Origin of the sequence: Furfurilactobacillus entadae (assembly GCF_045862745.1) — a bacterium.
In the GTDB taxonomy this organism is placed as follows: Bacteria; Bacillota; Bacilli; order Lactobacillales; family Lactobacillaceae; genus Furfurilactobacillus; species Furfurilactobacillus entadae.
Genome location: NZ_BQXN01000003.1, coordinates 57,672 through 112,528 on the forward strand (window position 1 = coordinate 57,672; position 54,857 = coordinate 112,528).

A 54,857-nucleotide genomic window follows, 5' to 3' on the forward strand; every position below is an offset into this window, starting at 1 on the left:
GTGCGAACAAACTCATCCGTTGATACCTGGTTTACCGATAGCGGAAGGGCGTTGACACCGGCTAGATCCTTGTACAGCAAGGATTTACCTTCGATAACCGGTAAGGCCCCCGCCGGCCCAATGTTGCCCAGGCCAAGAACGGCTGATCCGTCTGAAACGACCGCCACTAGCTTACCACTTAACGTGTAGCGTTCCCGTAAGGCTGGATCCTTTGCCAACATCTTTGAGATGGTGGCAACCCCTGGTGTATAGGCCTTCCCCAGGTCAGCCCGGTTATGAATGGGCATTTCGGATTCAATGCCCAGAACCCCGTTATGCAGCGCGTGTAGTTTTAAAACGTCATCATATTGATCAGCCATTTAGTGGCCTCCTTCATTCAATCTCTTTCTCTAATATACTGTTATTTTTAAAAAATGCAAATTTCAGCATGTTTTTTAGCAAACATTAACTAACTGGCGGTCTCAGTTGCGCTTCGGTCAGAAACTTATTATACTATCCTTAAGTAAGTAAATGGAGGATGAAGCACATGGATAAATCAGCACGCCCACGTACAACGTACCACACGACCCTTGTTAACGAAGATGGTGTTACTGGTCACACGTTTGCTACCGGAACTGCCAGTAATACGGACTTTGCCATTGATGTAACCAGCAAAGATATCGACGCAACCAATCCTGAGCAACTCCTTGGAATGGCGCTCGCAACCTGTCTTAACGCCACCCTTGAGGCCATTGAAAAACGGGATGGTTATGATCATCAAACCAAAGTTAGAGTCGACGTTGATCAGGCTCATGACACCCACGGACTCCAATTTTTCGTTGATGTTTACGTCTACATTCCAGAAGACGAGGTCGATCGTGAAACTGCCACCGCTTGGTTTGAACTGGCCGAAAGCCGCTGCCCTGTTTCAAAGCTGATGCGTGACAGCAACAACGTCACCTTTACCTTACTTGATGCATGGGAGTAACGGCGCCACAATTTAACTAATTGTCATTACCAAGAAGCCACCGTCTCAGTAGTTTATCTCACAAAACAAAAAACAGAACTAGGTTTAACGGTCAGCCGCTAAACCTAGTTCTGTTTTTTATTTTGTGATTGTTTACTGACTGAATCATGCCGCGATCCCCGCTGATTAATGAACCAGTAAAAAAGCGGTGTTGTTAGAAAAATCAACCAGGCGTACTGCCAATAACCCATATACCCTACGATAAAAAAGATGATGACGCAAAAGACGCCGTAAGGAAATGCTTGCCACTTCATTCGGCTCACCCCCTTCTTTACGTCCATTATAACGACTCAGTGCGCATGCGTCGAACACCGCGCCTTAGTCATGCTTCACGTCACCGATCATCAATAAAACATTCCGGTGCACGTTTTGCCCGCGTGTTCCGGTTAATAAGAAAATTGCCAAGCCACTGAAGATTACGATAAGAATAATCGTTTGGCCCCAGTCAAAGGGCGTTAATGAATCCATCACCTGCGTACCACTGCTCATGAATCCTAGCGCGTCGACACTAGCATGAAACAACATTGGCCACCAAAATGCACGGGTGTACAGGTAAATACTGGCCCACAGCAGCCCAATTGCAACGGACGTCACTGCCTGCGAAGCCGTTGCGGAGACCGATTGCACGGCTAAGTTTGGTACGTGAAAGAGTCCAAATAACAAAGCACTCGTAAGAACGGCCCAGAACACGCCATGCGAAACCTTTTGAAAGGCACGAAGCAGTAAGGTCAAGACAACAAAGCGAAAGAGCCATTCTTCCGCAATTCCCGGCTCAAGACCATTTAGAAACATATCAATAGTTGGTACACTCAGGTGAAAGTCAAACGTTGTTAACGCAGTGCCCCATGTTGTCCCCGTGCTGAATGTATTGTAGAACACATAGCCAAGCGTACTAACGATTAGGACACTAACGACCCGCCAGTCGACCGTTTTTGACCATCCAAATGAGGGCAAGCGGTACCCCCATTGGCTCATCACAAGCCCCATGGTGAATGCAAAGCCTAATGCACCAACAATGCCACTGTTGGCCACCGTTACGAGCCAGTGTGCCGTCGTGAGGTGAGGAATTTCAGTCAACCGTGCACCCGTAAAAACGATGTTAAACATTACCAAGATGACTAATAAAATCCGGCCGACAAGAGCGCGAACCCGGCCCAAGGCAAACAGACTAATGGGAACGTACATCACCATCGAGAGCACCAAGCCGCCAACCATAAGCACCGTACCATTGACACCAGCCGTTAACAGCATTTGAATCAACCACTGCAACATCATGGTCACCGTTGGAATCAAGAAGATCACCTGGCCATAATGATTGATTATCAAAAGGCGCTGACGTATCCCGCTTTGGTGTGACGCATCGTTTTCACCCTTAGCCAATAAACATGCGCTAAGGAGAACAAGCAGAATAAAGCCCCCGACTGCCAATTCATAATGAGCAACGTTTGGAACCTTCCGAACACCACCAGTGATTCCCCAACTCACTAAGATGGCAAGTTCGAGCCCCCATTGAACCCAAAACCAGCGACGAAACCCAGGTCGCCGTGTTAACGCTTTCTCTTGCATGTAGACCCCCCTTGATATTGATTCAATTTACCATATCACAATTTATACAGTGAAACAGATAAAATCTGTGATCAAATAATTGAAAGTATTTTTGCCACTTTACATTTCAGTAGTTTAATTAATTTCAAAAAGTTGTATCCTTAAGCTATAAGTCATCTCGCTATCTTTATTAACCAAATAATAATCAATTCGTTCTTGTCCAAACACTGATGACAGTAAAAGCTGATAACAAAAAAGAAGGACAATTAAATGCACGCAACAAAACTCGCATTTTCTTTAGCATGTGGTGTCACCCTTAGCTTAATGACGACATCAATTAATGGTCATGCAGATGGTCATGCAGATGTTCAGTCAACTGGTTCAATCACCACGCCCGTTTCTTCGCAGTCGTCCACAAATCTAACAACACCGGATTCAAACTGTGTCCCATTAAAAACCACACCAGCGACATCAACACCGCGGCCAGCTACTGCGGCCTCCTCAGTTACCGGAACCAGTAATGAAACCGACCAAGGAACACAAGCACAGTCAAAACAAAACACCCCTGCTGCAACGCCAACGGCTAGTGTCGCTCAACCAACTAGCGAACAGTCTTCAACCATCGGGGCACCCATCCAGAATGCGGATGGTAGTTATACTTATCCGGTTACAACGACTAATGGCTCGGAAACTTATCTTGGTTCGTTGGGCCTTCCTGGAAAGTTCTTACAAATTCCAGCGGCCATTCCAGCAAACGCCATTTTCCGCGACCCAGGTGCCAACGTTGGCTCATACAAACTTTACTTTAGTGACGCTTTTTTTGAAGCCTTAACCATTGCTAACCATGGCAACATTGATTTCCCAACAAGCAACCTCTGGACCGGTGCCTACTTCACCATTACGCCTCGCCCAGTCACCATCACGCCACTTTCCTCTTCGAAATACGTTGGTGATCCTGATCCAGTGCTAACTGCCAGCATTAATCAGAAAGCAACCAGCGCACCAAACACCGGGTTGGTTGCCGGTGACACGTTGGCGTACACGCTTGTCCGAACCCCTGGAGAAACGCCGGGCACTTACACCATTTCCGTTGATAGTGGTCGCAATCCTAACTATGCAGTAACGACAAAGACAGGTCTCTTCACAATTTTGGCCAATCAGCAGTCCATCTCGGGCCACGACTTCACCATGTACGTGGGTGACCCGACGCCAACAACGGCGAGTTTTGATGGGACAGCCATCGGAAAAGACGGGGCAAATCAAACGGTTCAGGTTGATTTATCAACGGCCAATCTAACCATTCCTGGTACCTATAAAGTCCGTTTAACCGCCGCGGATGGCCAAACGACACTGGTCAACCTGATTGTGAAGGATCGGCCCGTTAAGCCAACGACCCCAACAACTTCAGGCACCACTCCCCAAAACGGACCCACAGGTACAGGCGACCAGACTCACGTCGATTTAACGCCCGAAACTCCCGAAACATCGCCACTGACCACTTCCGCAACACCAGCTTTCGTCGCGGGTCATCCACAAACTAATCAACAGCATCACGAGCCATTAAAGCACGCAGCCACTCTACCAGAGACGGCTGCAACGCCGGTTACTAACATTATCCTTTTAGGATTGCTTGGATTAATCAGTAGTATCAGCATCCTCACCAGGAAACGTCACTAATTGCTTTCGATCCGTTTACCGAGTAAATATAAATTCAAAAAGGCGCTAACCTTCCATTTTTGGAAAGTTAGTGCCTTTTTGTAAATAAATGAAGTTAGTCTTAACGTTGTTTCCGCTTCAAGCCACCAATCAAACCTAGTGCACTGAACAAGCCCAAGATCATCGCAATGATGCCCATTGATGCTGGTTGTTCAGTTGCGTCAGTCTCTGGCAGCGTTGCCTGCTTTGGTGATGCTGTTAAGGTTACCTTTGGTGCTGGTTTAGCCGCTGTCATCACCGGCGTTCCTGGTGTTACCGTATTCTTTACCCCAGGTGTCTTTGGTGTGGCAGGGCCAACCAGTGTACTTGGCGTTTGTGGTGCCGCCGGTGTACTTGGTGTTACTGGGTTGGTTGGCGTCGTTGGCGTTGATGGCGTCCCTGGTGTGTCGGGATTGCTTGGCGTCGTGTCATCCTTTGCGTACACCACCGTGTACACCCCATCGGCACTCGTGCTGGTTACCGTTTGCCCACTGACCTGCGTTAAGTCAGAGCTAGGAGCGTCATTACTAATCACATGATCACCAGTCACGGTTGGGTTCTGCACTGCGGCAAACGTGGCGGAGTCGCCCTTTGTCCAATCACTCCCGGTTGGAATCCCGGTGGCGGGGTCAATCGTACCACTCGTCGCGGTCGCTGAATAGTACACCGTGTCCGTGTTGTCACCACTATTGTGGACCGTCATAAACGTAATTGGTTGGGCTACCTGTTGCGGTGCAACCACGTTCTTGTCAGTATCAAGGTAGTTGATTGTTTCATGGATGGTCTTGGTGTTCGTGATTGAATAATTTGATTCGTAGACATAAACAACGTCATTGCTCCCTTTGACAACCGGGTTTGCAAGAACAATCTTGTGTGGCCATCCGTAAACATCATTTGTCTCATAGGCATCCGGCATCGATTCATTATAGGCTAACGTAAACGACTTTGTTGTCGTTCCCGTGTGGTCATATAAATGTTGATCGGTAATTGTTGCAATAACGGTTCCGGCATCATCAATTTGCTGATACGCGACGTTCACGCCTTCAATAACGTCTACTGCCCCGTGCCAGCCCTTTACAAATTGTGACAAACTCCCATTTTGGTTTTGAGGCAGTTTGGTTTGGTCCAACGTATAGCCAGGAATGGTAATGGGCACCGTTGTATACTGCTGATAGGACATTCCGATCTGCTGATCTGGAGCAGCAATGGGTTGCCCACTTTCGTCAACATATGAAATTGTTTGTGTTAATTTTTGTGGAATCCAGTAATACCGGTCTTGTTGAGCAGTCCTTGCATCATCCATTAAATAAACTTGGAAGTGATGATTATTATCAAAGGCCACTTCTTGGTCCCCGCTACGATAAATGAAACCGAAGTGAGCAGATGTCACACTTTGCCCTGTGGGAATTTTGTATCCGCCCAAATAATCACCACTTTTAGCAAATTCGTAGACATAAACCGTTCCATCCCCAGTCCGATTGGTACTAGAAATCAAATAACTCCCATCGCTAACTGCTGTTACTGTGATGGCATAGTGTGCTGGATTAGGATCCGTATACATTTTAGAAAAGAATGCTGGATCTGACAAGGTATCACCTGCGGGTAATGCACGCTGAGTCCCCGCAGCACTTGAATCGGCCGTGGTTGCGTCCGTCCGTGTAATCATCTGTGGTTGCCCAGTTGTTGCATAGGTGTTCGCCGCATCTGTTTGCGTCTTCTCAGCGACCGCGTCACTAACAACCCCTAAGTTGTTTACCGTTGGCGCCGTCGCAGCAGTGCTTACTGACACTTTTGGCGTCGTTGCACCGTTAACTGTTGATGATGTTGCTGATGTCGTCGCAGACGTGGCTGATCCACTTGGGCTATTCGAAGCTGCTGATGACTCAGCTTGACTAGCGGCGCTCAACGTTACGGTTCCTGATGAGGCAGGTGTCGCCACCGTCTTATTTGTTGTGTCCCCCGCGGTAACGGGTGTCGTCGTAACATCTGCTTTAACCGCCTGAGTCCCCAGTGCTAGCGTTGACCCCAGAATTGTGGCGGCAACCACCCAATTTTTCCCCTGTTTATACATTTTAAATTTCTTTGACGCCATTGTGCTCTCCCCTTTGCATACTTTTAACCGACAGGTCACTTGGAAGTAATCGTCTAAAAATTGCTTTACAACAATTGTATTGTACTCATTATTCGTCAAAAATTTCAATAGTATAAATTATTAAGCATTAAAAAGATTATTTTCAACAATATTTTTAAAATATTTTGCACATTTTTTTATGAAATGACGAAAAAAAGCAACAGAAGTCATAAAAAGGCCACATATTAAATGTGACCTTCGATCAAAGCTAAACTAGTCGTAAGTAAGATGCAGCAGGTTGGATTCGCATGGCTTCCAAAATCTTTTGATATCAGTGGAAGTTAGAGCTTTTATATATTATCCTGAAATCCAGCCAATAATTGTTGAGTATATTTTTACATAGACAAAGTGGATAGATATTATGATGAAACAACTAAATATATGTTCTTCATGGACGGGAGTGTTTTTTATGACTATTTTTGAAAAAAAGAGTCATGGTAAATTACCAATTATTGACGGAAAATTATCTTTATCACGAGCAATCTATCTGATAATGTTGCCCATACTAATCACTGGATTAATGTTGTTCTTCGAATATGGTGTTGATTTCAAAGAACCAGTGTTACATTTTATCACCGTGACGTTGCTACCCTTGTCACTATTTATCCTCACCATAAAATGGTTACTAGGTAGCAACCTCAAAGACTTATTCCAGGGGGATTTTGGGGCTAACTGGAAACCATGGTTATTATACTTTTTTGGTGCTGTGTTCTATGCCATTTTTATGGGGCAAGTTGTATTCAGCTTGCTGCATCTTAACGTTACCGCGGACGCAAGCAGTTCTCAGGACACGTCCTTTTTACCATATTTAATACAAACTATTAATGATCTATTTTCATTATTTAATGAGGAACTATTTGCTATTCCCGTATTTATTGGATTTGCCGTAATCTTCTACCAGCACTTGAATATGAAGAGAAATACCAGTATTTACTTAGCACTGTTTTTATCAATGATTATCTTTGGTTTAGCACACTTTGAGGCCTACAGTTGGAATTTACCACAGATGTTACTCATCATGGGGGCACTTAGATTCTTCGTCACAGGATCGTTTATTAGAACTAGAAATATATTAATTCCATATACGATTCACTTTGCATTTGATACCTTGTTCTTTACAATTGCATTTCTTACCAATTAGCTATTTGTACTACACACAAGACTCTAACCTCCCATGGATTTAGGAAGTTAGAGCCTTTTTGCTAATAATATAAAATTTTATCCGGGATAAATAACGTCATCAATTGACTGCCCATTAAAGCCGCCAAACTGTACATATTGTCACCGCATTGGTTGGCAATGCGCCACCAGTTATCACCAATTCTACTACGCACAAACATTGTGATACCGCTCGTGTTAAGATTTCTTGTCACCGCCGTCAACACCCAGTTACCTAATAATTGTGACCACTGTAACTCATATAATGGGCCCACCTAACCCACTGCAATAAACACATGATCATCCTGCTGAAATTCAACAAAAATCACAAAAAAAGGCCACGTCTTAAACGTGACCTTCAATCAAAGCTTAACCACTCGTAATTAAGATGCAGCAGGTGGGATTCGAACCCACGACCCTCGGTTTAGAAGACCGATGCTCTATCCAACTGAGCTACTGCTGCGAAACGGTGTTCAGCAAGTGACACCAACTATTTAAGTATAAAAAACTGCTTTGCCGGTGTCAATTAACGTTTTCACTTCTTCTCAGTTTTCGTAAAACTAAAGCGCTTACGGAAATGTCAAATATCCTTATTCTGTTAGTTGACGAAGCGCTTTCATTTCTTATATAATGGGGTTTGTAAACGATTATCAATGAGCTGTCTACTAATCGTTTCACTGGGGGTTTTAAGAATGGGAAAACATTTAGACCCACGGGTCGTTAAGACGCGGTCTAGCTTGAAAGTTGCACTGATCAGCTTGATGCAGCAGTATAAAATCGAAAATATCAGTGTTCAGAAAATCACTGAAACTGCGCACATTACCCGTGGTACCTTTTATTTACACTACAAAGATAAACGTGACTTTATTTCGCGCGCCATGACGGAAATCTTGGATGACTTTTTTGAGGTGGTTATTACAGAGGTGCCCCTGCCATCATCAATGGGAACCAGGCCGTCGGAACAGTCACGCACGCGGTTTTCATTAAACGCCGCTTTCAGCTACATCGAAAGTGAAGCACAGATGTTCAACGTCCTTTTAAACACGCAAGAAAACGGACTATTTGAACGGCAGCTCTTCTCGCGGTTAACGACTGATTTGGAACGCTTTCACGATGCCTTTCAGGCAGAGTTTGTTGACCTTGACGTGCCGATCAGCATTCAGATTTCGTTCACCGTCTCTGCCTATATCGGGCTCATCAAAAACTGGCTGGCTAACGGCATGATTTATACACCGCACTATATGACCAGTTCAGTTCATAAAATGATGACACTGATTAATAGCGAACACCCTGAAAAGGTCACGTTTACCGACTTTTTCTATACAGAACCACAACTAGCAACTGCCCCCACACAATCGGAATGGCATGCAAGCGTTTAATCATAATCCACAAAAAAAGCTTCGACCACCACTGGTCGAAGCTTTTTAATATCCGGTTGCTTGCCGCGCCAAATTTTTCTCACGTTTGGCCTGGTACGCAGCTTGAATTTCATCTTGTGAAAACCCGAATCCACGAAGGCCCATGGTTAAAAACAGGTGCCAGGCATGACCAAAATCACCCTGCCGGTGTTCCGTTAGACTGGCTAACACCATCCGATTAATGGCTAAGTAAGTCTTATTAAGGTCCATGGTCGGGCCCGTTGTCAGTTTAGTCAATTCCTCGGGCGTCAACACCGTTAAGTGTGTCCACTGTTGTTTATGGAAGATCAGTAAAAAGAAGTCCAACGCGTCAACATACTCTTCTAATAACGTCTCACGCGGTGTTTGCCCCGGGTTATGTTTCCCCCGCTGGGTCTTCCACACCTTAAACCATTCACTAGTATTGGCAATTTCAGCCAGTTCGACGGTTAGCGCCACGTACGCATTCTGCAAACTTTGCTCACGTGTCCACCGAATTTGCTTTTCGCTGCTAACTTGCTGATCGAACTCGATACATTCCCTTAGCAGCATGGCAATATCTAACATCGCTTCTCCCTCATTACGCAAAGATCAATGGATCAGACTGAATTTCTAGGTCAGCCCGGTTATCCAGGTACCACTGGCAAATAAACTTATAATGCAGCAACACGTTCATTAGCGACACGTTGTTATCTGGATCGGTTGTAGTCATGACCCACCGCGGTTCCGTTACAGAACCAGCATTAACAATGCCAAACACCAAACCATCTTCAAGTTCAATGACGGCCCCGTTACCTTCCGGCGCATTTTGCAACATGTAGTGACTATCAGCAGAAGCCACGAATAACCGGTCAACCGTTCCAGCTGGCAAGATTGCGTGCTTCGTTTTGTATTGCGTCCCGTTCGTTGCTTCAAGCAAGTTGTAATCAACGGAGAAGTTGTAATCGTGTTCGAGGTCCTTTGCAAACGTAATCAGAGCATTGATCCCGGCCATACGGTCTGCTGCGACCTGATCATTCAAGGTCACCGCAAAGAGGTCGACGAATGCCTTACTGTTAAACCGCAACTGCTGGCGTTCCAGGTTAAGGTAGAACAAATGCAACCCAGAAGCGCGATCTGTAAAGAAGGCCCCACCATTGTGACCGCCAACCAACACAAACTTGAACGCTGGTTTATCTCCCAACGCCGCTAAGCTCATGCTGAGTTCCTCATGATCCGCTGCACTGGTCAAACTTAATCCCGTTTGATCGTGTAATTCTAACAGCCGTCCCATAAATAAGAGGTAGTAATCAGCCGCACTGTACTGGTGTGGAAAGGTCACAAAGTCCGTATCCATGGTAAATGAAAACAGCGCTGTGGCAGCTACCAGAAGCTCATCGGTCGACGTCGTTTCCGTTAATTGATCCAGGTGCTGAGTGAACTTAATTCCGTTACGAATCCCGTCTTTAATGTTGTTATTGTAAATTCGGAACCGTTGGCTCGGTGATAATGGTGTTGGCTCTGGGCGCTTTTGGGCTGGCTCAGCCGGCGCCGCAGACTGACTGGTCGTTGGCCGATAAACCGTGGTTGCCATCGGATCAATTTCACTCGTTGTAGCATCCGCCGTGCTCGTTGCTGCTGAGCTATTCATTGCGCTAGCACTTGCCTGCCCCTCTAATTCATCCTTGTCCATCAAAAGTTCACCCCGCCATCATTTGTTAGCTGTGTTTCATCCTTGCTTTCGATTCCCTTACCAATCAAATGGCTAATGTAATCCACGTACAGACGCTCGTTCCGATCTTTAAAGGTACTAAAGTCACCAAACACCTTACGAATGGCCTGCTTTTCGTAGCTTAAAATGGTGTCTTCTTTGGACAAGACGAGGGATTCGTCCTCATTGGCCTTCATACCCTTGTAAGCATTATTCGCGCGGTCATCCTCATTCGCAAGTTCTGTCAATTGATCCAAGATTTCCTGCCGTTCTTGCTTAGATTGATTTCCGTTAAACAGTGTCCGTGCTTCACCCAGCTCTTTTAATTCGGACCGCAACCGTTCTTTCACAAGATCACGTTGTTCCTGGCCGTCCACCAGATCCTGTAAGGCCTGGTTTTCTTCCGCAATCCCTTTAATTCGATCCGAGTTGTAGTTCTTGTTTTCTGCTTCCAGTTCAAACGATTTCGTCAGCTTGTCGTATTCCACACTATCGAACACGAACCGGGCGTTTAAAACATCTAATTCCCCAAACTGACGTCTGTCCCACCAATTTCCAAAGAACACATCAAAGTGTCCAGGTGTGGGTTCTTCAACGTAGAAAAATGGGTAAGTTTGCTTCAGGTAGGCAATCAGTTCAACACTTAAGTAGTGACTCAAGTCCTGGTGCAAATCTGTTACCAAGTCTGCTAAATGATTTGTTTCTGCCTGCTGGTTGCCACGAACCAGCGTATTATACCGTTTTGGATCAACCAATTCGTACACCTGGCGATCGTCAAAATTATCAATGGCGTTCGTCAGTTCGTCCAGGTAACGTAATTTTTGGCCGAGCTTACCGGATAATTCCGGGCGTACTTTCCGTGGTGCGGTTTCATTTGCTTGTGGATTTTCCATGCCGTCTTACCCCTTACCTAATTTCAGTTAACTTATGTCTATCGTACACTAATCCCCCCGGTGCGACAATTCTCGCAGCACCGGAAACACCTAATTCTTAAGGAATCATTTAGCTTTATTTTGCAATTGTTTCAATTCGTCATTGCCACCACCAGTTGACCATTTTACCGCGAGTAATAATTATCCCCATCTTATTAATTTTAAAAGTAAAATCACCGCACCGCCGCGATAAATTTCCATAAAAAAAGCGCCTAACTCGTGAATTTTTCTCACCAAGTTAAGCGCAGACGCTCTGACGAAGCCGTTATTCTGCCTTCGTAAAGTGCCACTTTTTATTCAAATAATAATAGAACGGAATCCCCAGTAAGGTCACCACGATCCCGATGGCCGTTGTCGTGAACTGAGTAAACACGGTGTTCACCAAAATGAACACTCCACCGATTAAGGCCACCAGCGGAATCCACGGGTACAACGGAACTTTGTAGGGCCGAAGTAACTCTGGTTGGCGCCGGCGTAGAATCATGACCGCCGCAAACGACATGCAGTAAAAAATCCACACGACGAACACCAACATGTTCGTGATGGCGTCAAACGCACCAGATAACATCATTAAGAAAGCAATCGCGTACTGAGCAAGACCAGCAAACCACGGCACGCCGGCCCGATTCAGTGAGGCAAATGCGTTTCCAAACGGTAGTTTATGTTCAACACCCATGACGTACGGAATCCGCATCCCCGTCATGATGTAGCCGTTTAAGCCACCATAAACTGAAACCAAGATCCCAATGGTAATAAACTTACCACCCACGCCGCCAAAAATGATTTTCGCAACGTCAGCCGCAACGTTTAGGTTCCCGGCCACCCGGCTAACGGGTTCAACAAATAAAAATACTGCGTTGACCAGCAGGTAAACAACCATGACCAACCCGATTCCTAGTGCAATCGCCCGTGGCAAATCCTTTTTGGGGTTCTTCATTTCACCGGCAATGTTTCCAACGTGCATCCACCCGTCGTACGCAAACATCGTGGCCAGTAAACCGTTTCCTAGTGCTGTCCAGAAGCCAAGATGGGCCCCGGCAACCACCGGAAACAGTGAGAAATCGACGCCACCGGAATGAAAGAACCCAAGCAGGACGATCAAAGCCAGCGGAATCAGTTTAACCACGAGTGCAACGGAGGTCACCCAGCCACCAGCCCGCGCACTGATCCAATTGATCAACAGCAGTGACAATGCCATCAACATTGCAATTGGCACGATCAGGTGTGCGTTCAGCCCAAATAAATTCGTAAACTGAGTCCCAAATGCAATCGCAATGGCCGCAATGTTAGCAGGAAACGCAATCACTGCCTGCGCCCAGCCGGCTAAAAAGCCCCAGAAGTGACCATATGTCCGTTCAATGTACCGTGTCATCCCACCGGCTTCAGGAAAGGCGGCGGCAAGTTCAGCGGCCGTTAACCCGGCACAAATCGTGATGATCCCACCAAGAAACCAGGCAAACATGGCCATACTTGATGTTCCCGTAGATGTCGTTACCGCGGCGGCCTTGAAGAAGACCCCCGCACCAATCACGGTTCCCATCACAGTTGATAAGGCCGGGAAAAAGCCCAGTGTTTTTTTCAGTCCATACTGCTCTGCGTGTTCTTCCATTCGTTACCTCTTTTTCTCCCGTTATGCCAAACAAAAAGATGGCGCACAGGCATGGCGCCATCCCACGATCAACCCATCGGTCAGTTGATCCACTTCATTATGCCCTTTTGGGGTTATGTTCAGAATGATTCACTCAACAGAACATTATGCCAAAAACAACTGCGCAATGCTAGCCCTGTGAAGTAAATTAGTTACAAATACAACTTTCCGATAGGCAAGCCCGTTCACTCCTCTTATTTCCCCCCACAAAAAGGTAATCATCGTTTGATCAACCTGGGTATTGTTATGCAGCAACGTGTGCTTAGCGCGTTTACCAGTAAATTTCTTTTCGGTATACGATTTCGCCCGTCCCGCAATCAAATAGCGGAGGGACTTCGAGGACACGTTTGGCACCGTCCCATCCGTTGCCCCGCCAGTATCTCCATAAATATTCAACACGTCCACCTGATGCTTCGGGAAGGTGTGCCGCAGCTTCGTCATTTCCGTATACGTTGTGTTCATCTTATTTGGTTTACCGTTTTGATCAAGGGTCATCCCCGCCGGCTGACGGATTCCGTCCGGAATTCCGCTAAAGTTTAGCCCTGCAAAATGACCCGCGATGTCCACTTGTTTAACCAGCTTGGGTAAGCGCTTGTCCTGGCCGTATTCCAACATGTAATAGAGCAGGGAAATATTTCCTAACGAATGCCCCACCATTTTCACTTCATGAAAATGATATTGCTTTTGCAATGCAACGACCACGTTTTTCGCCCACTCACCGTGTTTTTCGTAGTCTAGTTGCCGGTTATCTTCGTAGTTCACCTCAATGATTGGGTTCACTGCGTTCTTAGGAATCGTTCCCTGTAGGCGCACCTTCCCCGTCTTACTGACAAACGCCACGATTACCGTTTTGGTCACCCCAGCCGCCTTGGCCGCATTCACCATGTGCTCTTCCGCATGGTAGTTACTTCCGCCACCATGAAAAAACAGTGTTGGTGCGGATGACTGAACGTACTTGATTTTGGTGCTTGCTGACGTTCCACCAATCAGCAAAGCAACCGCCAGCGCAATGATGCTTAACAACCCCAGTTTGGTTCTCTTTTTCATAACATCCTCCCCATTAATGGCGCACGCTTTTAATGCTTATACCGTTAACCTTATGCGTCATAATCGTTACTTTAATTATAGACCTCCTAACGTTTAACACCTAAAAGGAACAAAAAAGATGTGCCGTTTAACCAGCACATCCCCAGTTCAAGTCGTTACCTACTGGGCAAAACCTGATATAATAAATCAATGGAAGGGTAGTAAGTGGTTAGATCACTTACTACCCGCTGGGATAGGTGTTTTGTGTGAGCTAACCGCTAATGGCGGTTAGCTTTTTTGATGATGTCGTAAGCCCGGGCAAGTCACACGATTGCCCGGGCCACGATATAAATGAACACAGCAAGCTACGCCATCATCCACACAAACTCCTGTCATCGATCCTCACCCCTTTACTGAGATTGGTGAAGATGAGGATTGGTAACACCCGTACCAGCTAAAACGTCTGCAAGTAGCTAACTTACAAACCGTCTGTATGTTTATTTTAGCCGATGTTGCCATCAATATTTGTATCAAAAAGATGTCAAATTCAAAAGGGTCAGTCCAAAATCCGTTGCGATTTTAGACTGATCCTTTTTTGATGTAAACGCGTTCCTGATTTTTATTGGAATAACAACGACCACCGACAATTACCCCTTGGTAATCGTCAGCCCACTGTTCACCACTTTATTGATGTCCATCGGTTCGATCCCGTTCCGTAAAATGGTGTGCCATTCTTCACCACGGGTGTGCACAACATCATCCAAATAAAGTTCCATGTGCCAACTCTCAGCGGCCAATGACCGGTAACCGGCATCCTTAATAAACTGCTGTAGTTTCGTGTTTGTCGGTCCCATTCGGTTAATCAGACCCACGCTACCGATCTGCGCTTCTAAGCCTTCTGAAAAGTGCAGTAACCGGATGTCCCATAAGTAAGACTGGTCCACGTCAGTAATGTTAAACTCCACTGTTTGTAGGAGTTCTTTTGTAATGAACGTCGGCTGCTGAATCATCAATTGATACCGCCATTCAGCGTCCCGGCCCGGTGTTACCCGCTCCCACATTGCCTGTAGTGGATACCGTTGGAATGGTTCGTACCCCTCAATCTCCAAATTATGTTCTGGTGCCGCCGCTAAGTAATCTGCGACCCGGTACAGCGCGTCTGCCCGGGCAATAAAATCACGATTATTCGGATTGGCGTTACCCGTCCCCGATAGCACAATGTACGGCCGTGTTGGTAAGTCGACGATCGACCCATTATTAACATCATGTGAGTACTCTGCTTGTTGAGCAACTTGCCAGTTTAGTTCACGATTAATCATTGTTATCACCCCTCAATAAAAGCGTAGCATAAACTAACCGTAATTGTAAGCGTTTTCATAAAACGTTTTGATAAATCTTGGGTAACTACATTAGGGAAGAAATTCACGTCATTAAAACGCGAAAGAATCCGCAGGCCCTTCCTCAGGTAACAACAAACAGCACTCATGGACCAAAATCGTCCATAAGTGCTGTTTGTTGTTACCTGAGCGAGCCTAACCGCGGTTTCTTTCGCTCTCTTTTTTTAATTTGCCAGTTCCCGAAAACTTGCCATCGCCGCTGGGGTCATCACCACGAAATCCTCTGGCCGTAGCAGTGACAAGCGGTGATTCGCCACCGTTCCCACCTCGAGGCCTAACGTCGTCGCCAGAACACAACCAGCCGCAAAATCCCATGGATTCAGGGTTGAAACGTACCCCACGTGCCGCCCGTTTAGCAGTTGTACAAACTCCAACCCAGCGCTTCCTAAAATCCGGACGCCTGAGGCATGGTAACCCACCGTCCCAAGGTTAAAGCGGTTGGTGTACAGTTGCCGCCAAGAAACACCAATTAGCCCATCTGCCAACGGCGTATTCTTGAGTTGCGGTAGTTTTTGATCGTTTTTATAAACCCCAATGGCTGGGCCACCCCAGTATAAATCATTGTTCATAACATCCAGAATGCCCCCAAATAGCGGCTTTCCATCCTCATAAACGCCGATCATCGTCGCAAAACAATCATGCTTTCTCACAAAGTTTAGTGTCCCATCAATGGGATCGACAAAGAAAACTAAGCCGTGCAGATTTTGTGGCCGCGCGTGCTTATTTTCCTCCCCCATGATCTGAGCTTCTGGATAGGCTGCGCTAATCTTGGCCTCTAAAAACGTTTCAATCGCTTCATCTTCATTTGTCACAAGGTCGTTCCGTGAACTTTTTTCAGCGACCCGCTCAATGCCATTAACACCGGGTCGTAATTGTTCAACGGCTTCAATCAGCCAACTCGTCACGGCCTGTGCCAATGTCAATTGTGCTGCTCTTTCCATGCTCGTTGACCCCTTTACATAATTAAACTAAATCTAAGGCGTGCACCACGTTCATCATGCCAATATCCTGAACTGCTGAGCTCAAAATAATTCGGTCAGCACCGGCACTTCGTAAAAATTCCACGCTGCCATCAATTTGCGCCTGATCCGTCGCTAACTCGACCTTGGTAATGATGCCAATGGCTGGTTTATTAAACATTGTGGCAAACCCAGGTGCAAAAATCTGCCGACGATCCAGAACACTTTGTAACATCAAGATTACGTCAGATTCCGCAGCCGTTACCGACAGCGCGCTGTAGAACCGGTGATGTTCCACAAATTCACCTGGTGTATCAACGGCGTCATCGAAAAACTCCACCGCCTGCGTTTTGTTATAGCGTAATGCCTCACCAGCCAAGCGCTGGTGGAGTGTCGTCTTACCGCAACCAACGGCACCAACCAATAGTGGACGTTTCATGACGCCACCCCTTTCAACCTGTTAGAACGGCCAGTTTGGGTCACTGGCGTCGAATAATTCTTCCTGAACACCCATTTCAACGTAAACATACCGGGCAATGACGAAGAAGTAGTTGCCAAGTGTTTCTAAAAAATCGACAGCTAATCCTTCCGAAGCACCAGCAACCAGTTTCACCGATCGGTATGCCTTCAGTGCTAGTGTCCGCGCAATTTGTAGTTCGCTTGCCTGAATACTACCACCTGGCACCACAAATTTATGGAGTTCTGGTAGTGTGACCGAATACTGGGTCGTTAACCCCTTGAGCCATTCACCTGCGCCCCCTGGAAACATTGCTGTATCAGGTGTCTCGCCTGGCTTAGTCAAATCAGCGCCAATGCAAAACAGAAGCCGCTGGATCGTTTTAAACTCCGCGTCAAACGGTCGTAACCCATTATTCATTGCCCGGACGCGACACAATCCCAGCCAGGCCGTTAACTCGTCTAAAGCACCATAAGCTTCCACTTGTTGCGCGTTATAGTCGTGAAACACCCGGTCTTGGCGCTCCTCGTTTGATTCGTTCATGCGTTTGTTCCCCGCTTTACTTTTGTATCTGCTTCATTGCATTCACGTTTTAAAGTACCATGTCCGCTAAAGACACACAAGTGAAGGGTATCTCAAAGGTTGAACCAACTACGATTGCGTCAGCGGCGTAACTCGAAAATCAAGAATCTGCTGCAACGTTGTTTGCGATGCAAGGAGGGCCGCCTTGACAGCATCCACTTGCCCAGCAACCAGGACAGAGCCACTAAACCGGTCAATGAAAATCACGTTCACATCGCTTGCCTTAGTGGCTACATCGGACGCGATTGCGGCCGCCTCACCCGGTGTGATCGTTAACAAACCAAGCGCCGTTGATGTATCCGCGATCCCCAGCTTATTAAAAATTTCCTCATCTGGGTGAACAATCACGTGGGCCATGGTGACTTGTTTACCAGGCACAGATTCTTGAATCACCCGTTCAAGTGTTTCTTCCTGTTCGTCCATCTTAGCCCTCCAGCCCCAATAACCGGGTCACATCACGGGCAATGACGACCTCTTCATCCGTTGGCACAACGAGGACCGTCACGGCACTTTCTGGTGTTGAGATTTGCTGTTCATTGGCCTCGTTTTTCTCAAGGTCGATCTGAACACCAAGGTACTTCAACTTGTTGGTGACAAGTCGCCGAATCAATGCGGAATGTTCACCAACACCTGCTGTAAACGTAATGGCGTCCACACCGTCCAAATCAGCGGCGTAAGCCCCGATGTAGAAGACGATCTGGTGAACATACATCGTTAGGGCTAACCGCGCCCGTTCGTTTCCGGCTGCCGCGGCTTCTTCGATTTCCCGTAGATCATTTGAAATTCCGGAAACGCCAAGAAGCCCCGAGCATTCGTTTAACATCTTTTTAATGGCCGCTGAATCCATGCCTTCATGTTCTTCTAAGAACGGAATGATCTGCGGATCAATATCCCCGGACCGTGTTCCCATCATCAAACCAGCTAATGGTGTAAAGCCCATAGAATTATTGATCGTTTTACCATCCAGTATGGCCGAAATACTGGCACCGTTCCCCAAATGACAGCTAATCACCTTCCGCGCCGTTGGAACCAAACGGTGCGTTTCTTCCGCAATGTACTGGTGACTCGGTCCATGGAACCCGAAGCGCTTAATTCCATACTTTTCATAATATTCATACGGTAGTGGATATAGTGCACTACTCATTGGAATGGTTGCGTTAAACGATGTGTCGAACACCGCCACCTGTTTTGCCTGTGGTAATTTCTCGCCAAACGCTTTAATTCCCTGTAAATTCACCGGATTATGTAGCGGTGACAGCGTACTCAATTCCTGAATCCGCTGCTCCACCGTTTCGTCCACGATGACTGAGTGAAGGTAATACTGACCCCCGTTTGAAACCCGGTGACCAACCCCCTCAATCTCATCCAGTGAGGCAATGATGTGTTCTTCCAGTAACGTTTGCATCGTCAAGGCCACCGCGTCATTGTGCGATAAAATGGCCTTTGTTTGTTGCACCCGTGTGGATTTTGTTTGCCCCGCCGGTGTGTACGTCAGCGTTAGCATCGCATCAGGCTTCCCAATCCGTTCAATCTGGCCAGCTGCTAAAAATTGTTCCGTTGGCATTTCATACAATTTGAATTTCAGCGAAGAACTCCCTGAATTAATTGCTAACACTTTATGTTTCATAATTTATGTCCCTCTTTTTATCAATTACTGAACTGAAAATAGTGCGGCTGCTAACAACCCACCAACCAGTGGGCCGACCATTGGAATCCACGCATAGTGCCAGTTGGCACCACCCTTATTTGGAATTGGTAAAATGGTGTAAGCCAACCGTGGACCCCAGTCACGCGCTGGGTTAATCGCATACCCAGTGGTCGTCCCAAGGCTCATCCCGATTGCCAGAATCAAGAAACCAACAACCAATGGTTTAAGCCCCGTGGTGAAGTTCCCAAGGTTTAGCAAAATATACATAAAGACAAACGTGCCAATAATTTCGCTTAATAAATTAAACAATGGGTTATCAATGGCAGGTACCGTTGCAAAGTTACCAACTGTGTTCCCGTCCTTCGTGGTTGTGGCCTTGAAGTGTGGGTAGTAATGAATCACAACCAGTGCGGCACCTAAGAATGCACCAATGAACTGACCAAGTAAGTATGGGAGCACTTGTGACCATGGGAAGAGACCAAACGTCGCCATCCCAATGGTTACTGCTGAGTTCAAATGTGCGTCAGAACCGACAGCGCCACCCACGTAAACACCCATGGTAACGGCCATTCCCCACCCGAAGGCGATCAACAACCAGTTACCGTTGTTTTTTCCGTACGTTTTGTTCAGGTTCAGGCCCGCATTAACCCCGGCCCCAAGTACGATCAAAATAAACGTTCCTAATAACTCACCTAAAAAGCCACTCATTTGTCTTCACCCCAATTATTCAATCACTTGCTGGTAGACTTCTGCCAGCTGTTCATCTGTTGGTACAATTGGATTCCCCGGGAACGTGCCATCTGTTTTCGCAGCGGCAACAATCGTTGCACATGCGGCTCTCGCATCCGCTGGTTTAACCCCAAAGGCCGCCAACGTTTGTGGACACTTCATTTGCCGCATCATGGTCTGCAACTTCCGGATCAATTCACGGACAGCCATCCGGTCTGTGCTATCAGCACTGGCCAAGCCGGCTTTACGAGCGGCCGCAGCATACTTCGCTTGAACCGTCTTATCCTGCGCATTAAATGCCACCACATGGGGAAGCATCATTGCACACGCCAAGCCATGAGGCACGTGGAATTGGGCCCCCAATTGGTGCGCAATTGAGTGCGTGATCCCAAGGCCAGCGGTGTTAAAAGCCAACCCAGCCGCTGTTGACGCCTCATGAACCGTCCGCCGTAACGCTAGGTTTTCAGGGTCACGGTACACAGCAACCAGGTCGTGACCAATAACATCAATGGCCTTTTCAGCAAGCGCATCCGTAAACAGGTTTGCATCCTTTGCCACCAATGATTCTAGTGAGTGGGTCATCACATCTAAGCCGGAAAAAGCGGTTACAGAACTAGGTGCACTAACAACCAGTTCAGGGTATAACAGCGCCACATCAGGAATTAAATGATCATTGATCAGTGGGAACTTGGCGTGGTTTGCTTCATCAGAAACCACGGCCGTGTTTGTTACTTCAGAGCCCGTTCCACTTGTTGTCGGAATCGCCACAAAGCAACTCAACGTCTCACCACTCACCTTTTCACCAAAGCTCCGAATGGCTTTGGCGGTATCAATGGCAGAACCACCACCCAACACAACGATGACCGTTGGTTTAAAGGCCAAGTATTCCTTAACCCCTGCTGTAATGCTTGTCAGCGGTGGGTTCGGTTTAACATCAGCGAACGTTTGGATGGTTGCACTACTTGGCAAGTGTCCCTGGATCATCTTCAGTGTATCACTGCCATCTAAGAATGGGTCACACACAAAGAAGACCCGTTGGTTAGTAAAAGTTTGAAGCATGTTTAAACTATCTGAACCGGCAATGATTTTTGTCGGAATGGTAAATCGAGCCATTTTGCGTCACCTCGTTTATTAGTTCCAACTACGCATGGAGAACCCTTGTGGTGAGTTCAACCGACGACGCCGTGTAAATGACTTCGCCGTGGTTGTTCCTTCACCAGTTGGCGTTGCAATTGTTAATGCAGACGCACCAGTAAAGCCAACCCCTGTGCCGGCGTAAGTCGGGCCATTAACAACGAAGATTGACGTGTTCATCCGGTGTGACGCTTTGTTAATGTGGATCAAGTCACGTGAGTGGATCGACGCGGTGTGATGGAAGCCTTGTTCCACTTCAACGGCCGTCTTCAACACACTGGTGAAGTCTGGGCAGCTAACGATTGGCAAGATTGGCATCAAGTTTTCAGTTACAACTAACGGATGGTCTTTGGCAGCTTCCAGAATAATTTCCACTGGTTGACCTGTGTAGCTGATTCCAGCTTGGTCCAAGATGAAGGTTGCATCCTTTCCGACAAACTTCCGGTCAGGTGTTCCCTTACTGGTAATGGTCATCGTGGCTAATTTTTCAATGTCATGTGGGTCAGTTACCAAGAAGGCGCCTTCTGCTTGCATGTTGCGAATCAGTTCATCCTTAACGGACGCTTCAACAACGACTTCCTTTTCAGCAGTACATAAGATGTCGTTATCAAATGACGCTGAATCGATAATGTTGTGGGCAGCAAGCTTAATATCGGCCGTTGCATCAACCATTGCAGGTGGATTACCGGCACCGGCACCAATGGCCTTCTTCCCACTTGTCATTGCTTGATGCACAACTGCTGGGCCCCCAGTAACAGCCAGTAAGGCAATGTCTGGGTGCTTCATCATTTGTTGAACCGCTTCGATACTTGGTTCTTCAACCCCAACGACCAAGTTTTCCCAGCCCGTTGCGTCGGCAACAAACTCGTTCAACTTTTCAATCGTCCAACGGGTAATGTTTTTTGCACCAGGGTGAGCACCAAAGAAGACCGTGTTCCCACCGGCAATCATCATGATTGCGTTGGCGATAACCGTTTCGGATGGGTTGGTACTTGGACCAACCGCCCCGATAACACCGTATGGTGCGTATTCATACATGATCAAACCACCGTCACCGGTTTCGGCTTCTGGTTGTAAGATTTCTGGTCCTGGCGTGTTGTAGAGCGCGTTGTTTAACTTCGCAATCTTTGCACTAACCGTTCCCATCCCAGTTTCATCATGAATGGCTGTGGCCATTTGTTCGATGTAAGGACGGAACCCTTCTTTAATGGCGTCAATCACCTTTGTCCGGGTTTCGATACTTGCATCCACAAACCGGTCTTCAGCAGCCTTTGCAGCTGCTACGGCACTGTCCACCGTTGGGAAAATCCCATGGTGGCCACCAGCCGTTGTCCCTGCTGATACTGTTGTTGTCGTTTCACCGGCAGCTTGCTGTTGAAGTTCTGCCTGAATGATTTGTCTAATTTGCGCTTCTAAATCTGCCATCGCTACTTAATCCCTTCTAAGAACTGGTGAACACCGGCTTCACAAATTGCCTGGTCTTCTTCGACTGCACCGCCACTGATACCAAGGGCACCAATGATTTGTTGATTAACGATCAATGGAATCCCACCGGCAAACGAAACAAGTTTGCCATCAAGCATGGTTTCCATTTCGTATAATGGTGCTCCTGGTTGAATCTGAGCACTAACTTCTTTAGTTGGTTGTTTCATTGCCAATGCAGACCACGCTTTTTTGGGTGCCAATTGGATACTAACCAAGTTGGCATTCGTCATGTGGTATTGCATCAGTGGATTTCCGGCAGCATCCATTAAGCACATGGATACGCCAACACCCAGTTCGTTAGCCTTTGCTTCTGAAGCATCAAAAACTTTGTTAAAGTTGGCCCGGTCAAAGACTGCGGTCCCATCTTGGTTCTTAAATGCTGCTTGAACACTCGATAAAATGTTTTCAATTGCCATTATTATTAACTTCCTTACTTAGTGTGTTTGGTGATCCTGAACTGCTTCTTGGTACCGCCGGACAATTTCATCACACATTTGTTCTTGATGATCAGCTTCATCCTCATCACGAGCAACGATGTACAAAAAGTCGGACAACCGGTTTGCATACCGCAGGACGACCGGACGAAACGGTCTGTCTTCATTTAACCGAATTAACAGTCGTTCAGCCCGCCGACACACCGTTCTACATAAATGCAGATGGGCGCCGGCAACGCTTGTGCCCGGTAAAATAAACGCGTGGAGCACCGGTAATTTTGCCGTATAATCGTCAATCACCCGTTCCAAGCGAGCTACGTCGGCGTCCTCAATGCGGTCGCTCTTTCCGTAAAAGCGGTCAGCGTCTGCCGAAGCAATCTCACCATCTAAGATGAACATGCGTTCCTGGACCCACTTTAACAACGCCCGGTTTTCCTCACGCTGACAAAACTTTTCTGCCACACTGATTTGTGCGTTGCATTCATCAAATGTGCCATATGTTTCAACACGGTCAGAATACTTTTTGACCCGTTCAACGGTGAAGAGGGCCGTGGTCCCCTTATCACCCGTTTTGGTATAAATTCCCATGGTTGAATCCTCACTTATCAAACCGGTCGATAATTCCAACAATAGCGGAATCCACAACGTCCCGGGGCCGTGTCCCTTCATTTTGTGTCTTCCGGGCACCTGCACCACGAACGAGTAACACCAGTTCACCGATGCCGGCCCCCACTGTATCAGCAGCGACCTCCTCGGAACGGACAGCGGCCATGTTGCTATCGATTGGTTGCACGATCATCAGCTTACGCCCGACTAACGACTCATCTTTCTGCGTCGCGACCACGCTCCCAATCACTCTTGCCATATACATGCTTGATCCGTCCTTTCACGTACCTCAATGTGTTGTGCTAATAGTTCGTCGTGTGCTGCCATGGTCAGCCGCTGACGGTGCTGTTTGACCAGCACAGCGTGTAACGGCAGGCCCAACACATCACTTCTGGTTATCACCGCTGCTTCCTGGGCCGTTAAGACTTCACCCGTCGGCAATGCAATGGTGACCGGCCACGTGGTCAATAACGGCCACGGGACAAGGTTCACATCTGCCACCGTTAACTGTAACGTCACGGCGGCATGATCACGCCATGCGGCCTGAACAAACGTTGTTAGTGGTGTCGTCGTCAACCGGTATAAATCAGCAATCGCCGTTGGGGGCACTTCGGTCACCACAACGGTTGCCGCTGTGAGAAACAGGGTCTCTTCAGCCGTGGCAACGTCAGCAAACGAAAGTGTTGTCACCGTTTGTTCGCGTTGTTGCAACCGCTCAATAACCGCCGCAATCACATCACTTACTGAATCACTCATCGCGACGCCTCCGCAGCAACTCCTAAATCGCTTAACGCGATCCCAAGCGGCGTGACGAAGTCTGGATACGCAAGTGCTAAGACCGGAACGCCTAACGTTTTGGCCATGGTGGGCGCAAACTCACGAAAGTTTGTTGCACCGCCAACCGCAATCACGGGTTCAACCAGCTGGTTACCTGCCACGTTTGCAACGATGGCAGCCATTTTTTCCACCACCGGGCGAACGACTGCAAACACGTCGTCTTCCCGTTTCCGATCACGTTTCAGCACTTCTGCTGCCGCGTGATCCAAATGCTGACTCCCAGCGACAACCAGCGTCATGTGGTAGCCACCAGTCGGCTCATCGCCAACCCGTTTTAACGTGTCGTTCTTAAAGACACTGATTCCCGTTGTTCCACCACCAACATCGACGATCGTACCATCCGTCACGCCCAGCATTGTGGCCGCAGCGGTTGGTTCATCAACAATGTTGGTGCACGTCAGGCCACTGTCCTCGATGACGTTTGCCACGGCCTTACTATTTGACTCACTCACACCTGGTGGAATTGCCCCAGCTGCGGTGGTCAACGTTACGCCCAGAGCGGCTTCCGCCCGGGCCTTAATGGCACGAACAATGGTGACAGCCTCACCATAGTGAACAACAACCCCATCACGAACTGCCTGATCTGGGACCGCTTCACCATAAATTGGTTCACCGTCATCATTGATTACCGCAAACACAATCGTGGCAGTCCCCAAATCGACACCAACCCGCAAATGGTCAGTCACCGTCGCTTGAGGATCAACATGTGGTGCTTGCGTCACAAGGCTGTTAAAGGCGGCTAAGCGCGCTGCTTGTTTTTCAAACATGCCAGTCCCCTCCTAACGGTTTATTTGTTCGGAATAATCTTTGCAATGGTATTTTTGTTGATTCCTGCGGCGTTTGCTTCATCCGTGTCAATGTGCATTTCTAACACGAAGTCTTCACGTGGGCGGGCAATCACGTCATTAAACGTCAACCGCCGATTCCCTGTTGTCACTTCAACACTGATTTCATCACCGTAAGAAACGCCGTACTGCTTAGCGTCTTCCAGGCTCATGTGCACGTGCCGCTTCGCAGCAATGGCACCATAAACTGGGATCCGGGCGTCCTTCGTTTCTAAAATCACTTTAGCAGCGCCGTCTAAATCACCAGACAAGTGAACGGGTAAGTCCACTCCGACTTGAATCCCGTCTGTCAATGACAATTCAACTTGAGAGTATTCACGACAAGGGCCTAAGACCCGAACGTGTTCCACCCGACCACGAGGGCCGACAACCGTAACCGTTTGCTTAGCCGCAAAGTCAGCTGGTTGCTTTAAGTCACGGAACTTTGTCATTTCTTGACCTGGAAACAGGCGGGCAAAGTCTTCCTTACTCAAGTGAACGTGATGATTAGAGACCCCAATGGGCATGCCCGGTTGGGTCTCTTCTTCAATGATTTGTTTAACTAACGCGCGTAACTTATTCTCATCCATTGTTCCACCCCGTTAGTTTTACTTGTTACTTGGCAAAATTGCTTCAACATCTGTATGCGGACGAGGGATAACGTATGAAGCGTACACATCGCCAACAGATTCTGCGGAAGCTGTTCCTGCATCAACGGCAGCTTTAACGGCACCAACATCACCACGAACCATAACGGTTACTAACCCTGAACCGATTTTTTCATAGCCAGTTAATTCAACATTAGCGGCCTTAACCATTGAGTCAGCGGCTTCGATTGCGGCAACTAAGCCCTTTGTTTCGATCATTCCAAGTGCGTTATTCATGTTTGTTTCCTCCAATTTGTTTGTTAACAATTACTGTTCTGGTTTAGTACTCTTTGTGTTTCGGCGGTTCGATGCTGGGCGCCGTTTTGTCGTGCTGGCACTCGCTGGTTTTGCCGCTTGGCTTGCTGGTGTTTCAGCAACTGGTTCTGGTTCTGTCGTTAATTCTTCAGCCACTTTTTCAGCTGGCTTTTTAACGAGTTCATCTAACCCATTTGCTGGGCGGGCGATGACCTGTTTTGCAACAAAATGGTCAACTTCCTCAGCAGCCTGGCTTCCGGCAGCGATGGCAGCGTTAACCGCCCCAACATCGCCGCTGATAAACACTGTCATTTGGCCGGCACCACGGGCACGTTCAACCTTGTCAACGTGGACGTTTGCCGTTTTGACCATCACATCAGCAACCTTAACGGCTGTTGAGTAACCACCAACTTCTAATAATCCTAATGCATCGTTCATAGAATCAATCCTCCCTTCTCAAAGTCTTTAAATGGGACCCGCTTAACCAACCGAGCGGCGTTTGCGCCTAAGCGACGTAAATCCGCTGGATCAGATAATGGGACCCGCGCAAGGGGTTTATCCGCCGGCAAGCTGTTGTGATGTAAATAAGCTGCCTCATCGTCAAACCCGATCCCGACGTTTAGTTGCGCCATTTGTGCCGCTTCAAACGCCCGTCCAATTGCCGTTTGTGCCGTTGTTTCAGTGGTCCATCGAAACGGAATTTCTTCCTCTTCGATGCCGTAAAGCAACGGTAAAATGGCAGCTTGCTCTTGACCCGCAATTAAGATGGTTGGTTCAGTTGCCATAATTAATGGGTCCCTTCTTGTAATTCATTGGCATAGGTGAGGATCAATCCCGTTGCCACCGCGTTTCTTGGCCCCTCAACGGCCCGAACGTTCCCACGGCCCGCAACCAGGTTGTAGTGGGATAACGCGTCGGTCACTAGCTGAGGAATTTCAAAGTCTAAGGCAGAACCACCAACAATGACGACAAACGGAATGTCGCGGATGTTTCCAGTAGGACTCACTTTTGCCAGCGCCCGCAGTGCATTGGTGACAAAGACTCGCTGCTTAGCAGACTGCCGAACAGTTCGAATCTTTTCAATTGAAACGTCACCTGGAACCGGGACAAACCCGGTTGGCTTAACCACCACGGTCCGGGCAAAGAGATCACCGGAGAGGGCTTCATCAAAGAACTGCACGCTCCCGTCTTCATGACGAATGTAAAATAAACTTTCGACCTTCGCTAACGGGTATCGTTTAATGTCTTCGGCCAAGTACAAGTCATCCAGCCCTAATTCAGAGTTGATGATCATGGTCGTCATGTCACCGGCCCCGGCCAAATGAATGGCCACGATGTCGCCTGCCTTATCAATGATCGACGCATCGGAGGAACCAGCACCAAGGTCTAAGATGGCCAGTGGCGCCTGTGTTCCGGGAGTCGTCAACGCACCACGAATGGCCGCTTCGGCTTCCACACCACCAACTTCAACGGTAACGCCAAAGTCATGGTGAATTTCGTCCGCGATGGCCTGCATTTGCAGATGGTCCGTGCGAACCATTGACGCGATCCCGACTGCTTGTTCCATTGAGAACTCACCAGCCAGACCACCCTTAACATCATTTGGCACGGAGGTATCAACGGCCAACAGATCCTGAATGTAAATGTCTTGCATCCGTTTGTCCGTTAGTTCCGCCATCGTCTGCCGAACCCGTTCCAGCATGCCACCAATGTTTGTGCCAGCTTCCCCGGTCACATTGTCGATCTGCTTAAACGAGGACACAGTCTTCATGATCTTGTCGGCACCGGCAGAGATCCCAACCTGTTCTTCATGGTCATCACCGTTAATGTGAACCGTTCCGGCCGGAATGACCCGAGCCTTCACGTCCCCGGCGGGTGTTTTGATGACCACCGCTGACCGGTTACCAATTAAGGCCCGGGCAACGGGAACCACGTTTTTCGTTTGTTCCGGTGTCAATTCAAACACCGTTGCGATCCCGTATGGATTGGATAATTGCTTAATGACTTGCCCTTTATCAGCCACTTCAACGGCGGCCAGCATGTGCTGCGGGACCTTTTCCAGTAACGACACTTCATCCACAATGGGAATCTTGAAGTCCAACCGGTTATCAATGAGGACCCCGTCGTCACCCTGAAGGATGGCACCGGTAACCTTGAATCCGGTTTGATGGTACAGGTTCAGCAGTTTAGCGGCATCGCCAAAGTCAACTTCTTTGGGAATTAACACAATGTACGTTTTATCCGTTGTGCCCTCGTTGACAAGGTCGGTAATCAGGATGGTTTCCCCAATACCAACGCCCAGTCCCCCGGGTGTTCGCGGATTGTGACCAATCATGGTTGATTCTGTGATGACGGTTTCAGTAATCGTCTCCATCGCCACATCACCAATCACGGGGGTTGCTTCGTTGATCCGAATGAGATCCACGTCGTTAATGGTGAGTTGACTCTTTGTCAACACCCCGTTAATGGCCGTTCGAATCCCCACGAGATTTCGTTTAGTCCCCTTGATCCCGGTTGTTGCGGTGATGTCAGAGTTGATAAACTCAACCTGACCCGTTGGCGTCACGTTAGCTAACGCTACTTCTGTCGACGAATTACCAATGTCGACACCAATCACTGTTTGCGTCATAACGACCTCCGTTAGTTATCACCCTTCAACTTTTTCCGGATTTCGTAGTTCTTAGCGGCTTCACGAACAAAGTTTGCTGAAATTGTGGCGTGGTACTGTTGTTCCAGTTCATTTGCCATGTCCAGTAATTCTTGTTTGCTCGACCGGTATGGCCGTAATGCACCGTACATTTCCAGTAACCGGTCATCAGGAATTGCCGTTAATTCTGCGGCGCGATCAAAGTTACTTTGAATGGCAGCCCGACCAGCGTTCTTGGCAATTTGGCCCTGTGCTTTTAACGTTGCTGGCGTGATCCGCAAGTCTTCGGGAGTAATCTTGTCGTTGACCACGTTTTCCAACGTAATGTCATTAACGCGCTTCCCCGTTGGTGACTTGATCAAGTCAGGATGTTTGCTAAATAACGGATAGTCGCTTCGGCCCAGTTCCTTTCCATCGGGCTGTGCCTGACTTCCAGTTTGGGCGGTTGCTGTGGTTGTGGCTTGTGGGGCACTCTTTGTATCAGAGTCCTTCAAATCGGCCATTACTTTCGCAACGAGATCTTCCATTTCACTCATGTTGACGTTCCTTTCTCAGCATTCCAAATTAGAAATGCACTTCGATTTCATCGGGTGCTTTCCCCGTTACAACGTATTTTGTTTCTTTGATGTGCATTAAAGCTGATTTTGCTTGGTAAGCAACCCGCGCCATTTGGTCACTAACCGTTGGCACTGGGTTTGGTGATTCACCCTTCGCATACTTTGCAGCGTTGACCCCAATGGCCCGGTAAGTATCCAACGTCAGCACGGGTGCTTGTGGGAATAATTCCAGGTTACTTAATGGTTCTTCATCACGCTGGTGAATAATGGCGGTTCCTTTTGATTGAATGGAAACGGCAATTCCTGACCCTGACAGATGGTCAGCTTCAGCGCCAGAGAATGAAACGTCGGCTGTCCGGTAAACCTTAATGACACGGGCCCGTAACCCTTCTTCTTCAATTCCGGCGGTCACTTGTCGCAAAATGTCGCGGTGGGATAACCCCGTCATGTTTTCCGTTAAATGTTCTGCAAAACCTGGTAAAACGGAAACAACAACTTCGTCCACAGCGGTTCCTTTTTTAGCAACCCCAACGTGTTTAAACCAGTCCAACTTCTTTGGTGCGTCCGTTGCTTCTGGTTGGCCCTCATGTTCGGCCGTTGCAACAGCGGCTGGTTTTGTTTCTGCTGAGCCACTGCCAAACGACACTTCCTTGTTGGTGGCGGCCGTTTCAGCGATCACTTGTTTAACAATTTTTCTTAATAAATCAACATCGATATCTGCCATGTGTGGCATCCTCCCTTCTTCACGCGGATTTAGAAGTCCGATGGATCAATGGCCATCGGAATGTCCTTGATTTTCTCCCAGGTTTCGCCTGATACACGGTACCCGGTTCCAGGACCCTTGTAGTCATTATTGTCGTTAACGGCAGAAATGACGTTCCAATCCTTGTCAAAAATGGCGGATGTTTGCAGGAAGTCTCCGGCGATCCGTTGTTGTAACAGACTCAAAACGGCCTGGGCAACATCACGGAAACCACCGTTGTAAAGTGCCTTAACGATGTCGATCCCGGTAATCCCACGGTCCATCATTTCTTGGGCAGCCTTCATATCTTCAACAAGGTTCCGATCTGGCATGTCCTTTGAGCTGTTTGCGTAGGTTGCGGCTTCCACTTCTTCATCCGTGATCTTTGGTAGCCCAATGGCTTCAAAGACCGTTTGAAGGGCTTTAGCAGCTTTATTTCTAACTTTGATGACGTCTTCTTCCTTTACAGGAACGATCCCACCGTTGACCTTTAAGTCACGTTGCATCACGTAGTAGTCATCGTAGTCCATGGCGTCGGTGTTTGAACCGGCAAACATGTTGTCTTCGTTTGGTACTGATGAGTAACCGGAAGAAACGTAGTCAGTCCCGGCCAAGAATTGACCCAGTAACCGTTCTGTCCGCCGCATGTCTGAGTGTGAAAAGGCTTGGTCATTACCAGAAGCACATTCCAAATCAATCATCATACATAACAAGTTTTCACCCATAACGGAGCGAATTCCTGATGGAACGGCACCGGGGATCCCGATACAACTAACACCACCGTTTTGCAGTCCCTGAACCCCACTGGCCTTTGTAATGTAGATACAACGGGCTTCCAAGTAGAGCATGGATTTTCCTTCGGCGTAACCCATCATAACTTCTGAACCAGAACCCGAAGTGAACCGCATCTTCAAGCCACGAGAAGCGTAACAAGAAGCAAGGAATCCCTTAGACCAAGGTGTGTCATCCCCATCCGTAAACACTTGTTCAGTCCCATAAACGGAGATGGTTTCGGCATAGGCGGTAAACCCACGCATCCCTAAACTCAGTTCCAGGGCTTCTTCAACGGAACATTGAGTCAGCACACCAGGACGACCTGTTTGGGCCCCAATCATGATGGAAATGGCGTTCAGTGGTGCATAACGGGCAACCGCCGTCGTCGTTTCTTGTTCTGGGAATCCACGCAAAGCGGCATCAGCTGCGTCGGCAGCGATTTGAACCGGGTTATCACGCAAGTTAGTCACGTGACATTGCGTTGCTGGTGTCCGCCGTGGCCGCATCTTTTGGGTGGCCATCATCATTTCAACGAAGTTCAACTTGCTGATTACTTCAACCGCTTTGGCTGGTGTCATCGCAGTGGTCAGTGGAATGATTTCTTCACGAGGGACGTTTGGATCACACAACATGTTTGCTAACTTAAAGGAATCCATTTCCATAACACGTTCAGCATTACGTTGGTCGATTCCGTGGTCAGCGATGTACAGGTCGATCAAATCGAAGTCGTCACGTTTCTTACTGTCTAATTCCGTAACCACACCGTTTTCAACCTTGATACTTGGCTTTGGATCGTTGGGTCCTTCTAGGGCAACGAACCCTTCTTCTGGCCATTCTTTAACAAATCCATCTTGATGGATCGGCATTTTTTCTAATGCTTCAAACCGTTTTTGACGCTTCATTATGTCCTCTCCTTTTTACTAGATGTAGGAAGGAAAATCATTTGTTGGTTTTCCACCAAGCGTGCCTAGTAAATCAAGCCCAACTTCACGTGCTGCAATAACTGCTTGACGAACTGCACCAGAATCACCCGAAATGTGTAAGATACCTTCGTTTGAATAACTGGTTCCGTACGCTGGCGAAGCAAATGATAAGACATCAACATTTGCAGCCTTCAACGCAGCATCTGCCATCACAACACCGATTCCGGCTGGTGCACCAGCAATTAAGCCGTACGCTTTCCCCAGTGGTGCGTTAAACGCAAACTGAGCAGCCTCACTGGCCCGAGCAGTGTATTGTAATTCAATGTGGCCGGCTGGTGTGTTGTACACATCACCGAACTTTTGTGGAACGGCAGCTAACGCCACTTCAATGGCCCGCCGAACGTCAGAAACATCGTTCCCACCAACAATGATCAAAGAACCGTGACCAGCACCGCCCTTAGTATCACGTGGCATTTGGATGCTAACAACTTCCGTGTTCGTTGCCTTAACGGCTTCGTCCATGGCCATGATTTGGGGACCCCCACCAGAACGGGCGGATAAAATCCCTAATGACCGAAATTGCTTTTCTAAATGTAAGTGTTCGGCTAAATCGCTATCAACGTTTGCAACGACCATCCCAATGGTGTCACCAATGGGAGCGGTTCCAACAAACTCCGTAAGACTTGACTTACTAACACTAGCTGGTGTGGCCGTTGAAGTCTTCCCAGAATCTAACAACTTGCCCATTACACGGTTTACTAATTCATCTGTATCTGCCATGACTTATGCGCTCTCCTACTTGCCTGACTGAGGTAACAACGTTTCAATGTCCTGGTGTGGCCGTGGGATGACGTAGTTTGAAACGACTTCCCCGTTTTCTTCTGCCGCACTTACACCGGCATCAACAGCGGCCTTAACGGCACCAACATCACCGCGAACCATCACGGTGATCAAACCCTTACCGACTTTCTCTTGGCCTACAAGCTTAACGTTTGCAGCCTTGACCATCGCATCAGCAGCTTCAATTGACGCGATTAACCCGCGTGTTTCGATTAAACCCAGTGCTTCTCTATCCATAGAACATATCCTCCTCCGGGAGATCCCGTATAAAGTAAGCTTTTACTACAGCCCTACAGTACCGAAAAAGCGTTATCATTTATTGCTATGTCTATATATTCACATATAGGCAAACTATTAAATTGTTGATATACTGTCTTATAAAGAAGTGATGTTGCTGTCATTTGGTAGCGATACCATTATCATTCTTATGGCATTTATTGAGCATATTATCGGAAAATGATCATAAAGTGGCACTTTCTTTACTTTTAGTTTTTTCTTGGAGGATAAAGCCGATGAACGAAGACCTTGCGCAGCTCCTAACAACCCAACAACTCTGTCAACTGAACCACCTGTTGACGAATTTTTCACAGGCCACCGGAAGCGTAACTGTCATCACAAGCCCTGGTGGGCAAACCATTTCAAACGTTTGTGGTTTTTCAATTTTTAATACGTTTAGTGATGATGCTGTTGGCGAAGTCGCCGTCCCACAAAACAAAACCGTTGATATTAGTGAACACTACACCATTAGTCGGTTGCCGTTGATCCTTGACGAACAGTTAATGGGCTTTGTTTGTTGCGGTTACCTAGACGTTAACCAAAGCGCCTATTCACCGTTTGGCCCCACCGGAAACTCAGCTGGTGAGCGTGCTCAAGCGTCAATCACCTTGTTGCACTCCGTCATTCAACGAGAATTAGAGGGCTACCAGTTCCAAGCAGGTGGTGCCCCAGTCCAAGTCCAAATGCCGGTCATCCACCAAGCACCCGCTCTTCACACGGTGCCTGATAAGAACAACTTCCACGCCTCACTGGCTAAGATCGACAGCATTTCAACGACAAACAAGGAAATTAGTGACGCATTAACCTTCATTGAACAGCACCTTAATCAAAACATTTCGTTAGAAGAAGTCGCCCAACGCGTTTATCTATCAAGCTTTTACTTCTCGAAACTCTTTAAAAAGTCCACAAACATGAATTTCTCCGACTACTTAGCGGCAAAGAAGATCAAGCGAGCAATGGTGCTTCTCCAAGACACCAATACCCCGGTTAACCTCATCGCCCACCAGCTGGGCTTTTCGCAGACGAGTTACTTTAGCAAAACGTTTAAACGCTACGTTAATGAAACCCCCTCAACGTTCAGAAAGTCCTTCCAATAATCCGAAAATGAAACATGACAAAAAAAGACAACTGTGACTCAGTTGTCTTTTTTTAATCGCAAAAGCACACCAGAAGAAGACCAACATTGTAATTGCATAAGAGCATAAACTTAGTTTTACATATTGAAAGGGGTTTATTACCTATGAAGAAGTTTGTTCGTTTCGCCATCGTTCTTGCCGTTGTTATCTTTGGGTTTGTTGCTGCAGGACACGTTCAGTCCGCCAGTGCTGCCACTAACAAGGCAACCATTACCTTAACGCAGGACAAAAAGCAGTTTGCTAAGAAAACAGTCACTGTTAAGAAGGGTAACAACTTACTCAGTGTCATGAAGAAGAACTTTACCGTTAAGGAAAAGGACGGCTTCATCACAAGCATCAACGGTCACAAACAGGATGACGCCCAAAAGAAATACTGGATGTTCACCGTTAACGGCAAGGAAGCCACTAAGGGTGCAAAGGACATTCAGGTGAAGAAAAACGATAAGGTGACCTTCGACCTATCCGTCACAAAATAATGCAACGCCATTTCGGTGCTAACATTGCCACCCCGCGTTACATTACGTTTATCGCCATGATGACCGCGATCTGTGTTGTGGGGCGCTATATTTTTCAATTTCTCCCCAACATCCAACCAGTAACGGACATCCTCATTTTTCTAACGATTTATTATAGCTTTGCGGTCGGTGTCTTTGTTAGCATTCTGTCGATCCTCATTTCAAACATTCTGTTAGGATTTGGTCCCTGGACCATCCCACAGATCATGGCCTACCTTGTGGTTGTTCTGGTCGTGACAGCAGCTAGTCACCTGCGGCTTGTCAACCGGTCAATTATCGTTCAGAGCGGGTTAGCCCTTCTCATGGGGTACCTGTACGGATTTACCGTTAGTCTAGGGCAGCTTCCCGTTTTGGGTGGCTGGCACCAGGTGATCGTCTATTGGCTTGGCGGGCTATCCTTTGATACCCTTCACGCTGGCGGTAACCTCGTGATTTATCTAATCTGTATGCCAGCTTTGAAGCAGACGTTTATCCGGCTTCACAATCACATTCCGGTACCCATGCGTTACCAAGATTAAGGCATCATCAGACAAAAAACGCGCCAAGTCGACTAGACTTGGCGCGTTTTTTGTCACCGTGGTTATTTCGTAAAATCAAACCCAACGTCGGCGGCCGTGTTCATGTTTGTCAAAACGGCTTGCAGGAGATCCAGCCACGGTAATAACATCACCGCGCCGGTCCCCTCGCCCACACACAACGCCAAGTTAAAGTACGGCTTCAGCTGTAAGGCTTCAAGGACGAGCTGTGAGCCACGTTCATGCGATTCATGTGACGGAATGACGTAATTGATCACCCCCGGCTTTAGTCGTTCAGCAATCAATAACGCGGCATATGAAATGAAGCCGTCGAGAACGATTGGCACCCCGAAACGGGCCGCATACAGGAGCGCGCCAGTCATCGCGCCAATTTCAAAACCACCAACGTTGGCCAATACATCAAGGGCGTCTTCATGATCAAACGACCGCTGTAAACTTGCCGTCACAACCTGCTGTTTGTGGCGCAAGCGCTGGTCTGAAATGTTCGATCCGCGGCCGACCACTGCTGCTGGATCAGCATGAAGCAGTGCCGCAATGATGGCCGCAGCCGCAGTTGTATTACCAATCCCCAGCTCACCGATGGCCAAGATATCGGCATGATGGGTCACCACCGCCGTTTGCGCTGTTTCATAACCAATGGTAATTGCCTGGATTGCTTCCGGCTTCGTCATGGCTGGACCGGTCAGTAAATCGCTGGTTCCAAAGCGAATTTTTTGGTTCAGAACCTGCGGCTCATTAATGGGCGTCATGATCCCAACGTCCACCACCGTCACGGCGCAATGCGCCGCTTGGCACATGGTGGCCACCGTCGTTTGGCCGTTGACCGTGTTGACGGCCTGTAATGCGGTCACCGCCTGTGGCGTGGCTGACACGTGTTCAGCGGCGACCCCGTGATCGGCCGCAAACACCAACAGTTCCCGGTGCGCCGTTGTCACAGTGACTTGGCGCTTAATTCCAGCCAGTTGAACCGCCAAGTCCTCCAGCCGCCCGAGGCCCCGGATCGGTTTTGCCAGTTCATCCAGTTTTTGTTGCATTTGCCGACGTGCGCTCACTGAAATTGGGGCGCAGGTCCACATTGTCTGCCAATCATCCTTTAGCATTGGCCGCTGCCTTCTTCCCGTTAAGATTACTCTGAAATTACCACCAGAACGCCCATGATACAACGCTTCAGCCCGGACTGAACTCGAAAAGATCGCAACTGAACTGTTTTTTATTATCCATAACCACCAGATTGTATCATTGCGAGCTCACATGACCGCCAATCAAACAAACCGGTTGATGTTCGTTACATCAGCCGGTTTGTTTACGTTCATTTAATTTTGTGTCACCCGACTCACCGTAAAGTGCATCTTATCCGCCATCCCTGCATTGGCATGGGTAAACGCTTCTGTAAGAGCCGTCAACTCGCCATGTAAAATGGCGGTGCCACTAAACCGGTCCATAAAGCCAATGGCCACTCCGCCAGCCTTTAGCGCCATGTCAGCCGCAATGATGACCGATTCTGCTGGTGTGATCGTCATAATTCCGATGCTATCGTGCGTGTTTTCAATGCCAAGCTTGGTGTACACATCCTCGGTTGGATTCGCGATGATGTGCGTTAACGTAATTTGCTTTCCTGGCACGTATTCTTGAATGATTCGTTTAATTTGTTTTGCATCTGCCATTAATCGTTCCCCCGCTCCATAAGCTGAAACAACCGTTGCATCCCCTGGTCGATCAGACCCACAGTTGTTTGATCCATGAGGTTCCCTTGAGAATCAAATTTTGTCCCTGCCTGTCCCACTAAAATTTCTGGGGTATCAACCAGGTGTGGGGCTAACGCTGCCGATTGTAAAATGGTGCGAACCATCAATTGCGCCCGAACCGTTCCTAACGTACCCGTGGCTGCGCCCATTAACAACAGTGGTTTTTCGTGCAGCGGATATGGCGCATATGAACACCAATCCAATGCATTTTTCAGCGCAGCGGTTGGCCCGTTGTTATATTCCGGCGTGGCGATAACCACCGCATCCGCTTGGTTCACCTGCTCAACAAGCGTCGTCACAGCCGCCGGGGTGCCGGTCGTTTGACTGGCCACAATGAACGGAAGCGCCGTCAAAACTGGCTCAATCCACGTCACCGTGGTGGCATACCGGTTCGCAATATAGCGGGTCAACGCCTTGTTATACGACTGCGTTGCGGTTCCGCCATTAAGACACACAATTGTTTTCATTGATTCGTCCTCCACACCCTTAATGTAGCAAACTCTAATGCCAAGATGTTGCCATCCTTAATCCGTTGGTTGCAGCAGCGCCCGCACCGCTTGCCGGAGCACCGCTGTGCGAACGGGTGGCACCCAGACATGGTGCCCATCCTCTTGGATCACCGCTGCCGTTTGCTGGCCCAGGGCATAAAAATCACAATCAGCAAACTGCGCGGGCCGGCGCCGCATGAGTGTTTGAAGCCGTTGATAGGCCGACGCGCTTGGCACCAGCACCTGTTGATACCGTGTTGTTCCGATGGCCGTCAGTGCCTCAGCTTCGTCTGATGCCGTCCAGCGATTTTGGTACACCGTAACCACCCGTTCGTTTGCTTGTAGCTGGTGCGCCACATGCGTCAGCGTCCCAACAAGCCAAACCACTGTTAACGCTTGGGGTAACGCCGCAACCTGCTGCGCCAAACCCTGCTGGTTTTCCGTGGGCGCCACACAAACCGTCCCCGTGTACTGCGTTTGCATCTGCTCGGCCTGCTGTTGACTGAGCACCACGATGGTTCTGGCCGCCACTTTCGGCAACCAAGCCATTAAAACGGTAAGCGCAAAGTTGCTACTAATGACCAGGACATCCGCAGTTTGCATGATCTGTTGATCACCCGGTGATAACGGCTTTTCTGTTAACGTGCGTAACGGTAAATAGACTGTTGGTTGTTGCGCCGCCAGTTCTTCCTGTTCACGTTTTGTAAAGCGTTCCTTTGGATATAACACTAACCGTGCCATTTACTCTCGCCTCACTGATTTCTTAACACCGTTTGGACGTGGCCCGCTGCTAGATCGTAGCTCGTGTAATGCCCCGCCTGAAAGTCACTGGCCCAAAAATCACGCTCCGGAAACAGCCAGTGGTCGATCACCCGCAGGACCCCTTGATGCGCAATCACCGTCACGGTTGTGGTGGCAGGTGTTTCTTCGATCAACTGAGCCACCCGTTGTTTCACACGGGTTTCAAACGTTGCAAAACTGGTTGCCGCTGGCGGCGTGTACGCAAACGGCGCATCCAGCCAGGCCTGCCATTCAGTGGGAAAGGCCGCCTCGATCTCATCAGCGGTTAGGCCCTCCCATAACCCAAATGATTTTTCATTGAACGCCGGGTCAATGATGACCGCTTGGCCTGTGTGCGCTTGAACCGCTGCTGCCGTCGTGAGCGTTCGCCGCATGGCACTACTCATTAACGTCATCGGCCCCACGTGACGCAACTTTTGTGCCAACGTTTTCGCCTGGGCAAAGCCAGTTTCCGTTAGTCCAACATCCAGCGTCCCGTAAAAACAGTGGGCAACGTTAAGCGGCGTTTCCCCATGACGTGCCACAATCAACCGCATAGTTTCACCACCAATCCCGTTTCGATCAGGATAAAAACGATTTGACTTAGACAAGCGTAGGCGCCCAGCGTGTCACCGGTAAACCCACCAAATAGCTTTGTAATGTGGTGATGGTACGCCCAGCTCACAAGCATAACACCGAGATAACTCACCAGGCCCCAGAGACCTGTCAGCCCGAAAATGGCAAGCCCAGCCACAAGCTCAGCGACAAAAATCTGCCACCCGGCGATGCCCTCCCACATTTCAGCGAGTCCACCAGAATTACCGGCATAGTGCATGCGAATAAAAAGTAACGATAATCCGGCCTTAGCAACCACTGGCAGGGCAATCATAATGCCGGTCAATTGAATAGCTGATTGATGCTGAGCCAACACCCAGCCAGCCCCAATTAAGATGATGTAGTAATACAACAAGGCTAAACTCCCCATCGTGCCCAACCGACTATCCTTCATGATGGTCTTCATGCGTTCAACAGTTCGGGCAGAAAAGAGCCCATCCGCCGTATCGGCCAACGCATCTAAGTGAAAGCCACCCGTGACCAAACCGTCACTCATCACCACGAGGGCCCAGGCAAACGCCTTGGGAAACACCAGTGTTAACAGCCAAAAGAGGCCCCCTTCCAAAAGTCCTAAGCACACACCAAACAGGGTAATGTACTGAACACCCTGACGAAACTTTTTAACGGGTTCATCAATGGCAACGTTCACGGGGATCCGGGTGAAAAATTGCGTAAATAAAATCAACGTCTGAATCATTGCTTATCTCCTCACTTCAACTGCAACGGCAGGCCACTGACCACCATCGTGACGTGGGTGGCCGCCGCCGCAATCTGCTGATTGACCTCACCGTACAGGTCTCGAAGAACCCGTGCCTGTTTGGTTGCTGGCACTAAGCTCAACCCCACTTCATTTGTGACAATAATGACTGGCCCGCTGACTGCGCTTGCCCCAGTTAAGACCTGGTGCCACTCAGCCAAGATCAAGGTGGTCAGTGCCGTCAGTTCCGTGGCTGTCAGTGCCTCGATCACCACGTCCCAGTCTGCTTCATGACTGGCCTGGGCCCGCTCTTTTATGGCATCGAAAAAGAGGTTTGTCGTCAGCATCGTGGCGTCGTCAATTAAGTAACCGTCAAACGAATTTTCAGTTAACAAGGCCCCAACGTTACGGTACTGTTCACAAGTTGCCCACGTTTTGGGGCGCCGGTCTTGATGACGTTTGATTCGGCGCGCCATTTCCGCGTCATCTTGAAACAACACCCCGGTAGCCACGTAGCCGACCCGCCGAAGCGCTGTGAGTTGGTCTTCCGCATACGCCGATTTACCACTCTTTGCGCCACCAGTTACCATTATCAGTTCTGTCATGCGTTCTCCCCCTGTTTGAGTCGGGCAATTAGCTGAACCGGCTGGCCCACTTTGGCCGCAAACTTTTCCTGTGCCGTGGCCTCAATGGCAATCAGTAAAACCGTCGCCGGCCCAGCAGACGCCGTTAATTGCGCCTCATCTTGTTGCCCGACCAGTTCCACCGTCGCGTGGTGGGTTGTCGCCATTTGCCCCAGTTCATTTTGAATGCCCTTCGACCCCACCGGCAACAGATCAGTCACCATCGGCATGGTTAGCAGGTGGCGAACGTCCTCATACGTAAAAATCTCGGCAAGGTGTGTTTTAACCGCCTCACCAACGTACGGCGTGCCCAATTGGTACACAAGCAGGTCGGTTGAATCAGTGGTGACCGGCCGCGTTTTTGCCTGCCCAATCACGGTCACACCAATGGAGCTGGTAATGGTGGTCATGTTATCTTCTGTACTGCCATTGATCGGCAAATCCGCTAATCCTGCGGTCGCCAATTCCTGCCGTAACCCGGCAATCATCCGCACCCCGGTGGGCTTCATTTCGTTACCAATCGTGTCCACAACCATCAGCGGCGTCGCACCGTAGCACATGAGTTCCAATAACGGGACCCTCAGCGAATAAGCAGCCATAATGGCCACGTCAATGGTCACCATGTCTGCTTGTTTTTCACCGATTCCTGCGCTACTATCACACGCCACAACCAACGTTGTTGTGGCCGTTAACGGTAACACCGTTAAATCTCGATAGCGCGTTGTCATTTTGTTGAACCAGCAACCGTCGCCGTTAGTGCTGCATCAAAGGCGGCAATCGTCTTATCAATGTCCGCATCCGTATGCTTCACGGACAGGAAGTTTGTTTCAAACTGTGATGGTGCGGTGTACACACCGTTAGCCAACAATTGTTTGTAGAACGTTGCAAAGAAATCCTGATTGCTTTCTTGCACATCATCAAAGTTATTGATCGGCCCTTCACTGAAGAAATAACTCCACATGGAGCCCACGTGATGGGTCACTAGCGGCACGTTTAACCGGTTGGCGCTGGCTTCAAATCCTGCCAGTAACCGTGTGACCTTGGCCCCCATGTCAACGTAGTTTTGTTCCGTCAGTTGTGACAACGTCGCGATCCCAGCCGTCATTGCCAGTGGATTCCCAGATAATGTCCCAGCGTGGTACACCGAGCCAGATGGCGTAATGTCAGACATTACGTCCTTACGACCACCAAACACCCCAACGGGAAGTCCCCCACCAACGACCTTACCTAAGGTGGTTAAGTCCGGGGTGATGCCCGTTAAGCCTTGAACACCATGCAATCCAGCTCGAAAACCGGACATCACTTCATCAAAAATCAACAGTGAGCCGTGGTCAGTGGTCACCTGCCGCAACGTTTCAAGAAAGGCCCGTGTCCCAGGGATCACCCCCATGTTACCGGCAACGGGTTCCACAATCGCACACGCGATTTCGTCCCCAAGCCGATCAAACAGGTCAGTGACAGCTGCCACGTCATTATAAGGAACCGTCAACGTGTCGTAAGCCAGTGGATCAGGCACACCAGGTGACTTCTTGATTCCAAACGTGGCCATCCCGGAACCTGCATCAACCAGCAATGAATCACTGTGACCATGGTAGTTCCCGATAAACTTCACGATCTTATCGCGCCCAGTCCACCCTCTGGCTAACCGAATGGCGCTCATCGTGGCTTCCGTCCCGGATGAGACCATCCGCATCATTTCCATGCTAGGCACTAGGTTTTGCACCATTTTAGCTAGCTGCGTTTCGAGCAACGTGGGCGCTCCGTAACTGGTTCCCCGTTCAACGGCAGCCTGTAACGCTTTCACCACGTGATCTTCTGCGTGGCCGAGCACGAGTGGCCCCCATGACAACACGTAGTCGATGTACTCATTGCCATCAATATCAACAATCTTGTCGCCCTTCGCGTGGTCAATGAACAGTGGGTCACCGCCCACCTTATTAAACGCCCGGACGGGGCTGTTGACCCCGCCAGGCATGATCTTACTGGCGGCTTTAAACGCCGCAATGGACTTATCATAAACTGGCATAGTATGTGTTTTCTCCCTTTTAAAGCTTCGCCGCAACGGTCTTAGCAAAGTACGTGATGATCAAATCGGCACCGGCCCGTTTCATTCCGACCAACGTTTCGTTCACGATTTTGTCTTCGTCGATCCACCCGTTTTTTGCAGCTGCTTTAATCATGGCATATTCGCCTGAAACATTGTAGGCCACTAATGGTAATTTTGTGTGGTCACGAACTTCACGCATGACATCCAAAAACGCCATCGCGGGCTTGACCATCACAAAGTCAGCCCCTTCATTTTCGTCACTGATAACTTCACGCATGGCGTCCAATCGGTTAGCAGGGTCCATTTGGTACGACTTCCGGTCACCAAATTGTGGTGCACTGTCGGCAGCTTCACGGAACGGGCCGTAAAAGGCAGACGCGTACTTCACTGCGTAAGACATGATCGGCACGTTGATGTAGCCGGCTTCATCCAAGCCAGCCCGAATGGCAGCCACGTACCCGTCCATGGCGTTTGATGGAGCGATGATGTCGGCACCCGCTGCCACTTGGCTCACGGCTGTTTTTGTAATGTACGTCAGTGATTCATCGTTTAACACTTCTTCACCACGCACGACACCACAGTGCCCTGTTGACGTATATTCACACAAACAGGTGTCTGCAATCACCAGTAAGTCTGGGTAGGCTGCTTTAATTAAGTGGGTTGCTTGCTGAACGATTCCGTCGTCTTCCCACGCGCCAGAGCCCACTTCATCCTTATGATCTGGAATTCCGAAAAGGATGATTGCCTGCACACCGGCAGCGACAATTTCGGCCACTTCGCTCAACACTGTGTCTAAGCCAAAGTGATAAATTCCGGGCATGGAGGAAATCTCCGTTTTTCCTGTTAACCCCGCTTCCACAAAGACGGGCATGATTAAGTCCGTTTTTGCCAAGTGATTTTCGCGAACCAAATCACGCATTGCTGGTGTCATCCGTAAACGACGGTGCCGATCAAATGTTGTCATTAGTCTTTCTCCTCCATGGCGCCTAGAGCGCCTGCCTCAATTAATGTTGTTGCTGCTTTTTGACCAAGGTGATCATCAAGTGTGCCGTCACGCTGATCCGTAAAGACCTGCGTCCCGTCAATTGACGTGATGAGCCCGTCAAAGTGATACTGATCCGTGCCCGTTTTAACGGCAAAACCACCGATGGGATTGGTACAGTCACCACCCACCGTTCGCAAAAAGTCACGTTCAATGTGCACACACGCATGTGTCTCTGGGTCATCAATGACCGCTAATCGGGATTGAACATCTGGGTCATCTGTCCGACATTCGATCGCCATTGCGCCCTGACCCACGGCTGGCAACATAAAGTCACCAACGGTCACCCGAAATAAGTCCGTCGGGTGGAGATCAAGCCGGTTCAACCCAGCTTCGGCAATCACGATGGCGTCCACTTCCCCCGTCCGAACGAGGTTGACCCGTGTTTCCACGTTTCCGCGAATCGAAACGGGTTGAAGATCTGGGCGGTAGTGTCGCAATTGGCCCATCCGCCGGCTACTCCCGGTGCCGACCCGGGTGCCACTTGGCAGCTCATCAATTCCGCTGACCTTTGTGCGCGTAATTAAACAATCATAGGGGGACTCCCGTTTCGGAATCGCACTGATCATCAGGTTTTCCGGTAACCGTGGCATGACATCCTTTAGACTATGAACCGCAAAGTCAATGTCGCCCGCCAGTAATTGCCGCTCTAATTCCTTGACGAAAATGCCCTTCCCACCAATTTTTTCCAAACTGGTTTTTCGATCAATGTCCCCCTGGGTGGTGATTTCCTTAATGGTAAACGTACACGTTGGCCATGCGGCACGTAACGCTTCGGCCACCATGGTCGTTTGGATCAACGCTAGCCGACTCCCACGCGTGCCAATCACATAATCATTTTTCATGAGTCATTTCCTTTCGTAATTGAACTGCGCGATCAAACCCAAAAATCTCACAGAAAAAGTCGAGGTGTTCCGCCGCGTTTGGTGCCGACGAGGCATCCTTGATGTGCACGATGGGTTCCTTAATCATTTGGTTCACGATGCTCTTCATGTGTTTGCTAATGACTTGACGCTCATGTTTATCCAGTTCTGGTAGTTTCCGCAGCAAACTTTCATACGCGTTACTTTCAATGGCCAGTGATGATTCCCGAAGATCACGAATGATTGGGACCACCGGTAATGCCCGCTGCCAGTCCGCAAACGCGTTCACGGCACTGGGCACCTGCATTTCCATGGCCGCTAACCACTGCTGCTTCAACTGCTCGTTTCCGGTCAGGATGGTTGCCAAATCATCCACGTTGGCATAGCGGTTTAACACAGGAACTGCCTCTGGTGCCACGTTTTGAGGCACTCCTAGGTCAACAACGATCCCCGTGGTTGAAACCGGCGCTGCCGTCACCATCGTAGCCGTGACAAGTGGCTCCGTGACGCTCGCCGCCATCACCACTGCATCCGCTTCCTGAAGGAGCTGGTTTCTGTGTGCCCATGGTTTCGCCACCACGGTCTCGCTTAGTGACGCCGCCACCTGGTGAGCCGTTTCATCCGTCCGGTTCACCACATTAACGGTGGCAAAGCCCATGGTGCTGGCGTTTCGGGCCACCTGTTGACCAATCATTCCGGCCCCAACAACCAGCAGTTTCTTGCCAGTCAACGTTCCAAAATGACGTTTGATTTCATGCAGTCCCGCCTGGCTACTGGATTGTGACAGTTCACTGACGCGGTACTCCGTGTGCATTCGCTTCGCAAACGTGGTTGCTTCCTTGAATAATTCATTAAAAATCAGTCCGGTCGTGTGCACATCTTGAGCCACCGCAAACGCTGCCTTTAGCTGCCCGAGAATTTGTGGCTCACCGGCAATCATGGAGTCCAATCCAGACGCCACCCGCATGAGGTGACTGATAGCCTCCGTCTCACTACCAATGTTTACCACATCCTCAATGGCGCTAATTTCGACGTTAAACCAGTTTGCCAAAAACCGTTTGAGGTAGTACCGCCCGGTATGTAGTTGGTCGACGACCGCATAAATTTCTGTGCGGTTACACGTCGATAAAATCACGTCTTCAAAAATGCTTTTTTCTGCTTTCAGTTCACGATCTGCCTGTCCCAGTTGGGCCGGCGAAAACGTGAACTGACCACGTTCCTGCACCGTTAAGTCACGGTAGTTTAAACTCGCGTACATGATGTACATTTACTCATCCCTCTGTTCGTAACCATTTTGCTAACCGTTGCTTGAGTTGTTTGGCGGCTCGTGGTGAATGCCCCAACGTGGAAACAGTCACCAAGTATTCTGGGGTTTTGATCTGTGCTACGTTGAAAAAATCGGACGTGTCGTGATCACTGACGTTATTGACCCACTGATCAGACGCTGCGGCGTCAACAATGGCTTGATTCAATGCGCCGTCATTTGTGGCCGCAAAAATGAGTTGAAACCCAGTCAGATCCGCTGGTTGGTACGGGCGGTTCCACCACGTTACCTGCGTGACATCAATTGTTTCAGCCAGTGTGGGACTGACCACCGTCACCGACGCGTGGGCCTGAACCAACTGGTTGATTTTACGAGCCGCGATGCGACCGCCACCAACCACCAAGACGGGGCGCTGCGCCAAGTTCAGTACGATCGGGTAGCCATCAATCATGGTCAGCCTCTGCTTCAACCGCAGAATCGGCAAGAATTTGCTCGATCGCAGCTAGATCCACGTTGTCCTTAAACAGTTGTGCCAATTTGTCGTACTGTTCATTTTTGTACTGACTAAGTGAAAATGGCGTTGCCTCTAGTGGCAGCAGCCCCTTTTGCACCCGCAATTGATCTAACTGCTGGCGCGTCCACTTGGTGTTATCAAAAATGCCGTGCAGGTAGGTGCCCCAAACGGAGCCATCCGCTGTTTGAGCACCATCCAACCGGTTCACCGCTTGACCATTATTCTGAACGATCGTTAATAACGGCGTCACCGTTGTGCCAAGGGTCGTGGTCCCCATGTGAATTTCGTAGCCCGTTACCTGCTGCTCACCACTTTGGGCAACCGCCTGGGTGGTTGTTTTCTCCCCTTGGAAGACCGTTTCGGTATCTAACAGGCCCAATCCGGCCTGTTCACTAATGGCAGACTCCACATGTTCAGGGTCACGTAACATTTTTCCCAAAATCTGGTAGCCCCCGCAAATACCAGCAATGGTGGTTCCCGCTTCATGAGCAGCATTAATTGCCGGTTCAAAGTCATCACGGCGCAGTGCCCGCAAGTCTTCGTTGGTGTTTTTACTCCCCGGAATGATCAACAAATCGGGCGTCCCGAGTGTCGCCGCCTTGGTCACATACCGCAGCGAAACGTCGGGTTGCAGTGCCAAACTGTGAAAATCCGTGAAGTTGGAAATTTTATCAAGGCAAAGCACCGCAACATCCAGGTTCTTTTGCTCATCGTACACTTGCGATTTTTCGCTCAGACCCACGCTGTCCTCTTCGTCTAGATCCACATCACTCATCGGCAAAACGCCCAAAACGGGGACCCCGGTGAGTTCTTCAATCATTTTATTCCCTGATTCAAGGAGTGATTTATCCCCACGAAACTTGTTGATGATGATGCCCTTGATTCGGTGTTGATCTTCTTTTGGCAACAATTTGATTGTCCCGTAAATGGCGGCAAACACGCCGCCTTTATCAATATCAGCGACCAGAATCACCGGCGCATGGGCGACTTTCGCCATTCCCATGTTGACCAAATCATGTTCGTTCAGGTTGATTTCGGCCGGGCTTCCTGCCCCTTCCAAAACCATCACATCGTTTTCAGCAGCCAGTGAGTTGTAAATGTCTCGCACCTTATGCCGCAACTGTGGTTTGAATTCCTGGTAGGCCCGCGCGCCCATGTCGCCATAGACCCGGCCCATGATGATCACCTGTGCATCCTGATCCGTGGAGGGCTTGAGCAAAATTGGGTTCATCCGCACATCCGGCTGGCGGCCAGCGGCTTCAGCCTGAAAGACCTGCGCCCGCCCCATTTCGGCTCCTGTTGCGGTGATAAATGAATTTAACGCCATGTTTTGGGACTTAAACGGGGCTACCCGTTGACCCCGTTGAGACAGCAAACGACATAGGCCAGCTGCGACCCAACTCTTTCCGGCATCAGACGCCGTGCCCTGAAACATAATTGCTTGTGCCACGATTATTCCTCCTGCAGTTTCGTCAGTTGCTGTGTCAAATCAGTGTCAGCAAAAAGTGCGGCTTCATTGTTGTACAGTGGCAACCCCAATCGTTGGTGAAGTTTGATCAACCACGGTTGTTCTAGTGAACACGCTTCTAAGCGTTTTTCATCTGCGAACACCGTTTTTTTATCACCTTCGCCAAGGATTGTCCCCTGCTCCAATAAGTAAAAGTAATCACCGACTTCATACATAAAGTCCATGTCATGACTCGAAATGAGAATTTTTTGACCCTGAGCGGCTAACGATTGAATGAGACTCATCATCCGTTGCTTTCCATCTGGATCAAGACCGGCTGTCGGTTCATCTAATAACAGCCACTCAGAGTGCAACACCAGGATCCCGGCAATTGCGACCCGCTTCTTCTGGCCACCACTCAGGTACTGAACTGGCCGATCCTTCAGATCATAAATGCCCAGTTGCTTCAGCACTTGCCGAACCCGTTGATTAATTTCATCTTGTGGTAACCCCAGGTTATGCAGTGCAAACGCCACATCATCCTTCACGATGCTGTAAAACAACTGCTGCTCAGAATCCTGAAACACGATCCCGACCTTTTGGCGAAGTGCATTCAAGGACTTCTTGTCATGTTGCAATGCGTCACCATCGACCGTAATCGTGCCCCCCGTCGGCTTCAAAATCCCCACGAGGTTCAAAAACAGGGTCGACTTTCCAGAACCGTTTCGGCCCAGCAAGCCAATCACGTTTTGACCAGGGCGACCAAGTGTCACACTAACATCGTGAAGGACCGGATGATCTTCATAAGCAAAATCAACATTTTTCAATTCAATCATACGTCGTTCTCCCACACACCAAAGTCCCCAGCAAACAACTTTGCGTCCAACGCATACGTCATCTTTTGGTAGTTAATAATGACCTGTTCAAACAACATCTTGGCTAAAATCCCCGCTGAGTGAATGGACAAGCGCATGTTTGCATAACCAAACCGTAACTCCTGCGCTTGATAGATCTGTTCGAAGGACTCAATAAAAATAAAAATAAAGCGATACATCAACAGCGTTTCCTCAATCAATAAAATGGGGAAATGTAACCGCTGGAACAAGACAATCAACTGTTGAAACGGCGTTGTCAGTGCCAGCCAGTAGGTGCACACAATGGCCGTCAAAATTCGGGCACTTAACCGCCCAGCAACGGGCACCATGGTCTTTGCAATGCCGAGGTAATTACCAAACATGGGAATCCCCCAGTAAACTTCATGATGATTGGGTGTCACCGTAACCACAATTCCAATAATGCTCAATGCAATGAATGGTAATAAGGCATAAAACCACTTCACATATTGGTGAACCGTAATGTGAACAACGTGAACCGTGGCCCACATGACGATTGGAAGAACAATCAGTTTTAGCCAGATAATGGGTTGAAACGCAATGACCATTCCGACTAACCACAGCAACGCTTTCCATTCCGGCCGCCAAGAAGCCAGATCATTGCGGTATGCATATTTATCAATTGTAAGCATCAAAATGCCTCAGTTCGCTGTTTTATCGTCATCCGTTTTTGCCTCGTGCTTTTGGCGTTCCACACGTTTACCGTGGGCATTTCCGATGACATACGCAATAATTCCCGTTCCCAAACTTCCTTGAAGTGTGAATAGCAGACTTTCAATTTCACCCGACGGTGGCGTCCACAATGGGTGGGCCCATGGCTTATACCCGGGATCCAGCTTCTTAATCATGGCCGTTCCCTGATCGTCACTTCCACCGAACTCGCCGCCTTTAGCAACAACAAACGGGACAACGATTAAAATGATGACCAGGATCAGCAAAATAATGTTTTGTTTCGTGCGCGATTTGTTGTTGTTGTTCATGACAGAGCACTTTCCTTCCATAAATCGTTGTTTAAGATCAGGTTGTAAATGATCACCGTCAGGAACCCTTCAGCGATGGCTAACGGAATTTGGGTGATGGCAAAAATCCCCAAGAACTTCACAACGGAACCAAAGATCCCGGTGTGCGGATCAGGGTAAACGACCCCTAGTTGAAACGACGTCGTGATGTACGTGGACCAGTCAGCCAACATGGCACATAAGAACAGTGAAACCGAACGACTAACGTTTAACTTTCGGCATAATTTCCAGACAAGAAAGCCAACAATGGGGCCGACGATCGTCATGGAGAATTCGTTCGCACCCAACGTGGTTAAGCCACCATGCGCTAACAGTAAGGCTTGGAATAAGAGCACAATCACCCCAAGAACGGCCATGACCCCAGGGCCAAACATCACGGTCCCCAGACCTACACCCGTTGGATGTGAACATGAACCCGTAACGGATGGCATTTTCAGTGATGATAGAACGAACACGAACGCCCCACACAGTGCCAGCATTACCTTGGCATTTTGTTGGCTTGAGGTCACAATGACCTTCATCCGGTACAATCCGTAAATGAAGAATGGCGCACTCACAGCAAACCAGAAGATGCACCACATTGGTGGGAGCATCCCTTCCATGATGTGCATGGCAAATGCGTCAATGTTACTGCCGAACGTAAAGTAGACGGCAAACAACACGGAAAGCACTGCCAGCCGAAGTTTCCCCTGACGATTTAACTTGCTGATCATGATGCCACGTCCTTTTTAATTAATAGCGTTGTGAAATACGTGAGTTCTTCGGTCCCGGTCATGTCCGTGAGCCGTTGAATGCTTTGATCAGCTAACGACACGTTAGTGACCAGCACCGCGTGATCCAATAAGTTCAGTTGTGATAAGAAGGTGTACACATCCGCAAAGGCCACTTTGATTTTCATGATCACAATGTTGTCATGCTGTAAAATGGCTTGCTTGAGTTTGGGAAATCCTGCCGTGGCTGGCATGATGCATAATGATTCTTCGTCACACATCAGTGGTTGGCCGACCGTGGCGGCCAACTGTGAATATGAAGCAACCCCCGCCATTAACGTGACTGGGACCCGCTCGTTTAGTAGCGTCACGATGTAAGAAACCGTGCTGTAAACCGCTGGATCACCCAGGGTCAACATCCCGACGTTGGCTCCGGCGTCAATATCCAGAACCATTTCATCAGCAATGACCGTCAGCGCAGCTGTCCGACGATCGCGATTTCGCGTCATCGGAAACAGCCGTTGTTTAATCGTGATGCCCATTGGTAAGTACGGCTGGGCAATGGATTCTGCCAAGCTCGGTTGATCATCCTTTGCAATCGGAACGTACAAAACATCCAACCGTTTTAGTGCCTTAACCACCTTAATGGTCAGCAAGTTGCTATCACCAGGACCAACACCGATCCCGTAAAACCGTCCCCGTGAATTAGTCATGTGCCACCTCCAGTGCACGCCGTGTGTGCGCGATAAATTGTTCTAAAATGACGGGCTCAGTGGCTAATCCAGTGGTGAGCGGCGTCACGTGAATGCCGGCCGCAGTTAACTGAGACCGCCATGACGCAGGCATTTCGCCGAGCATATCTTCGGCAACGTGGTGCCCAGCGACCATCATGAACGGCCGTAACGTCACCGTTGTCACGTGGTCCCGTTTTAGTGCATTAATGACTTGTTCCAAGCCTGGATAACTTTCCACTGCACCCATGTACGTTTTCGTTGTCTGCAACATGTGATCTAAACACGCATACGCCGTAAACGCCTGGTGCTCCGTCCCGTGGCCCATCATGACCACGCCGCTCGTTGGTTCACCATCATCACTCAGCTGTCCTAACCAGTTGGTAACCACTTGGTAATCCGCAAACGAGGTTAGCAATGGTTCCCCCACAACGACCCGAGAAAATGACGGTTCCAGTGGTGCAAGGGCCTGCTTTAACTGCTCAAATTCAATGCCAGGAATCACATGAAGTGACTGGACGACGAGGTCCGTGACGCCCGCTTCATGGAGCTTCACCACGGCATCACGTACATCGTCCAGCTGAATCCCCGTTTGTTCGAACACCCGACGGCGAACGATGGTTGATGTAAAGGCGTGGGCGATTACCCGCTCAGGAAACGCCTTATGATAGGCCGCCGTTGTCGCCGTCACTAACGCCTCGCGGGCCGTTGAAACGGTCGTTCCAAAGCTAACCAGTAGTAATCCCGCTGTCATCCTGACACCTCCTCCATTAATTTGTCGACTAGTGCAGATGATGATGAAATGGCCTGCACGTTTGTAAAGCCCGCGGCGGCGACTGTTTCAGCTAACTGCTCGCCAAAAACGTACGTTGGTAGACCAAATAATTCTGCCTGCTGAACGGTCGTTGTTGCGGCAAGTAGCGCGCGCAGTGACCGGCGGCTCGTAATGACCACCCCGTCAAACGTTTCAACGGCGACACTCAACAACCGTGGCATGTGATCTCGACACGTGACGATGACCTGCTTTGCTGCGGCAATTTCCTTCACCGCCTGTTGTTCACCAACGACCCAGTCGGCCGCTGTAATGGCCGCTAAACTGATGACTCCATCCACAATCACCCCAACGGCCGTTTGCAACCGCGTGGCGAGAAGTGTTGACGTCGCAACCAGTTGCCAACCGGCTAACGCACGAAGATCATGGCCACTGGCCACTAATTGTGCCAACAACTGTTCAGCACTGCGAACACTTGTAAAGACCAAACGACCGGCATTTCGCCAATCTGGAAGCGTTGCGTCAACTGGAACAGTCTGCGGCATGTGATAATGACCAACACTGACCCCCGCATCCGTTAATTGATGGCCTAACTGCGCCTCCGCCGTTGTTGGAATCAGCAGGTGCCGCCCTGCCAATGGCAGGCGTGGCTGCAATGTTTCCGCTAAGTTAACAACTTCACCCACGACAATGAGGGCCGGTGAACCTAAGCCCTGTTCAGCCACCACCGTTTCAATCGTTGCTAACGTCCCAACACCGGTTTGTTGCCGCCACTGACTGGCCCACTGGACCACCGCAACGGGTGTGGTTTCAGCACGGCCATTTTTAATCAGTTCGGCTGTGATCGTTGGTAATTGTGCGACCCCCATCAAAAAGATCAGGGTTCCATCAAGCTTGGCCAGCACCGGCCAGTTCAACGGCTGCCCGGTTTGCTGGTGCGCAGTGATCACGTGAAAACTCGTGGCCACGCCGCGGTGCGTCACCGGAATGCCGGCGGCCGCTAACCCCGCGATGGCACTGGTCAACCCAGGCACCACTTCGCAGTCAACGCCGCGGGCCAACAGATACTGCGCTTCCTCACCACCACGACCAAACACGTAGGGGTCACCAGCTTTTAACCGAACCACTTGATGGCCGGCCAGCGCTTGTTCCACCAATAGATCGTTAATTTCCGTTTGGCTAATGTGGGCTTCGTACGGCCGCTTTCCGACGTCAATTAACGTGGCCGTTGCGGCAACAATCGTCAGTAGGTCTGGATCAACCAAATGATCGTAAACGACCACATCTGCCTCAGCCAATCGCCGTTGGCCAAGGACCGTTAAATACCCCACATTGCCGGGCCCGGCGCCCAGTAACGTTACTCGTCCTGCCATGCGTGTTCCCCCTTTAAGAAATCAGTTAACGCTGCGACATCCGCAACACTTGCTGGATAGGCTAGCGTTGGTGCCTCAATAATCAGAACCGTCAAGTTCAACTGTTGTGCGGCGGCGACCTTTTCACTCATCCCGCCACGGTCGCCACTATTCTTCGTTACCAAAATTTTTGCGGCCGCGCGTTCAAACAACGCAACGTTTAATTCAGTGCTAAACGGCCCACAAAGTGCGTCAATTTGATGTGCCGAAAATCCTGCCGTCGTGAGCTTTTCAAGCACACTTGCCGTGGGTAGCACCCTGACCTGTAACCGGTCAACGCCTAACGCGGTCGCGTAATCAGCGGCCGTTTTACTGCCTGTTGATAGATAAACATTCCCATCATGGGCGGCTAAGTACGCTAAAGCTTCGGCCTGCGACGTCACCGTCACAATGTGGTCACCGGTCAACTGTGGGTGGGTTCGTTCGTATCTGACGTACGCTACGGCCGTTTGGGCGGCAATCGTCATGGCCAGTTGAGAGATCACCTGGGCAAACGGATGGGACGCGTCAATGATCACCGTGATGTGGTGGTCTTTGATAAACGTCGTCAACGTTTCCGGGGTAAACATGGTTTCAACCACCGTTTGTGCATGTTGGTGCGCCAGCGTATTGCCGTAACCGGTGGTGACCGACAGCATAAACGGAATGTGTTGTGCCGTGAGCATGTCGGCCACGACAAGACTCTCCGACGTCCCCCCGATCAACAAAATCATAGTGAATAGCCCCGCGGTGTGACCATCCGGCCCTGGTCAACAAAGGTGTTTTTGTTTCCGATAATGACAATGGTGGTCATGTTAATATCTTCTTCGTCGAGTTCACCGATTGTTGTAATGTGCTCGATTTCCTTTGGCCGGGCAACGTCTTTTCCGTAACCCACGATTGTGTCCGCTGACTTATACTTCAGCACGATGTCTAATGCTTGTCGCAAGTTGTCTGGGCGCCCCTTACTCCGGGGGTTATACAGACAGATAACGAAATCCGCTGAAGCGGCGGCGTCGACCCGTTGCGTAATGACGGACCATGGTGTCATCAAATCACTCAGACTAATGTGGCAAAAGTCATTCATTAACGGCGCCCCAAGTGCGGCAGCCGCAGCGATACTTGCTGTCACACCAGGAATCACCTTAACGTCCAGTTGCCGTTTTTGACTGGCTAACATTTCCATGATGAGCCCGGCCATTCCGTAAATACCGGCGTCACCGCTTGAGATTAAGGCAACATCAGTTCCATCAGCGGCTAGTTCGATCGCTTTTTCACACCGTTCCACTTCACCGCGCATCCCGGTCGAAACGATCTGCTTATCAGCTAACATGTCCTTCACTAAGCGCATGTACGTGGCGTAGCCCACGATGATGGGGCAGTGTTCAATAATTTGAATGGCCTCCGTCGTCATAACGCGTTTGTCACCAGGTCCTAGTCCCACAATGTATAACATTTAGTTTTCCTCATCTTTCCATGGTTGTTGTCGGCTCAAGGCCAACGTGATTTCGTGTGCTGCAAACCGTTCTCCGCTCACCGGCACACCACTTGCAATTTCTGCGGCTGGCTCTGCCACCGCACCAACGCCCACCGTCTTAGTCACAAATGATGACTGCGGGTAGTGATTAGCAACGGTTTGTAAGGTGGCAGCAGAATAAAACGTTACCGGAACGTTCAGCGTTTCCGCCAGGTAGTGGATCCCTGCTTCATGCGCCTTTTTCTCAATGGAGGCCAGCTGTGCGATCGACCGCCATGCTAAATGCTGTTCCTGACAAAATTCAGTCAGGGCCGCTTGCATCATGCCCACCGTAACGTCCTTGCGGCAGCCGATGCCTAACACATTGACCCGGGGGATCAGTTGTGTGGCATCCACCAGTTTTGGCAAGTCCGTTCGGTCGGAAATAACGACGAGTGGCACCCCATCTGGTCGTGCCGCGAGCTCATCCACCACGGTAAAGCCCGTCAATGCTGGGTGGTGTGGTCGATAAACGGGGTCGATCCATAACGCTACTGGTTGCCGGGCTGCTAGTCGCCCGTTGATCCGTTTT

General features: G+C 49.2%; 64 protein-coding genes and 1 tRNA gene (2 of these 65 cut by a window edge). 7 read left to right on the plus strand and 58 right to left on the minus strand.

The annotated features are described in order from the left end of the window. Positions 1–359: the 5' portion of an NAD(P)-dependent malic enzyme gene (locus ACKTR5_RS02160; RefSeq protein WP_407878802.1), read on the minus strand. 790 nt of this gene lie to the left of the window's left edge; 359 of the gene's 1,149 nt are visible here — the first part of the coding sequence; it begins with the start codon at positions 357–359; the stop codon falls past the left edge of the window. 167 nt (positions 360–526) lie between these two features. Here ACKTR5_RS02160 and ACKTR5_RS02165 point away from each other — a divergent pair, with 167 nt between their 5' ends. Beyond that, positions 527–967 carry an OsmC family protein gene (locus tag ACKTR5_RS02165; RefSeq protein ID WP_407878803.1) on the plus strand — a complete coding sequence of 147 codons (441 nt, stop codon included), beginning with the start codon at positions 527–529 and terminating at the stop codon, positions 965–967. Positions 968–1,071: 104 nt separating this feature from the next. Here ACKTR5_RS02165 and ACKTR5_RS02170 read toward each other — a convergent pair whose 3' ends face one another. Together ACKTR5_RS02170 and ACKTR5_RS02175 are read right to left on the minus strand one after the other, a co-directional pair. Then, positions 1,072–1,260, minus strand: coding sequence for a hypothetical protein (locus tag ACKTR5_RS02170; RefSeq protein ID WP_407878805.1), 189 nt, complete (start codon positions 1,258–1,260; stop codon positions 1,072–1,074). 64 nt (positions 1,261–1,324) lie between these two features. Further along, positions 1,325–2,572, minus strand: a complete 1,248-nt coding sequence (locus ACKTR5_RS02175; protein ID WP_407878807.1) for a CPBP family intramembrane glutamic endopeptidase — start codon at positions 2,570–2,572, stop codon at positions 1,325–1,327. Between the two features lie 249 nt (positions 2,573–2,821). Between ACKTR5_RS02175 and ACKTR5_RS02180 the strand changes: the two genes are divergently transcribed. After that, the gene (locus tag ACKTR5_RS02180; RefSeq protein WP_407878809.1) at positions 2,822–4,228 is read left to right on the plus strand and encodes an MBG domain-containing protein; all 1,407 of its coding nucleotides are present in this window, start codon (positions 2,822–2,824) and stop codon (positions 4,226–4,228) included. A 100-nt stretch (positions 4,229–4,328) separates the two neighbouring features. Here ACKTR5_RS02180 and ACKTR5_RS02185 read toward each other — a convergent pair whose 3' ends face one another. Continuing rightward, a complete protein-coding gene (locus ACKTR5_RS02185) occupies positions 4,329–6,338 on the minus strand; it encodes a MucBP domain-containing protein (RefSeq protein ID WP_407878810.1) in 2,010 nt (669 codons plus the stop codon). A 448-nt stretch (positions 6,339–6,786) separates the two neighbouring features. Here ACKTR5_RS02185 and ACKTR5_RS02190 point away from each other — a divergent pair, with 448 nt between their 5' ends. Beyond that, positions 6,787–7,518, plus strand: a complete 732-nt coding sequence (locus tag ACKTR5_RS02190) for a CPBP family glutamic-type intramembrane protease (protein ID WP_407878812.1) — start codon at positions 6,787–6,789, stop codon at positions 7,516–7,518. Positions 7,519–7,924: 406 nt separating this feature from the next. On the opposite strand, the gene ACKTR5_RS02195 is transcribed toward ACKTR5_RS02190, so the two are convergent. Beyond that, positions 7,925–7,998: transfer RNA gene (locus tag ACKTR5_RS02195), tRNA-Arg, on the minus strand. Between the two features lie 229 nt (positions 7,999–8,227). On the opposite strand from ACKTR5_RS02195, the gene ACKTR5_RS02200 reads away from it, so the two are divergent. Beyond that, entirely contained in the window at positions 8,228–8,914 is a 687-nt protein-coding gene (locus ACKTR5_RS02200; RefSeq protein WP_407878814.1) for a TetR/AcrR family transcriptional regulator, read from the plus strand. A gap of 45 nt (positions 8,915–8,959) precedes the next feature. Here ACKTR5_RS02200 and ACKTR5_RS02205 read toward each other — a convergent pair whose 3' ends face one another. The 29 genes from ACKTR5_RS02205 to ACKTR5_RS02345 all read right to left on the minus strand — a co-directional run bounded on the left by ACKTR5_RS02205 (position 8,960) and on the right by ACKTR5_RS02345 (position 32,942). Further along, a complete protein-coding gene (locus tag ACKTR5_RS02205; RefSeq protein ID WP_407878815.1) occupies positions 8,960–9,499 on the minus strand; it encodes a dUTP diphosphatase in 540 nt (179 codons plus the stop codon). A gap of 13 nt (positions 9,500–9,512) precedes the next feature. Continuing rightward, positions 9,513–10,604 carry a hypothetical protein gene (locus ACKTR5_RS02210; RefSeq protein WP_407878817.1) on the minus strand — a complete coding sequence of 364 codons (1,092 nt, stop codon included), beginning with the start codon at positions 10,602–10,604 and terminating at the stop codon, positions 9,513–9,515. Further along, positions 10,604–11,515, minus strand: a complete 912-nt coding sequence (locus tag ACKTR5_RS02215) for an exonuclease SbcC (protein ID WP_407878818.1) — start codon at positions 11,513–11,515, stop codon at positions 10,604–10,606. The genes ACKTR5_RS02210 and ACKTR5_RS02215 overlap by 1 nt, the downstream gene beginning before the upstream one ends. Positions 11,516–11,819: 304 nt before the next feature. After that, on the minus strand, positions 11,820–13,163 hold the full coding sequence (locus tag ACKTR5_RS02220; protein ID WP_407878819.1) for an APC family permease: 1,344 nt from the start codon (positions 13,161–13,163) through the stop codon (positions 11,820–11,822). A gap of 144 nt (positions 13,164–13,307) precedes the next feature. Further along, positions 13,308–14,249: an alpha/beta hydrolase gene (locus tag ACKTR5_RS02225; protein WP_407878821.1), complete on the minus strand. Its 942-nt coding sequence runs from the start codon at positions 14,247–14,249 to the stop codon at positions 13,308–13,310. Positions 14,250–14,875: 626 nt separating this feature from the next. Further along, entirely contained in the window at positions 14,876–15,547 is a 672-nt protein-coding gene (locus ACKTR5_RS02230; protein ID WP_407878822.1) for a hypothetical protein, read from the minus strand. 242 nt (positions 15,548–15,789) lie between these two features. After that, the gene (locus ACKTR5_RS02235; protein ID WP_407878823.1) at positions 15,790–16,566 is read right to left on the minus strand and encodes an inositol monophosphatase family protein; all 777 of its coding nucleotides are present in this window, start codon (positions 16,564–16,566) and stop codon (positions 15,790–15,792) included. Between the two features lie 22 nt (positions 16,567–16,588). Further along, on the minus strand, positions 16,589–17,023 hold the full coding sequence (locus tag ACKTR5_RS02240) for a EutP/PduV family microcompartment system protein (RefSeq protein ID WP_407878824.1): 435 nt from the start codon (positions 17,021–17,023) through the stop codon (positions 16,589–16,591). Positions 17,024–17,044: 21 nt separating this feature from the next. Then, entirely contained in the window at positions 17,045–17,584 is a 540-nt protein-coding gene (locus ACKTR5_RS02245; protein ID WP_407878825.1) for a hypothetical protein, read from the minus strand. Between the two features lie 108 nt (positions 17,585–17,692). Continuing rightward, positions 17,693–18,046, minus strand: coding sequence for a BMC domain-containing protein (locus tag ACKTR5_RS02250; protein WP_407878827.1), 354 nt, complete (start codon positions 18,044–18,046; stop codon positions 17,693–17,695). Position 18,047: 1 nt separating this feature from the next. Continuing rightward, positions 18,048–19,250, minus strand: coding sequence for an acetate/propionate family kinase (locus ACKTR5_RS02255; protein WP_407878829.1), 1,203 nt, complete (start codon positions 19,248–19,250; stop codon positions 18,048–18,050). Positions 19,251–19,274: 24 nt separating this feature from the next. Next, entirely contained in the window at positions 19,275–19,979 is a 705-nt protein-coding gene (locus tag ACKTR5_RS02260) for an MIP/aquaporin family protein (RefSeq protein ID WP_407878830.1), read from the minus strand. Positions 19,980–19,994: 15 nt separating this feature from the next. Then, positions 19,995–21,113 carry a 1-propanol dehydrogenase PduQ gene (locus ACKTR5_RS02265; RefSeq protein WP_407878832.1) on the minus strand — a complete coding sequence of 373 codons (1,119 nt, stop codon included), beginning with the start codon at positions 21,111–21,113 and terminating at the stop codon, positions 19,995–19,997. An 18-nt stretch (positions 21,114–21,131) separates the two neighbouring features. After that, positions 21,132–22,559 (minus strand): aldehyde dehydrogenase family protein, encoded by a 1,428-nt coding sequence (locus ACKTR5_RS02270; RefSeq protein WP_407878834.1) that lies wholly within the window; start codon positions 22,557–22,559, stop codon positions 21,132–21,134. Between the two features lie 2 nt (positions 22,560–22,561). Continuing rightward, on the minus strand, positions 22,562–23,035 hold the full coding sequence (locus tag ACKTR5_RS02275) for a GlcG/HbpS family heme-binding protein (RefSeq protein ID WP_407878835.1): 474 nt from the start codon (positions 23,033–23,035) through the stop codon (positions 22,562–22,564). 18 nt (positions 23,036–23,053) lie between these two features. Continuing rightward, the gene (locus tag ACKTR5_RS02280; protein WP_407878837.1) at positions 23,054–23,641 is read right to left on the minus strand and encodes a cob(I)yrinic acid a,c-diamide adenosyltransferase; all 588 of its coding nucleotides are present in this window, start codon (positions 23,639–23,641) and stop codon (positions 23,054–23,056) included. Positions 23,642–23,651: 10 nt separating this feature from the next. Beyond that, positions 23,652–23,924, minus strand: a complete 273-nt coding sequence (locus ACKTR5_RS02285; RefSeq protein WP_407878838.1) for a EutN/CcmL family microcompartment protein — start codon at positions 23,922–23,924, stop codon at positions 23,652–23,654. Next, positions 23,906–24,415 (minus strand): PduM family microcompartment protein, encoded by a 510-nt coding sequence (gene pduM, locus ACKTR5_RS02290; protein ID WP_407878840.1) that lies wholly within the window; start codon positions 24,413–24,415, stop codon positions 23,906–23,908. The genes ACKTR5_RS02285 and pduM overlap by 19 nt, the downstream gene beginning before the upstream one ends. Then, entirely contained in the window at positions 24,412–25,263 is an 852-nt protein-coding gene (gene eutJ / locus ACKTR5_RS02295) for an ethanolamine utilization protein EutJ (RefSeq protein WP_407878842.1), read from the minus strand. Before eutJ ends, pduM begins: the two co-directional genes overlap by 4 nt. Before the next feature lie 20 nt (positions 25,264–25,283). Continuing rightward, complete coding sequence (gene pduL, locus ACKTR5_RS02300) at positions 25,284–25,910, minus strand: phosphate propanoyltransferase (protein WP_407878844.1); 627 nt, start codon at positions 25,908–25,910, stop codon at positions 25,284–25,286. An 18-nt stretch (positions 25,911–25,928) separates the two neighbouring features. Then, positions 25,929–26,204, minus strand: a complete 276-nt coding sequence (gene pduA / locus ACKTR5_RS02305) for a propanediol utilization microcompartment protein PduA (RefSeq protein ID WP_407878846.1) — start codon at positions 26,202–26,204, stop codon at positions 25,929–25,931. A 30-nt stretch (positions 26,205–26,234) separates the two neighbouring features. Beyond that, positions 26,235–26,660 (minus strand): BMC domain-containing protein, encoded by a 426-nt coding sequence (locus tag ACKTR5_RS02310; protein WP_407878847.1) that lies wholly within the window; start codon positions 26,658–26,660, stop codon positions 26,235–26,237. Then, on the minus strand, positions 26,657–27,007 hold the full coding sequence (locus tag ACKTR5_RS02315) for a glycerol dehydratase reactivase beta/small subunit family protein (RefSeq protein ID WP_407878848.1): 351 nt from the start codon (positions 27,005–27,007) through the stop codon (positions 26,657–26,659). The genes ACKTR5_RS02310 and ACKTR5_RS02315 overlap by 4 nt, the downstream gene beginning before the upstream one ends. Before the next feature lie 2 nt (positions 27,008–27,009). Then, positions 27,010–28,851 carry a diol dehydratase reactivase subunit alpha gene (locus ACKTR5_RS02320; RefSeq protein WP_407878849.1) on the minus strand — a complete coding sequence of 614 codons (1,842 nt, stop codon included), beginning with the start codon at positions 28,849–28,851 and terminating at the stop codon, positions 27,010–27,012. Between the two features lie 11 nt (positions 28,852–28,862). Next, entirely contained in the window at positions 28,863–29,405 is a 543-nt protein-coding gene (locus ACKTR5_RS02325; protein ID WP_407878851.1) for a diol dehydratase small subunit, read from the minus strand. A 28-nt stretch (positions 29,406–29,433) separates the two neighbouring features. Next, entirely contained in the window at positions 29,434–30,150 is a 717-nt protein-coding gene (locus ACKTR5_RS02330) for a propanediol/glycerol family dehydratase medium subunit (protein ID WP_407878853.1), read from the minus strand. 29 nt (positions 30,151–30,179) lie between these two features. Beyond that, positions 30,180–31,844: a propanediol/glycerol family dehydratase large subunit gene (locus ACKTR5_RS02335; RefSeq protein ID WP_407878855.1), complete on the minus strand. Its 1,665-nt coding sequence runs from the start codon at positions 31,842–31,844 to the stop codon at positions 30,180–30,182. 18 nt (positions 31,845–31,862) lie between these two features. Further along, on the minus strand, positions 31,863–32,645 hold the full coding sequence (gene pduB / locus ACKTR5_RS02340) for a propanediol utilization microcompartment protein PduB (protein WP_407878857.1): 783 nt from the start codon (positions 32,643–32,645) through the stop codon (positions 31,863–31,865). A 15-nt stretch (positions 32,646–32,660) separates the two neighbouring features. Then, positions 32,661–32,942, minus strand: a complete 282-nt coding sequence (locus tag ACKTR5_RS02345; RefSeq protein WP_407878859.1) for a BMC domain-containing protein — start codon at positions 32,940–32,942, stop codon at positions 32,661–32,663. A 275-nt stretch (positions 32,943–33,217) separates the two neighbouring features. Here ACKTR5_RS02345 and ACKTR5_RS02350 point away from each other — a divergent pair, with 275 nt between their 5' ends. The 3 genes from ACKTR5_RS02350 (at position 33,218) to ACKTR5_RS02360 (ending at position 35,150) form a co-directional block, all read left to right on the plus strand. After that, positions 33,218–34,078 (plus strand): helix-turn-helix domain-containing protein, encoded by an 861-nt coding sequence (locus ACKTR5_RS02350; protein ID WP_407878861.1) that lies wholly within the window; start codon positions 33,218–33,220, stop codon positions 34,076–34,078. A 143-nt stretch (positions 34,079–34,221) separates the two neighbouring features. Next, a complete protein-coding gene (locus ACKTR5_RS02355; protein WP_407878863.1) occupies positions 34,222–34,593 on the plus strand; it encodes a DUF4430 domain-containing protein in 372 nt (123 codons plus the stop codon). Further along, entirely contained in the window at positions 34,593–35,150 is a 558-nt protein-coding gene (locus ACKTR5_RS02360; protein ID WP_407878865.1) for an ECF transporter S component, read from the plus strand. Before ACKTR5_RS02355 ends, ACKTR5_RS02360 begins: the two co-directional genes overlap by 1 nt. A gap of 62 nt (positions 35,151–35,212) precedes the next feature. On the opposite strand, the gene cobT is transcribed toward ACKTR5_RS02360, so the two are convergent. From cobT to ACKTR5_RS02480, 24 genes are all read right to left on the minus strand, one after another. Further along, positions 35,213–36,268, minus strand: coding sequence for a nicotinate-nucleotide--dimethylbenzimidazole phosphoribosyltransferase (cobT, locus tag ACKTR5_RS02365; protein ID WP_407878866.1), 1,056 nt, complete (start codon positions 36,266–36,268; stop codon positions 35,213–35,215). 213 nt (positions 36,269–36,481) lie between these two features. Then, entirely contained in the window at positions 36,482–36,832 is a 351-nt protein-coding gene (locus ACKTR5_RS02370; RefSeq protein WP_407878867.1) for a BMC domain-containing protein, read from the minus strand. Beyond that, the gene (locus ACKTR5_RS02375; RefSeq protein ID WP_407878868.1) at positions 36,832–37,380 is read right to left on the minus strand and encodes an NADPH-dependent FMN reductase; all 549 of its coding nucleotides are present in this window, start codon (positions 37,378–37,380) and stop codon (positions 36,832–36,834) included. Before ACKTR5_RS02375 ends, ACKTR5_RS02370 begins: the two co-directional genes overlap by 1 nt. A 57-nt stretch (positions 37,381–37,437) precedes the next feature. Further along, positions 37,438–38,142 carry a uroporphyrinogen-III synthase gene (locus ACKTR5_RS02380; protein ID WP_407878869.1) on the minus strand — a complete coding sequence of 235 codons (705 nt, stop codon included), beginning with the start codon at positions 38,140–38,142 and terminating at the stop codon, positions 37,438–37,440. 11 nt (positions 38,143–38,153) lie between these two features. Beyond that, a complete protein-coding gene (locus ACKTR5_RS02385) occupies positions 38,154–38,738 on the minus strand; it encodes a histidine phosphatase family protein (RefSeq protein WP_407878871.1) in 585 nt (194 codons plus the stop codon). Then, positions 38,729–39,493 (minus strand): adenosylcobinamide-GDP ribazoletransferase, encoded by a 765-nt coding sequence (cobS, locus tag ACKTR5_RS02390; protein ID WP_407878872.1) that lies wholly within the window; start codon positions 39,491–39,493, stop codon positions 38,729–38,731. Before cobS ends, ACKTR5_RS02385 begins: the two co-directional genes overlap by 10 nt. 11 nt (positions 39,494–39,504) lie before the next feature. Next, the gene (locus ACKTR5_RS02395; protein WP_407878873.1) at positions 39,505–40,098 is read right to left on the minus strand and encodes a bifunctional adenosylcobinamide kinase/adenosylcobinamide-phosphate guanylyltransferase; all 594 of its coding nucleotides are present in this window, start codon (positions 40,096–40,098) and stop codon (positions 39,505–39,507) included. Continuing rightward, entirely contained in the window at positions 40,095–40,844 is a 750-nt protein-coding gene (locus ACKTR5_RS02400; RefSeq protein WP_407878875.1) for a hypothetical protein, read from the minus strand. Before ACKTR5_RS02400 ends, ACKTR5_RS02395 begins: the two co-directional genes overlap by 4 nt. Continuing rightward, positions 40,841–42,142 (minus strand): glutamate-1-semialdehyde 2,1-aminomutase, encoded by a 1,302-nt coding sequence (gene hemL / locus ACKTR5_RS02405; protein ID WP_407878877.1) that lies wholly within the window; start codon positions 42,140–42,142, stop codon positions 40,841–40,843. Before hemL ends, ACKTR5_RS02400 begins: the two co-directional genes overlap by 4 nt. A gap of 19 nt (positions 42,143–42,161) precedes the next feature. Continuing rightward, a complete protein-coding gene (hemB, locus tag ACKTR5_RS02410; protein WP_407878879.1) occupies positions 42,162–43,127 on the minus strand; it encodes a porphobilinogen synthase in 966 nt (321 codons plus the stop codon). Further along, positions 43,127–44,050, minus strand: coding sequence for a hydroxymethylbilane synthase (hemC, locus tag ACKTR5_RS02415; protein ID WP_407878881.1), 924 nt, complete (start codon positions 44,048–44,050; stop codon positions 43,127–43,129). The genes hemB and hemC overlap by 1 nt, the downstream gene beginning before the upstream one ends. Continuing rightward, a complete protein-coding gene (gene hemA, locus ACKTR5_RS02420) occupies positions 44,040–45,335 on the minus strand; it encodes a glutamyl-tRNA reductase (protein WP_407878883.1) in 1,296 nt (431 codons plus the stop codon). Before hemA ends, hemC begins: the two co-directional genes overlap by 11 nt. 4 nt (positions 45,336–45,339) lie before the next feature. After that, on the minus strand, positions 45,340–45,783 hold the full coding sequence (locus ACKTR5_RS02425) for a precorrin-2 dehydrogenase/sirohydrochlorin ferrochelatase family protein (RefSeq protein WP_407878885.1): 444 nt from the start codon (positions 45,781–45,783) through the stop codon (positions 45,340–45,342). Beyond that, complete coding sequence (locus ACKTR5_RS02430) at positions 45,776–47,299, minus strand: cobyric acid synthase (protein ID WP_407878948.1); 1,524 nt, start codon at positions 47,297–47,299, stop codon at positions 45,776–45,778. The genes ACKTR5_RS02425 and ACKTR5_RS02430 overlap by 8 nt, the downstream gene beginning before the upstream one ends. Continuing rightward, positions 47,299–48,129: an energy-coupling factor ABC transporter ATP-binding protein gene (locus ACKTR5_RS02435; protein ID WP_407878887.1), complete on the minus strand. Its 831-nt coding sequence runs from the start codon at positions 48,127–48,129 to the stop codon at positions 47,299–47,301. Before ACKTR5_RS02435 ends, ACKTR5_RS02430 begins: the two co-directional genes overlap by 1 nt. Further along, entirely contained in the window at positions 48,126–48,818 is a 693-nt protein-coding gene (cbiQ, locus tag ACKTR5_RS02440) for a cobalt ECF transporter T component CbiQ (RefSeq protein WP_407878888.1), read from the minus strand. The genes ACKTR5_RS02435 and cbiQ overlap by 4 nt, the downstream gene beginning before the upstream one ends. A 9-nt stretch (positions 48,819–48,827) precedes the next feature. Next, complete coding sequence (locus tag ACKTR5_RS02445; RefSeq protein WP_407878889.1) at positions 48,828–49,166, minus strand: energy-coupling factor ABC transporter substrate-binding protein; 339 nt, start codon at positions 49,164–49,166, stop codon at positions 48,828–48,830. Continuing rightward, entirely contained in the window at positions 49,163–49,918 is a 756-nt protein-coding gene (locus tag ACKTR5_RS02450; RefSeq protein WP_407878890.1) for an energy-coupling factor ABC transporter permease, read from the minus strand. The genes ACKTR5_RS02445 and ACKTR5_RS02450 overlap by 4 nt, the downstream gene beginning before the upstream one ends. Further along, positions 49,915–50,628, minus strand: a complete 714-nt coding sequence (cobI, locus tag ACKTR5_RS02455) for a precorrin-2 C(20)-methyltransferase (protein WP_407878891.1) — start codon at positions 50,626–50,628, stop codon at positions 49,915–49,917. The genes ACKTR5_RS02450 and cobI overlap by 4 nt, the downstream gene beginning before the upstream one ends. Then, on the minus strand, positions 50,621–51,400 hold the full coding sequence (locus ACKTR5_RS02460) for a sirohydrochlorin cobaltochelatase (RefSeq protein ID WP_407878892.1): 780 nt from the start codon (positions 51,398–51,400) through the stop codon (positions 50,621–50,623). Before ACKTR5_RS02460 ends, cobI begins: the two co-directional genes overlap by 8 nt. Next, entirely contained in the window at positions 51,397–52,791 is a 1,395-nt protein-coding gene (gene cobA / locus ACKTR5_RS02465; RefSeq protein WP_407878894.1) for a uroporphyrinogen-III C-methyltransferase, read from the minus strand. The genes ACKTR5_RS02460 and cobA overlap by 4 nt, the downstream gene beginning before the upstream one ends. Further along, a complete protein-coding gene (gene cobK, locus ACKTR5_RS02470) occupies positions 52,776–53,543 on the minus strand; it encodes a precorrin-6A reductase (RefSeq protein ID WP_407878895.1) in 768 nt (255 codons plus the stop codon). The genes cobA and cobK overlap by 16 nt, the downstream gene beginning before the upstream one ends. Next, entirely contained in the window at positions 53,540–54,265 is a 726-nt protein-coding gene (cobJ, locus tag ACKTR5_RS02475; RefSeq protein ID WP_407878896.1) for a precorrin-3B C(17)-methyltransferase, read from the minus strand. The genes cobK and cobJ overlap by 4 nt, the downstream gene beginning before the upstream one ends. After that, on the minus strand, positions 54,266–54,857 hold the 3' portion of the coding sequence (locus tag ACKTR5_RS02480) for a cobalt-precorrin 5A hydrolase (RefSeq protein ID WP_407878897.1). The gene runs 479 nt beyond the window's last position; only the last 592 of its 1,071 coding nucleotides appear in the window; its start codon lies beyond the right edge, outside the window; it ends in the stop codon at positions 54,266–54,268.

What these genes read in the sequence shown, in the direction of transcription:
- ACKTR5_RS02165 (WP_407878803.1), top strand. Translation starts at nt 527, where the DNA reads ATGGATAAATCAGCACGCCCACGTACAACGTACCACACGACCCTTGTT.
- ACKTR5_RS02170 (WP_407878805.1), bottom strand. Translation starts at nt 1,260, where the DNA reads ATGAAGTGGCAAGCATTTCCTTACGGCGTCTTTTGCGTCATCATCTTT.
- ACKTR5_RS02175 (WP_407878807.1), bottom strand. Translation starts at nt 2,572, where the DNA reads ATGCAAGAGAAAGCGTTAACACGGCGACCTGGGTTTCGTCGCTGGTTT.
- ACKTR5_RS02180 (WP_407878809.1), top strand. Translation starts at nt 2,822, where the DNA reads ATGCACGCAACAAAACTCGCATTTTCTTTAGCATGTGGTGTCACCCTT.
- ACKTR5_RS02185 (WP_407878810.1), bottom strand. Translation starts at nt 6,338, where the DNA reads ATGGCGTCAAAGAAATTTAAAATGTATAAACAGGGGAAAAATTGGGTG.
- ACKTR5_RS02190 (WP_407878812.1), top strand. Translation starts at nt 6,787, where the DNA reads ATGACTATTTTTGAAAAAAAGAGTCATGGTAAATTACCAATTATTGAC.
- ACKTR5_RS02200 (WP_407878814.1), top strand. Translation starts at nt 8,228, where the DNA reads ATGGGAAAACATTTAGACCCACGGGTCGTTAAGACGCGGTCTAGCTTG.
- ACKTR5_RS02205 (WP_407878815.1), bottom strand. Translation starts at nt 9,499, where the DNA reads ATGTTAGATATTGCCATGCTGCTAAGGGAATGTATCGAGTTCGATCAG.
- ACKTR5_RS02210 (WP_407878817.1), bottom strand. Translation starts at nt 10,604, where the DNA reads ATGGACAAGGATGAATTAGAGGGGCAGGCAAGTGCTAGCGCAATGAAT.
- ACKTR5_RS02215 (WP_407878818.1), bottom strand. Translation starts at nt 11,515, where the DNA reads ATGGAAAATCCACAAGCAAATGAAACCGCACCACGGAAAGTACGCCCG.
- ACKTR5_RS02220 (WP_407878819.1), bottom strand. Translation starts at nt 13,163, where the DNA reads ATGGAAGAACACGCAGAGCAGTATGGACTGAAAAAAACACTGGGCTTT.
- ACKTR5_RS02225 (WP_407878821.1), bottom strand. Translation starts at nt 14,249, where the DNA reads ATGAAAAAGAGAACCAAACTGGGGTTGTTAAGCATCATTGCGCTGGCG.
- ACKTR5_RS02230 (WP_407878822.1), bottom strand. Translation starts at nt 15,547, where the DNA reads ATGATTAATCGTGAACTAAACTGGCAAGTTGCTCAACAAGCAGAGTAC.
- ACKTR5_RS02235 (WP_407878823.1), bottom strand. Translation starts at nt 16,566, where the DNA reads ATGGAAAGAGCAGCACAATTGACATTGGCACAGGCCGTGACGAGTTGG.
- ACKTR5_RS02240 (WP_407878824.1), bottom strand. Translation starts at nt 17,023, where the DNA reads ATGAAACGTCCACTATTGGTTGGTGCCGTTGGTTGCGGTAAGACGACA.
- ACKTR5_RS02245 (WP_407878825.1), bottom strand. Translation starts at nt 17,584, where the DNA reads ATGAACGAATCAAACGAGGAGCGCCAAGACCGGGTGTTTCACGACTAT.
- ACKTR5_RS02250 (WP_407878827.1), bottom strand. Translation starts at nt 18,046, where the DNA reads ATGGACGAACAGGAAGAAACACTTGAACGGGTGATTCAAGAATCTGTG.
- ACKTR5_RS02255 (WP_407878829.1), bottom strand. Translation starts at nt 19,250, where the DNA reads ATGAAACATAAAGTGTTAGCAATTAATTCAGGGAGTTCTTCGCTGAAA.
- ACKTR5_RS02260 (WP_407878830.1), bottom strand. Translation starts at nt 19,979, where the DNA reads ATGAGTGGCTTTTTAGGTGAGTTATTAGGAACGTTTATTTTGATCGTA.
- ACKTR5_RS02265 (WP_407878832.1), bottom strand. Translation starts at nt 21,113, where the DNA reads ATGGCTCGATTTACCATTCCGACAAAAATCATTGCCGGTTCAGATAGT.
- ACKTR5_RS02270 (WP_407878834.1), bottom strand. Translation starts at nt 22,559, where the DNA reads ATGGCAGATTTAGAAGCGCAAATTAGACAAATCATTCAGGCAGAACTT.
- ACKTR5_RS02275 (WP_407878835.1), bottom strand. Translation starts at nt 23,035, where the DNA reads ATGGCAATTGAAAACATTTTATCGAGTGTTCAAGCAGCATTTAAGAAC.
- ACKTR5_RS02280 (WP_407878837.1), bottom strand. Translation starts at nt 23,641, where the DNA reads ATGGGAATTTATACCAAAACGGGTGATAAGGGGACCACGGCCCTCTTC.
- ACKTR5_RS02285 (WP_407878838.1), bottom strand. Translation starts at nt 23,924, where the DNA reads ATGTATATGGCAAGAGTGATTGGGAGCGTGGTCGCGACGCAGAAAGAT.
- pduM (WP_407878840.1), bottom strand. Translation starts at nt 24,415, where the DNA reads ATGAGTGATTCAGTAAGTGATGTGATTGCGGCGGTTATTGAGCGGTTG.
- eutJ (WP_407878842.1), bottom strand. Translation starts at nt 25,263, where the DNA reads ATGTTTGAAAAACAAGCAGCGCGCTTAGCCGCCTTTAACAGCCTTGTG.
- pduL (WP_407878844.1), bottom strand. Translation starts at nt 25,910, where the DNA reads ATGGATGAGAATAAGTTACGCGCGTTAGTTAAACAAATCATTGAAGAA.
- pduA (WP_407878846.1), bottom strand. Translation starts at nt 26,204, where the DNA reads ATGAATAACGCACTTGGAATGATCGAAACAAAGGGCTTAGTTGCCGCA.
- ACKTR5_RS02310 (WP_407878847.1), bottom strand. Translation starts at nt 26,660, where the DNA reads ATGAACGATGCATTAGGATTATTAGAAGTTGGTGGTTACTCAACAGCC.
- ACKTR5_RS02315 (WP_407878848.1), bottom strand. Translation starts at nt 27,007, where the DNA reads ATGGCAACTGAACCAACCATCTTAATTGCGGGTCAAGAGCAAGCTGCC.
- ACKTR5_RS02320 (WP_407878849.1), bottom strand. Translation starts at nt 28,851, where the DNA reads ATGACGCAAACAGTGATTGGTGTCGACATTGGTAATTCGTCGACAGAA.
- ACKTR5_RS02325 (WP_407878851.1), bottom strand. Translation starts at nt 29,405, where the DNA reads ATGAGTGAAATGGAAGATCTCGTTGCGAAAGTAATGGCCGATTTGAAG.
- ACKTR5_RS02330 (WP_407878853.1), bottom strand. Translation starts at nt 30,150, where the DNA reads ATGGCAGATATCGATGTTGATTTATTAAGAAAAATTGTTAAACAAGTG.
- ACKTR5_RS02335 (WP_407878855.1), bottom strand. Translation starts at nt 31,844, where the DNA reads ATGAAGCGTCAAAAACGGTTTGAAGCATTAGAAAAAATGCCGATCCAT.
- pduB (WP_407878857.1), bottom strand. Translation starts at nt 32,645, where the DNA reads ATGGCAGATACAGATGAATTAGTAAACCGTGTAATGGGCAAGTTGTTA.
- ACKTR5_RS02345 (WP_407878859.1), bottom strand. Translation starts at nt 32,942, where the DNA reads ATGGATAGAGAAGCACTGGGTTTAATCGAAACACGCGGGTTAATCGCG.
- ACKTR5_RS02350 (WP_407878861.1), top strand. Translation starts at nt 33,218, where the DNA reads ATGAACGAAGACCTTGCGCAGCTCCTAACAACCCAACAACTCTGTCAA.
- ACKTR5_RS02355 (WP_407878863.1), top strand. Translation starts at nt 34,222, where the DNA reads ATGAAGAAGTTTGTTCGTTTCGCCATCGTTCTTGCCGTTGTTATCTTT.
- ACKTR5_RS02360 (WP_407878865.1), top strand. Translation starts at nt 34,593, where the DNA reads ATGCAACGCCATTTCGGTGCTAACATTGCCACCCCGCGTTACATTACG.
- cobT (WP_407878866.1), bottom strand. Translation starts at nt 36,268, where the DNA reads ATGCTAAAGGATGATTGGCAGACAATGTGGACCTGCGCCCCAATTTCA.
- ACKTR5_RS02370 (WP_407878867.1), bottom strand. Translation starts at nt 36,832, where the DNA reads ATGGCAGATGCAAAACAAATTAAACGAATCATTCAAGAATACGTGCCA.
- ACKTR5_RS02375 (WP_407878868.1), bottom strand. Translation starts at nt 37,380, where the DNA reads ATGAAAACAATTGTGTGTCTTAATGGCGGAACCGCAACGCAGTCGTAT.
- ACKTR5_RS02380 (WP_407878869.1), bottom strand. Translation starts at nt 38,142, where the DNA reads ATGGCACGGTTAGTGTTATATCCAAAGGAACGCTTTACAAAACGTGAA.
- ACKTR5_RS02385 (WP_407878871.1), bottom strand. Translation starts at nt 38,738, where the DNA reads ATGCGGTTGATTGTGGCACGTCATGGGGAAACGCCGCTTAACGTTGCC.
- cobS (WP_407878872.1), bottom strand. Translation starts at nt 39,493, where the DNA reads ATGATTCAGACGTTGATTTTATTTACGCAATTTTTCACCCGGATCCCC.
- ACKTR5_RS02395 (WP_407878873.1), bottom strand. Translation starts at nt 40,098, where the DNA reads ATGACAGAACTGATAATGGTAACTGGTGGCGCAAAGAGTGGTAAATCG.
- ACKTR5_RS02400 (WP_407878875.1), bottom strand. Translation starts at nt 40,844, where the DNA reads ATGACAACGCGCTATCGAGATTTAACGGTGTTACCGTTAACGGCCACA.
- hemL (WP_407878877.1), bottom strand. Translation starts at nt 42,142, where the DNA reads ATGCCAGTTTATGATAAGTCCATTGCGGCGTTTAAAGCCGCCAGTAAG.
- hemB (WP_407878879.1), bottom strand. Translation starts at nt 43,127, where the DNA reads ATGACAACATTTGATCGGCACCGTCGTTTACGGATGACACCAGCAATG.
- hemC (WP_407878881.1), bottom strand. Translation starts at nt 44,050, where the DNA reads ATGAAAAATGATTATGTGATTGGCACGCGTGGGAGTCGGCTAGCGTTG.
- hemA (WP_407878883.1), bottom strand. Translation starts at nt 45,335, where the DNA reads ATGTACATCATGTACGCGAGTTTAAACTACCGTGACTTAACGGTGCAG.
- ACKTR5_RS02425 (WP_407878885.1), bottom strand. Translation starts at nt 45,783, where the DNA reads ATGATTGATGGCTACCCGATCGTACTGAACTTGGCGCAGCGCCCCGTC.
- ACKTR5_RS02435 (WP_407878887.1), bottom strand. Translation starts at nt 48,129, where the DNA reads ATGATTGAATTGAAAAATGTTGATTTTGCTTATGAAGATCATCCGGTC.
- cbiQ (WP_407878888.1), bottom strand. Translation starts at nt 48,818, where the DNA reads ATGCTTACAATTGATAAATATGCATACCGCAATGATCTGGCTTCTTGG.
- ACKTR5_RS02445 (WP_407878889.1), bottom strand. Translation starts at nt 49,166, where the DNA reads ATGAACAACAACAACAAATCGCGCACGAAACAAAACATTATTTTGCTG.
- ACKTR5_RS02450 (WP_407878890.1), bottom strand. Translation starts at nt 49,918, where the DNA reads ATGATCAGCAAGTTAAATCGTCAGGGGAAACTTCGGCTGGCAGTGCTT.
- cobI (WP_407878891.1), bottom strand. Translation starts at nt 50,628, where the DNA reads ATGACTAATTCACGGGGACGGTTTTACGGGATCGGTGTTGGTCCTGGT.
- ACKTR5_RS02460 (WP_407878892.1), bottom strand. Translation starts at nt 51,400, where the DNA reads ATGACAGCGGGATTACTACTGGTTAGCTTTGGAACGACCGTTTCAACG.
- cobA (WP_407878894.1), bottom strand. Translation starts at nt 52,791, where the DNA reads ATGGCAGGACGAGTAACGTTACTGGGCGCCGGGCCCGGCAATGTGGGG.
- cobK (WP_407878895.1), bottom strand. Translation starts at nt 53,543, where the DNA reads ATGATTTTGTTGATCGGGGGGACGTCGGAGAGTCTTGTCGTGGCCGAC.
- cobJ (WP_407878896.1), bottom strand. Translation starts at nt 54,265, where the DNA reads ATGTTATACATTGTGGGACTAGGACCTGGTGACAAACGCGTTATGACG.